Origin of the sequence: Mycobacterium sp. UM_Kg1, assembly GCF_000972925.1 — a bacterium.
Classification (GTDB): domain Bacteria; phylum Actinomycetota; class Actinomycetes; order Mycobacteriales; family Mycobacteriaceae; genus Mycobacterium; species Mycobacterium hiberniae.
In genome coordinates this window covers 1-46,533 of the sequence record NZ_JRMK01000012.1, presented here as the reverse complement: position 1 = coordinate 46,533, position 46,533 = coordinate 1, and the positions used below count along the sequence as shown (strand labels likewise).

Below are 46,533 nucleotides of genomic sequence, written 5' to 3'. Positions count from 1 at the left end.
CCAGCCGATCCACGTCACCGTCGCGGCGTGGTTCACCATCGGGATCCCGGCGTTCATCCTGTCGCTGGCGCCCAACAACGAGCGGGCCCACCCCGGATTCGTGCGCCGGGTGATGAGCGGGGCCCTGCCCGCCGGCATCGTGGTGGGCATCGCCACATTCGCGTCCTACCTGGTGGCCTACCGCGGCAGCGAAGCCACGCCGGTCCAGCAGATTCAGGCCTCCACCAGCGCCTTGATCACCTTGTTGACCACGGCGGGATGGGTGCTGGCCGTGGTGGCCCGGCCCTATCAGTGGTGGCGGCTGTTGCTGGTCATCAGCTGCGGACTGGCCTACGTGGCGATCTTCGCCATGCCCCTGACCCGCGAGAAGTTCCTGCTGGATCCCTCCAATGTGGCGCTGACCCTGCTGGCGCTGGGTATCGGCGTACTCGGCGCCGCCGTGATCGAAGCGATGTGGTGGGCGCGCGGCGGCATGCTCGGTGAGCAGCCGAAGTTGTGGCGGGAGTCGGCGACGGCCACAATGACCCTGCGATAAACCGCGACACAAGGGGAAAGCACGACATGGCCAAGCTCTCCGGCTCCATCGACGTCCCGCTGCCGCCCGAAGAGGCCTGGACGCACGCCTCGGATCTGTCTCGCTACAAAGAGTGGCTGACCATTCACCGGGTGTGGCGGACCGTGCTGCCCGAAACCCTCGACAAGGGCACCACCCTGGAGTCGATCGTCGAGGTCAAGGGCATGCTCAACAAGGTCAAGTGGACGATCGTGAACTACAAGCCGCCCACCGGAATGACCCTCAACGGCGACGGCAAGGGCGGGGTGAAGATCAAGCTGCTCGCCAAGGTTGCGCCGGCCGACGAGGGCTCCAAAGTGAGCTTCGACGTGCACCTGGGCGGGCCGGCGTTGTTCGGTCCGATCGGCGTGCTGGTGGCCGCCGCGCTCAAGAGCGACATCAACGAGTCGCTGCGTCGGTTCGTCACGGTCTTCGCGCCCAACTGATGCCGTTGCGCGCCGGTGGTTGCGGCCGGCCGGCGGGGCATGACCACGGTGTCGGTGTGCTGGTCGATGCGGGCTAGTGTCACAACATGACTCGCTGGCGACCCGGTTGGCTGATCGCGCTGTGCGCGGCGATTCTGTCGGGCAGTGCCTGGCTGCCGTGGTTGCACACCACGGCCCACGGTGGCGGGCATGCCAGTGCGATCGGGGGCAGTGCCGGCGCCATCGAGCTGCCGCCCCGCTTCGGTGTCGGGCAGCTGATCGTGCTGCTGGCCTCCGTCCTGCTGGTGGCCGGCGCGATGGTCGCCCGGGAGCTGTTCACCCGACTGGCCGCGGTTGCCGCGCTGCTGGACACCGTGGCGATCGCTGCGTTGGGCGTGTGGTACTACCGCGTGAACGTCGTCGCGCCGATCGCCGCCGGCTATGGGCTCTACATCGGCGCTGTCGCCGTGGTGGGCGCGCTGGTGTGTTCGCTGTGGGCGCTGGTCACCGCAGTGTGGCGATGACCTCGGCGAAGGCCTGGGCGTGTTGCTGCTGGACGGTGAAGTAGCTGATCCCGTACCGGCTGCGGAGTTCCCGCAGGGCGTCGGCCATCTCGCGCACCGATCCCGACAACACGGCCGGTGAGGCCAGCAGTTGCTCGTCGGACAGCGTCGGCGCGAACCGGCGGGTCAGCGACAGGTCGGGTATCCCGGACGGCCCGGTCGGCACCGCCGTGATGGCCAGGTTGAGCTCCAGGGTGCCGAACCGGTCGCCGGCCGCCGCTCGCACGAAGCCGACCCGCTCGGCCAGCGGATCCTCGGCGTCGCGCACCCGCGCTCCGGTCAACCCGACGATGCCGGCATGGCGGGCCGCCACCGACAGCAGCCGGTCGCCGTTGCCGGCGATCAGGAGGGGCACACCGGGCTGGTGGGTGGCCAGGTAGCTCGTCACGTGCTCGAGGTAGTCGACCCGCCGGCCGGCGGCGGGAAAGGGCAGCTCGGCGGCCTCGAACTCGGCGCGCACGTAGCCCGCGCCCAAGCCCACCTCCAGCCGGCCGCCCGACAACAGGTCGGTGTCGGCGATATCGCGGGCCAGCAGCGCCGGTTTGTAGAAGCAGGCGTTGAGGACGTAGGTGCCCAGCCGGATCGTCGAGGTGGCCTCGGCGGCGGCGACGAGCACCGGGAACGGGGCCGGAGCGCCGAGATGGTCGGGCACGTGCAGGACGTCGAAGCCGTAGCCTTCCAGACGCCGAGCCGTATCGGCGAGATCGGCCGCCGAGCGAACCGGGTCCAGGCCCACGCCGAAGCGGAACTGTCTGTGCACCTGAATCCTCCTCAATCGGCCACGCCGAGTGTCGGGTTCTGCGGTCAGCGCGGCGGGCGCAATGACGGCGCCGGCGACGGGGAGCGGGTCTCACTGTCCGCCGACTCGTCCTGTTGCGCCGCCGGGAAAACCCACTTGCCGGAGAGGATGTCGTTCTCCGGCTGGTAGAGCCGGACGGTGTAATTCCAGCCCGGGGTGATCGGCAGGCAGTTGGCGACATCGGCGGAACAGTCGCCGAACTGCACGGTCACCGATCCGTCCTCCGCCTTGTCGGCGGTGATGTTGTTGACCGAGTACGCCTGCTGCGGGTTCTCCGTGAGGTAGCCGTTCTTGTTGTAAACGGTGACCGACCAGAAGCCCTTCACCGGAACGCCTTTGACCGTCAGGCGGTACACGGTGTTGCCGTCGTTGCGGGCCGGGCTGACAGTGAGGTACAGCGCCTCGGTCTCGGGATTGCCGCCCCATCCGGCGGCCGCGCCGATCAAATGCCGCACCGGGTCGGTGTCGGCTTCGGTGCCGAACATGCCCCGGGTGTCGGGCAGGGTCTGGGCCAAATCCAGCAGGGCGTCGTTGACCTTCTTCTGGCTGACCGGATCCCAGCGGGGTACTTCGAAGCTGCCGGCGTGGTCTTGACGCACCGCGATCGCGTCCTGCAGCCGGTGTGCTGCGGCCAGGTCGGCGCTGTCACCGGGGTCGGCCAGGGTGCGCACGGCCACCAGGACGTAGCGGGTGCCCACATGCTCCTCATCCAGGGTGTGCTGGCCGCCGCCGTGAAACACGTCGGTCACGTACTCGTCCTGGTTGATTACCTGCGCCGACATGTAGCGCTGCCCGGCATCGGGCAGGGTCAGGGTCACCGGGCCGGCCTGCAGGTCGAACACCGCCGCGGAATACAGCGTGTCCCGGTTGGGCCGCACCACCAATTGCCGGTCGAGCGGGGTGACGTCGCGCATGTGGAAAAAGCGCCCGAAACCGTTCTCGTTGACGACGTTGGTGAATTCCTGGTCGCTGAGGGCTCGCACGAAATTGTCCGGCGACACCAGGACCATGCCGTTGGGAGTGCTGCGCGGAGTCTGGTTGGCCAGCGGGTGCGGTCCGGCCTGGGTCACCGTCAGGGCGCAGCCGGACAGGGTCAGCGCCGTCGCCGCCATGCCGAACGCGGAAAGCCATCGCTTGGACATGCAGCGCAACCTACCCGTCGGCGTGGACGGGCGTCGGCAAGGGGTTTGCCGTCGCGATGAGCGAAATGCGCGTTGCAGCTATTGCAACCCCTGGGGGCCGGACGTATCGTCCAAAATAAAAATTCACCGTGAGTAAAAAGAGAAAACTATGAGCGAGAGCGGGGGAGTGGTCGTGGAGCTGACCGGGAACGGGGCTGCGGGCGGGGCACGCCGAACGCGCCGCTACGGGATGGCCGCGGCGGCGGTGGGTACCGCGCTGTCGCTGGTGGTGGGCGCTCCGCAGGCCCACGCCGCCACCGCATCGCCCGCGATCGCGTTGACGGCCACCGACGGGTTCCAGCCGGCGATCGACGCGCTGCTCGAGGTGATGCGGCAGACCGTCGAATACGACCTGGCACTGCCCTACGCGATCCCCGGCAGCGAAGACAACCTCATGGAGATGGTGCGAAACACCAACTACCAGTTGCTCACTGCCGGGCTGTCGCGGGTGACGAATCTGTTCAACGGAGTGTTCTTCCAATCGCCGGAGGTCATTGCCGGCAATGCCACCGAGCCCCGGCAATACTTCGACTTCTTCACCCCGGACATCTACTACCGGGTGACCGCCGGGCTGGCGCCGGGCGCCACCTACGTGCTGCACGGCACCATCGGTGAGGGCACCGAGCACTTCGCGATCAGCACCCAGGCCATCACCGGCGGCACGGCGCAGGCCATCCAGGATCTCGAGCTCAACGAGGGCCTGGTGCTCAACCCCGACGGCAGCTTCACCGTCTACATCGGGCCGGAGGCGCCGGCCGGAGCGCTGAACTTCATGGACACCACCGACGCCACCGTCGGCGGTGCCGCGTCGCTGCTGATCCGCGACATCCTCGGCGACTGGGCAAAAGGCCCCGGGGCCATCACCATCCAATGCGTCGCCGACTGCCCGCCGTTCTTTGCCATCCCCGAGGGCGGCTTCTTCCCGACCGACGATCCGGTGGCCACCACACTGGCCGGCTCCGGCGGGCTCGGCTCGGTCGACGACGTACTGACCACGCTGTTCAGCGCTTTCGCCCAGATCGTCGGCCCCTTCAACGCCCGTGCCATCGAGGGCGGGGCGTCGGTGGGCATGAACATTCCCGCCAACACCATGCATGACCTGGGCCCGCAGACCAGCTACGGCGCCGGTCTGGCCAGTGCGGTCGTCACCGGCGGCAACTTCGACCTGGACTCCGATGAGGCGCTGGTCATCAAGATTCCGAGCCTGGAGTCGGCCTACAGCGGCATCCAGCTGATGAACGTCTACGGCGGGGCGCTGCCCTACGTCATGGCGCAGACCACCCTGAACCACACCACCACGTTTCACGCCGACGACGGCTACACCTACTACGTGGTCAGCGGCACCAACCCGGGAGTGGCGAACTGGCTGGACACCGGGGGCCTGTCGCGGGGCGAGATTTTCGCTCGTTTCGAGCATGTCGCCGACCCCGACAGCGCGCTGGGCCAGAGCGTGAGCGCACAGGTGGTGCCGCTCAGCGACCTCGCCCAGTACCTGCCCGCCGGCACCCCGACCGTCAGCCCCGAGGAATTCGCCGCGGACATGAACCAGCGGGTGCTGTCCTACGGCTACGGGCTGGATCTGTCCCGGATGAACGCCCAGCCGGACTGGGTGCTGCAGAACCTGCTGATGAACTCCCTGCAAGCCCTGATGGGCGAGGAGAACTACGGCGAGGTGTTCGGCGAGCAGCCGTTCACCCCGATGGCGCTGCGGTTCACCGAAGCCCTGAGCCCGGACTGGGATGCGGTGCTGCGCAGCGTCCTGGACAATCCGATGGAAAGCCTGACCGCGGTGTGGAATGCGCTGCCGCTGCTGGCCAGCGACATCAACCTGCCCGTCTCCCTGTTCCTGGCGCAGACCGCCCTGTCGGTGGTGATGCCCCAGCTGCTGCTTCCGGCCATCGACGGGGTGCTCTTCGATCCCAACACCAGCCTCATGGCCGGGCTGCTCAACGCCCGCGACAATCTGGCCACCGCGATCTTGACCGCCACCGACGCATGGCCGACCGAACTGAGCGAGCGCGCGGCTGAACAGTGGGCGAACATGGCGGAGTTGATCACCTCGACACCGAGCTTCGATCTGATGGATCTGTTCGGCGGCTGATCGGCGGCGACACCTCTGGTGCCCCCGGCAGGATTCGAACCTGCGACACCGGCTTTAGGAGAGCCGTGCTCTATCCCCTGAGCTACGGGGGCGGGGGACCTGGAAAGCGGTCGGTGTAGACAACCCGCGGGGCCGTCTTATGGTAGTCGGCGAGCCGGCGGCCGCGGCATTTGGGCTCGCGGCCAAGCGAGCGTGTCTCCGGTGCGGGGGGCGCTTCAGTCGCTGGTCGCGGCCTTGCTTCGCTGGTAGTGCCGACGTGCCTTCATCCGGTTGCCGCAGATGGCCATTGAGCACCACCGGGCGGTGTTGGGCTTGCTGCGATCAATCAGGAACAGTTGGCAGTCGGCATTGGCGCAGGGCCGCAGTCGCCCTGGGCTGGAGATCCGCAGTGCGTCCCAGGCGAGGATGGCGCGCGCAGCTGCCGGCGACGTCTTGCCGGTGTCCAGGGTCCAGGTGATGCCGTCGTCGCTGAGTGCTGGGAACAGTCCGACTCCAACGAGGAACGGCTGCAGGGCCTGCGGCGTCCGTTCTCCACGCACGATGTCTTGCAGCGCATCCCGGACGTCGCGGAGTTCTTGAAGGCGCTGTTCGTTTGCCGGGCCGAGGTCGCGGGAACTCAACCACGCCGGTGCCGTCGCCGGGTCCGCAAGTTCATCGCGTGCCACGCCGTCGACGACGGGGGTGGAGTTGAGCAAGTCCAAGAGCAGCGCCTCGTCGCTGCGGTCGGCCACCACGATAGCCATATAACCTCCAAAGATCTATTGACAGGTTACATCACGAATGCTGGACTCCTAACTATCAAAAATCAGGTAAGGGGTTAGCTATGGTTGCTTCGGTCCGATACCGCCACGCCATCGTCGACAGGCGCCGGTTGTTCTACCGCGAAGCCGGACGCGGTGATGCTCCCGCTGTTGTGTTGCTGCACGGCTTTCCAGCCAGCTCGTACATGTTTCGGGATCTGATCACGCGCCTGGCGGACGACTACCACGTGATCGCCCCGGACTACCTCGGCTTCGGCCATTCGGACATGCCGCTGGCGAGCGAGTTCGACTACACCTTCGACAACCTCGCGGAACTCACGCAGGCACTGCTGGACCAGCTGGGGCTGGACCGCTACGCGATCTATGTCCAGGACTATGGGGCCCCGATCGGCTGGCGGCTGGCGCTGAACCGCCCCGACTCCATCAGCGCGATCATCACGCAGAACGGCAATGGTTATGACGAGGGCTTTGTCGAAGGTTTCTGGAAAACCGTCTGGGACTACCAGCGTGAGCAGACATCCGAGACGGAGGCGGCCATCCGGACGGCGTTGGATGCCGAGTCGATCAGATGGCAGTACCTGACCGGCGCACCGGATGAGTCCGTGGTCAGCCCCGACACCTGGACTCTGGACGCTGCGCTCCTGGCTCGTCCGGGTAATGACGAGATCCAACTCAAGCTGTTCCGGGACTACGCCACCAATCCGCCGATGTATCCCGCTCTGCACGAGTACCTGCGCACCAGTGAAGTCCCGGTGCTGGCGGTCTGGGGTCAAGGGGATCCGATCTTTGGCCCTGAGGGTGCCCTAGCATTCGGCCGCGACGCCGTCGATGCGGAGATCCATCTGCTCGATGGCGGCCACTTCCTGCTGGAGACCGCCGCCGACGAGGTCGCCGCCCTGATCAAGGGCTTCTTGACCCGGGTCGGCGGAAAGTAACCGACGCCGGCGCAGAGATTCGAAACATAGTTCGCGCCAACGATCGTCATAGGAGAGGAAGCTGATGAGCGCCACGCCGAAACCAGCCATTCCGACGGAACCCGCGGTTGTACGAGAACCCCCCGGCGGCCCGACCATGCGGGCGATCGTTCTCGACGGCTTCGGTGGACTGGATGTCCTGACCTACACCGACATCCCCAAGCCGCGACCGAAGGACGGCGAGGTGGTGATCAGGGTCAGAGGATTCGGAATCAACCACGCCGAAATGCACATGCGCCGCGGTGAGTGGGCCGAGGCCGCCGAAGTCAGCGGTATCGAATGCGTGGGCATCGTCGACGCCTGCCCGGGAGGAGAGTTCCCGATCGGTGCCAAAGTCGCGGCCCTGATGGGCGGGCTCGGCCGCACCATCAACGGCAGCTACGCACAATTCACCCGCATACGCGCTGAGAACGTCGCCCTGATCGAGTCCGAGCTGTCGTGGGACCAGCTGGCCGCACTTCCGGAAACCTATGCCACCGCATGGACCTGCCTGTTCCGCAACCTTCATCTGACCGCCGGACAGACCGTCGTGATCCGAGGCGCAACATCGTCCTTCGGCCAAGCGGCAGTGAAGCTGGCCGTGGAGGCCGGGGCCCGTGTCATCGCCACAACCCGCGATCGGGAACGGTTCGGCCTGCTGACGTCACTGGCGTCGAACGTGCCGAACTGGAGAGGCCTGACCTGAGTGCCCACATCGCCGAAGCCAAAGAGATCGACGCCGTTCTCGATCTCGTCGGCAACAGCACCATTCTGGATTCCCTGGACATGCTGCGCCGCGGCGGCACGGCATGCCTGGCGGGCTGGCTCGGTGGGCTGGACCCCATCGCCGATTTCAACCCGTTGCTGCCGATGGCCAGCGGTGTCAATCTGAGCTTCTTCGGCAGCTTCGTCTTCGGCACTCCCGGTTTTGCGCTGTCAGATGTGCCACTGCAGGACATCGCCGACAAGGTGCGCCGCGGCCGTCTCGACGCCGCCCCCTCGAAGGTGTTCACCTTCGACCAGATCCGTGAAGCGCACCGGGTCATGGAAAACGGCGAGGCTGCCGGAAAAATGGTGGTAGTAGTCGACTGAGCTACTCCGATACCAGCACGTCACGCACACGACCAGGAACCTGGCGACAGCGGTATGGCTCGGCCATAACCGGAAGGGAAGCATTGTGAAGATCGCGGTTGCCGGCGGTACCGGCAAGACCGGGCGCAAAGTCGTCGAGCACCTTCGCGGCCAGGGCCACGACCCGGTGATCCTGGCCCGCGCCCACGGGGTGGACCTGCTGGAAAACACCGGACTCGACGCCGCGCTCGACGGAGCCGAGACCGTCATCGACGTCAGCGACTTCGCGGCCATGAACGCCAAGAAGGCGCGCGCCTCCTTCGGCGCCGCGACGGCGAATCTGCTGGCTGCCGCGCAGCGCAAGGGCGTACGCCACCACGTCGCGTTGTCGATCGTCGGCGTCGACCGGGTAGGAACGGGTTACTACCAGGGCAAGCTGCACCAGGAGGAACTGGTCAAGGCCGGACCCATTCCGTGGACCATCCTGCGGGCCACCCAGTTTCACGAATTCGCCGACCAGGTCCTCACCCAGGTGCCGGGGCCTGTTGCGCTGGTCCCCAGAATGCAGTCGCAGCCCATCGCCGTCAGCGAGGTGGTTGTCCACCTATGTGAGCTTGCAGTCGGGGCACCGCAGCAGATGGCGCCCGAGCTTGCCGGGCCGCGCGTCGAATCGGTTGTCGACATGGCCCGCCAATTGGTCCGGCGGCGTGGCCAGCGCTGGCTGGTGCTGCCGCTGCCGGTACCCGGCGCCGCCGGCAAAGCCATGGCCCACGGCGGCCTGTTGCCCACCGGGCCCGGACCGCGGGGCCGTCAGACCTACGCCGAGTGGCTGGCGGAGCTGACCCCGAAAGGGCTGACCCGGGAAGGACGGTGACACCGCCGTGAATCGCATCGTGCACCGTCTTGCTCTGAGTTACCTGACCTTCTTCGGCCTCGCCCTCGGGCTGTGGGCCTATGCAGCGCCCCGGAATTGGTACGAGACGTTCCCCGGGATGGGCATGACGTGGCTGCCGGTGCTCGGCCCCTACAACGAGCATTTGGTGAAGGACGTAGGTTCCATGTTTCTCGCGCTCGGTGTGCTCAGTGCCGCGGCGCTCTACTACCTGAGCAACCGCGCCGTGGTGGTGGTCGCGGCGCTGAGCTGGTCGACTTTCAATGTGCTGCACCTGATCTACCACCTCGGCATGCTGCACATGTACGGCCCGCGCGACGCCGCGCTCAACGCGGTGGGCCTGAGCCTGCTCGCGGTGGTGTCGCTGGTGCTGCTCGTGCCCGCACGCCGGGACGCCGAGGTGGGCACCGAGGACCGCCCATGACCTATGACTACGACGTCGTGGTGATCGGCTCGGGGTTCGGCGGCAGTGTGGCGGCGCTGCGGCTGACCGAGAAGGGCTATCGCGTCGCGGTGCTGGACATGGGGCGCCGGTGGGCGCCCACCGACTTCCCGCCCAACAACTGGCATGTCCGCAAGGCGATGTGGGCGCCGAAACTGGGCTGCTTCGGCCCGCAACGGCTGACGGTGCTGGGCAAGACGTTCATCGCCAGCGCCGTCGGCGTCGGCGGCGGTTCGTTGATCTACGGCAACACCCTCTACGAGCCGCTGGAGCGGTTCTTCGCCGACCCGCAGTGGGCGCACATCACCGATTGGCGCGCGGAGCTTGCGCCGTACTACGACCAGGCCCGCCGGATGCTGGGGGTGACCCCCACCCCGCACACCACCCCGGCCGACGAGGTGCTGCGGGCGGTGGCCCGCGATCTGGGCGTCGAAGACACCTACCACCCCACCAATGTGGGCGTGTTCTTCGGCGACGAACCGGGTAAGACCGTCGCAGATCCGTTCTTCGGCGGGGCAGGCCCCGAGCGCACCGGATGCATCGGCTGCGCACAGTGCTTCACCGGATGCCCGCACAACGCCAAGAACACCACCGAGACCAACTACCTGTATCTGGCCGAGCGCGCCGGCGCCCAGATCCATCCGATGACCACGGTCACCGACGTGCGCCCGGCCGGCAACGGCTACGTGGTCAGCACGGAGCGCACCGGCCGGTGGGTGCGCAAGGCGCGGCGCGACTTCACCGCGGGCCAGGTGGTGTTCGCCGCCGCGGCGCTGGGCACCCAGCGCCTGTTGCACAAGCTGCGCGACACCGGATCGCTGCCGCACCTTTCGTCGCGCCTGGGCGAGCTGACCCGTACCAACTCCGAAGAGGTGCCGGCGGTGTTCACCCCCGAGCGCGACGACTTCGCTCAAGGTGTGGCGATCACCTCGTCGATCCACCCGGAGGCCAACACCCATGTGGAGGTGTGCCGCTACGGCAAGGGATCCAATCTGTTGTCGATGATGGGCACCCACCTGATCGACGGCGGTCCGTGGCGTTTCGCCCGGTTGATGCTGACCATCGCGCGCCACCCGGTGATGCTGTTGCGCAGCATGTTCCCCCGCAACGCCTCGGCGCATTCGATCATCGTTTTGGTGATGCAGTCGCTGGACAACTCGCTGACCACCTACCGCAAACGTGGCCTGTTCGGCACCCGTTTGACGGCGAAACAGGGTGTGGGCGAACCGAACCCGGACTGGATTCCGCTGGCGCACGATGTGGCGCGCCGGATGGCCGAGAAGGTCGGCGGGATGGCCGGCGGAACCTATCTCGATGCGCTCAACATCCCGCTGACGGCGCACTTCATCGGCGGCTGCCCGATCGGGGATTCGGCCGAGTCCGGCGTCATCGACCCCTATCAGCGGGCCTACGGGCACCCCGGTCTGCACGTCGTCGACGGATCGGCGATCACCGCGAACTTGGGGGTGAACCCCTCGTTCACCATCACCGCGCAGGCCGAACGGGCGATGGCGTTGTGGCCCAATAAGGGAGACCCGGATCCCCGGCCCCCGCTGGGGCAGCCTTACCGGCGCATCGCACCGGTGGCACCGCGATACCCGACGGTGCCGCAGAGTGCTCCCGGCGCGCTTCGGCTGCCGCTGTCGCCGGCGTGACGGCGGCGATGCGGAGCGGCCCCGCTCGGCGATATCGTTGACAACTGTCATGAAACCCGATGAGGACGCCTCTGGCCGAGCCGCGCTTGAGTGGCTGATGTCGGCTGATCTGCGGGAGTTGGCCGCCGAATCCGAATACATCGCGCAGCGTTTCGCCGGCTCCCACGACGTGCGCCCGACCGACTTCCGTGCCCTGCTGCACATCATGGTCGCTGAGACCGCCGGGACCCCGATCAGTCCCAGCGAGCTGCGCCAGCGGCTGGGACTCTCAGGTGCCGCCATCACCTATCTCGTCGACCGTCTCATCGCGTCCGGCCACGTGCGGCGTGAGGCGCACGCATCCGATCGGCGCAAGGTCACGTTGCGCTATGCCGCACTGGGCCTTGACACCGCCCGCGCGTTTTTCGCGCCGCTGCAGGCGCATACCCACCAGGCTCTCGCAGGGATCTCCGATGCCGACCTGCAGACCGCCCACCGCGTCTTCACCGCGCTGATCGGGGCCATGCGGCAATTCCATTCCGAGCTGGAGTGACGTCGGGCGGATTCAACGGTCGGTGCGCTGCGCTGATCCGCGGGGCAAGATAGGCAGATGCCGGCCCTGTTGTGGTACCGCCGTGACCTGCGCGTCGGCGATCTGCCGTCCCTGTCGGCGGCGCTCGAGCACGACCCGCAGGTGCTCGCCTGCTTCGTTCTGGACCCCCGCCTTGAGGCCTCCGCGGGGCAACGCCGGCTCCAGTATCTGGCGCAGTGCCTGCGCAGCCTGCGCGATGACCTCGGCGGCCGGCTGCTGGTGACCCGCGGATTGCCCGAGGAGCGCATACCCCGAATCGCCAACGAGCTTGCGGCTACGGCCGTGCATGTGTCGGAGGATTTCAGTCCGTACGGCCGGCGCCGCGACGCGCGGGTGCGCGCCGCGCTCGGCGAGGTTCCGCTGGTCGCGACCGGATCGCCGTACCTGGTCTCCCCGGGCCGGGTCGTCAAAGACGACGGAACCCCCTATCGGGTTTTCACCCCGTTCTTTCGCCGGTGGCGCGAACACGGCTGGCGCCGCCCAGCCGGCTCGCCACCGGCGCACTGGATCGATCCGCGCGACGTGCCCGGCAAGACCGCGCTCCCGGTCCAGATCCCGGAATCCGATGGGCGCGCCGATTTTCCGGCGGGGGAGGCTGCCGCCCGCGACCAGTGGGCGGCGTTTGTGGCCGGTGAGCTGTACCGGTACGCCCAGGATCGCGATCGGCCCGACCGCGCCGGATCGAGCCGGATGTCGGTCCACCTGAAATTCGGCACCATCCATCCGCGCACCATGGCCGCCGATCTGAGCGCAGCGAATCCGGGGGCCGCCGCCTATCTGCGGCAGCTGGCCTTCCGGGACTTCTACGCCGCGGTGCTGCATCACTGGCCTGGCAGTCTGTGGGCCAACTGGAATCGGGAGTTCGACGGCATCGCGACCGATACCGACGCCGAGGCGCATCGCCGGTTCGAGCGGTGGAAAGCAGGGCAGACGGGCTTTCCCATCGTCGACGCGGGCATGCGGGAGCTGCTGGCCAGCGGGTTCATGCACAACCGGGTGCGCATGATCGCCGCCTCGTTCCTGGTCAAGGATCTGCACCTGCCCTGGCAGTGGGGCGCCGGGTGGTTTCTGGACCAGCTGCTCGACGGGGACATGGCCAACAACCAGCACGGCTGGCAGTGGTGCGCGGGCTGCGGAACCGATGCGGCGCCCTACTTCCGGGTGTTCAACCCGACGCTGCAGGGCCGCAAGTTCGATCCGGACGGCGCCTACATCCGCCGATGGGTGCCCGAGCTCGCCGACGTCGCCGATCCGCACCTGGTGCGGGGTGCGCCGCCGCCGGGTTACCCCGAACCGATGGTGGATCACCGTGAAGAACGGGCGGAGGCGCTGCGCCGTTACCAGCGGATCAGCGGTTAGCACGCCACCGCCATGGCGAGCCACCTGTTAATTCATTAAATGAATAATTAAGTTGTTGAATCAACTGCGGCGGTCGAGCTACAGTGGAAGCTCTAGGGGAATCGACGCGGAGGGGGCCACGTTGAGCAGTCAAAGGCAGCAGCTATGAGCGGGCCGTTCGGGATGATCGGTGCGGTTCTGGAGGGCGTCGGGGCGGTGGTGGGGTGCCGATCGGGCACCGCGGAGCCCGACCACACGGGGGAGCAGCGGCTGGGTTCTGTCGAGATCCGGCGCTACCACGAACGCGTCGTGGCGCAGACGTTCGTCACCGGCGATGAGGAGGCAGTCCGCAATGTCGGCTTTCGGCGGCTTGCCGGCTACATCTTCGGCGGCAATCGCTCACGGACGAAGTTGGCGATGACCGCCCCCGTCGCTCAAGGGACTGCCACGGGCGAGCGCATCGCCATGACGGCCCCGGTGGCCCAGCAGTCCACTGGTGCCGGGCAATGGGTGATCCGTTTCTTTCTGCCGGCCGACGTCAGCCTGGAATCGGCGCCGGAGCCCGACAATCCGGCCGTGCAGTTGGCCCGGGTGCCTGCCGAAACCGTCGCGGTGCACAGATTTTCCGGCGATCGCGGCCGCCGTGCCGTCGAATCGCACAGCGCGAAGTTGCTGAACGCCTTGAAAGGCACGGAATTTGAGCCGGTCGGGTCACCGCAGGCATGGTTCTACGATCCGCCCTGGACGCTTCCGATGTTTCGCCGCAACGAGATTGCGGTATCTGTCACCAAAAGCAGTTGACCTTTGAAGGAGTAACGTGCGCATCTCCACTCTGCTCGGAACCGGCGCAGCGGTAGCCGTCACGGCTGTCGCCGGATCTGCTGCGACCACGCCAGAGGTCAAAGCCGACTGGTACGAAAAGCTTTCCAAGCCCCCGTACCAGCCGCCGCCGCAGGTGTTCCCGGTGGTCTGGCCGGCGCTCTACACCGACATCGCCGTCGTCTCGGCGAGCGCCATCGACGAATTGCACGCACGCGGCGAGTCGGGCAAACAGCGCTCCTACATCGTCGCGCTGATCGTCAACCTGCTGCTCAACGCGGGCTGGTCGTGGGTCTTCTTCAAAGGGCGGCGATTCGGGTCCTCGGCCGTGGTCAGCGCGGCGCTGGCGGCCAGCAGCGCCGATCTGGCGCGCCGGGCCATCGCGGTGCGGGGTGCGCGCGGCCTACCGCTGGTGCTCTACCCGTTGTGGTGCACTTTCGCCACCGTGTTGAGCGGGAACATCGCAATACTCAACCGGCGTCGTTAGACCCGCCGGCCGGATCTTCGTCGGCGGCGCGGCCCAGCAGATGCCGCAGCAGCGGTTCGAGCTCCGGCAGTCGGAACCGGTGATCGGCAGCGGTGAGCCGCGCGGGCAGGACCCGTTGGCTCGCGCCGGCGAGTTCGCGCGCACCTTGTGCGCCCAGCAACAGCCGCGGACCCAGGCTCGGTACCGGAAGGGCCGTGGGCCGGTGCAGGACTCGCCCCAGCGTTGCGGTGTATTCGCTGTTGCGCACCGGATTCGGCGCGACCGCGTTGACGGCGCCGGACAGTCCGGTATCCCAGAGGGCGCGATGATAGATATCGATCAAGTCGTCGATGCCGATCCACGGCAGCCACTGCCGGCCGTCGCCCAGCCTGCCGCCGAGACCGGCGGAGAACAACGGTCGCATGAGGCGCAGCGTCCCGCCTCGGGGTGATTGGACGATCCCGGTGCGGATCCGCACCACGCGCACCCCGGCCTGCTCGGCAGGGGCGAGTGCGTCCTCCCAGTCGGCGACGACGTCGGCGAGAAATCCGTCACCGCGCTCGCTGTCCTCGGTGAGGATCTCGTCTTGCCGGTCATACCCGTAAAAGCCGACCGCTGAGGCGCACACCAAAGCCACGGGGTGTTCGGTGGTGCCAGCCACCAGCTCGGCAAGTCTGCGGGTGGGGCCGATTCTGCTGTCGCGAATCGCGCGGCGGTGCCCGGCGGTGAAGCGCCCCGCGATCGACTCGCCGGCCAGATGGATCACCGCGTCCACACCGGCCAGCAGATCCCGGTCCGGATCGTCGGGGTTCCACTGCCGCTGCTCCGGATCGGATGCGGCATGGCGAACCAGCCGGATCACCCGATGGCCGCCCGTGCTCAAAAACGCGGTCAGGGCCGAGCCCACCAGGCCCGACGATCCGGTGACCGCCACCGTCAGGGGCTTGAGGCCGTGCTCTTGCGCGCGCTGGTGCGCGGCGAGGTCATCGGCGAGCTGGCGGTGCCGGTAGACGAACATCGGCCGCAGCAGGGACCCGGGGATCGGGGGGTCGACGTGGTCGATCACCCGCGTCCGACCGTCGCCCAGATCCTCGAACTCGTGGGTGTGCGTCCAACGAAGCGTCGCGCGGGTGGGAAGCGATGCCAGGCCGTGCCCGCCGAGCGCGTCGACGAATCGCGCGGGCGGGTCGTAGCCGTCGGGCTGGTGTTCGGCGACCCACCGGAGTCCCCCGGGCAGAGCCAGTACGGCCGTCCCGTCGCGCAGCGAATCGGCCTCGCTGACCAGGTGCATCGGCTGCCACGGCGGACTCAGCCGGGTGAACGCGCCCGGCCGCTCATGCCAGGCGAAGACCTCCGGGCGCGGAGCGGCAACGGTGCTGGAGAAGTCCACACTCATGCCTCGACGCTACTGGGAGAAGCCGGTAATGCAATCGCTGTCGGCGATCCTCCCGTCGAACCCGACCACGGCGTCCGCAGTTCCGAATAACACCTATGCGGCGTCACGCGAAAAGACAGGTCGGCTCGACAGCGCACACCAAGTGCGGCAGATTCGTGGTCGGGTGCGCCGCGTGACGCAGCCAGATCGCGGAGATCAGCCATTGAACGTATTGGTGACCGGGGCAACCGGCTACATCGGGGGCCGCCTGGCGCCCCGCCTGGTCGAAGCCGGCCACCGGGTGCGGGTGTTGGCCCGTAACCCCGACAAGATCAGCGATGTCCCGTGGGCGGCGGACGTCGACGTGGTGCGCGGCGACCTCACCGACCCGGACTCCTTAGACGAAGCGTGCCGCGACATCGACGTCGTCTACTACCTGGTGCACTCGATGGGAAACCCCGGGGAATTCATCGAGTCGGAGCGTCAGTGCGCGCAGAATCTCGCTGCGGCGGCCCAACGGGCCGGGGTGGGGCGCATCGTCTACCTCGGCGGCCTGCATGCGGAATCGGAGCGTCTGTCCACGCACCTGCGATCACGCAGCCAGGTCGGAGAAATCTTGCTCAACTGCGATGTTCCGACCGTGGTACTGCAGGCCGGGGTGGTGATCGGTTCCGGCTCGGCGTCTTTCGAGATGATCCGGCACCTGACCAATCGGCTGCCGGTGATGACCACACCGCGCTGGGTCAACAACCGCATCCAGCCCATTGCGATCCGCGATGTCCTCTACTACCTGCTCGCCGCCGCGATCATGCCGCTGCCGCATAGCCGCTCCTATGACATAGGTGGTCCCGATGTCTTGCGCTACGGCGAGATGATGCAGATCTATGCCGACGTGGCCGGGCTGACCCGACGCAGAATCCTCGTCCTACCGGTCCTCACACCGAAACTGGCCGGGCTGTGGATCGGACTGGTGACTCCTGTCCCGCCCCGGATCGGTCGCGCCCTGATCGAGTCCTTGAGCACCGACGCAATCGCTTCCGAGCACGACATCGATGCGGTCATTCCGCCGCCACCCGGCGGCAAGACCCGCTACCGAGACGCCGTTGCGCTCGCGCTACGCCGCATCGAGAGCGGTGATGTGGAAACTTCCTGGGCCGATGCTTCTGCCACCGGCGCCCCCGCCGACACTCTGCCATCGGATCCCAGCTGGGCCGGGGAAGTGGTCTACACCGACGATCGCAGCGTCGACTGCGACGCCACTGTCGAGCAGGTGTGGCAGATCGTCGAAGGTGTCGGTGGTGAGAACGGTTGGTACTCCTTCCCGCTCGCCTGGACGATCAGGGGCTGGCTGGACCGACTCACCGGGGGAGTCGGGCTGGCGCGGGGCCGCCGCAACCAGAAGGTCCTGCACACGGGTGACGCCCTCGACTTCTGGCGAGTAGAACGCATCGAGCGACCGCATTTGTTGCGGCTGCGCGCCGAGATGCGCACCCCGGGCGGTGCCTGGCTCGAATGGCGGCTCGAGCCGTGCGGCGCACACACCACCAGATTGCATCAGCGCGCAATCTTCTTCCCCAAAGGCCTTGCCGGACAGCTGTACTGGTATGCACTCATGCCGTTTCACGGCATCATCTTCACCGGTATGGCCAACAACATCGCCGTCGCCGCAGGCCGCGTACCCCCAAGTCCGGGCGCGGAGACGGATGGTTCACCGACCGCTCATCGTCGGGCCGAAGGCGGCTCGCCAGAGGAGCACTCATGATCACCATGCAGCGCGAGGTGAGCAGTGACGTGGCGCCGGGTGTGGCGTTTGCGTACCTGGCCGATTTCACCACCACCGAGCTGTGGGACCCGGGAACCATCACGACAGTGCGCGTCTCGGGTGACGGCGGGGGGGGAACCCGCTACCGCAACACGTCCCGTTTCGCCGGACGGGTGAGCACCGTCGACTATGTCGTCACGGCGCTGCGGCCAGGACGGTCGATCGACCTGCGCGGGGAGAACTCCTCCGTCATCCTGCGCGACACCATCACCGTCACCGCGCGGCAGACCGGCTGCGTGATCACCTATCGGGTGCGGTTCGCCTTTCAGGGCTGGTTGAGGTGGATCGAGCCGCTGCTGCGCCCAGCCGTGACCCGTCTGCTCGACGACGGGGCACGCGGACTTCGAGGGGAGTTGCGGCGCCTCGGCGAGCGGGAGCTCTGACCGGCGCCGGCGATCGGCGGTCGGTGATCGTCGCGGACGTTCCCAAAGTTGGTTGCCACATCAACCCGACCGTCGGCGTTGCGGCTCCGAATAACCCATATGCATGCCGAACCGAACTCCGTGGCAACCGCTCCCGTCGACGAATTCCCTGCCCGGTGTGCGGGTAGGTGAGACGTGGACGCCCGCGTGGAGGCCGCTGGCCTGAGCGACCAGGACCGAGAGGCTCTCGCCCGGCGCATCCGCGCCCGCCTCTCGGAGGCCGAGCACCAGAAGGCCGACCATGATGTGGCCATCGTCGGCGATGGAGTCGCCGCGCTCGCGCTGGCACTGCAGCTCCGCCGGACTCGTCCGGCTACCCGGATTCTCATCATCGGTCCGACATCGCATCCGGTTCCCGAGATCACCCACACGGTGGGCGAGTCCACCGTGGAGGTGTCGGCGCACTATCTGCGTCACCTCGGCTTGACCGAACACCTCACATCCCGGCAGATCCGCAAGATGGGTCTGCGCATGTTCTTCTCGAACAGCGGCAACACCGACATCACCAGGCGCCTGGAACTGGGCAGCTCCACCTACGCCCCGCAGGTGACCTACCAGATCGATCGCGGCAGGTTGGAGAACGAACTCGCCCGCAGCGCCGCCGAAATGGGTGTTCGATTCGCCGGCGGACGGGTCCGCTCGGTGCAGCTCAACGGCCCCGACGGCCTGCACGTGGTCACCATCCAGGACGCCGAGGCGGTTACCCGGACAACGGCGCGCTGGGTGGTCGATGCCTCGGGCCGCAACCGGATGTTGCCCCGGCAGCTGGAACTGCAGCGGCCCAATGCACACCAGTGCAATGCCGCCTGGTTCCGGGTCGCCGCGGAAATCGATGTGGGTCGCTGGAGCGATGACCCGGCCTGGCGCCATCGACTGAGCGAGGGCGACCGCGCGATGTCCACCAATCACCTGATGGGCCCGGGCTACTGGGTCTGGCTCATCCGCCTCCCGTCGGGAGCCACCAGCGTCGGCATCGTCGCCGACCCCGCCTTCGAGCCGTTCGAGGGTTTCAACACCTTGGACAAGGCCACGGAATGGCTGCGCGCCCATGAGCCGCAACTGGCCGAGGTGCTGCAAGAACACACCGGCGCGATCAAGGATTTCCGGGTCATGAAGCGCTACAGCCATGGTGCGAGCAAGGTCTTCGACGGCCGCGACCGGTGGTGTCTGACCGGGGACGCCGGCATCTTCCTGGATCCGCTGTATTCGTCTGGACTGGACCTGGTCGCCATCGGCAACGGCCAGATCACGGACATCGTCACTCGCGAACTCGACGGCCAAGACGTGGTCGCACGCGCGCAGATCAGCGACGCCGTGTTCAGATCGCTCGGCGAAATGTGGCTGGTGGTGTACCAGGGGCAATACGCCCTGATGGGCAGACCCGCCGTGATGTCGGCGAAGATCATCTGGGATATCGCGTTCTACTGGGGATTCATCGGCCTGCTCTACATCAACGGCCGCTTCGTCGGCATCGCCGACGACCCGGAGTTCGTCCCGCACCTCAACGGCCTCATCGCGCTGAGCAACCGGGTCCAGAAGTTTTTTCAGGAATGGGCCGAGATCGACGACGGCACCCCGTCAGTGCCCTTCGTCGACTTGTACGCGCCGCTGAATTTCATGGTTTCGCTGCATGTTTCGATGATGGAACCGGCCAGGAACTTCGCGGAGCAGTTCGACGCGAATGCCGCGTTGCTGCGCCGCCTGGCCGGGCAGCTCGCCGAGACGGTGATCGCGGAGAAGTCGCTGGAGTTCGACGACGACGACGTCATGGCAACGGTGCGCAACTGGCAACAGGATCCGCTTCTCCGAGAGTTGCGTTCGGAATACCGGCACGGCCAGCACGACGATCCGATCAGCGAGGGCTGGATCGTCACCTCGTCGCCGAAACTGCAGCCGACCTGATGACCCCGGTGGTCGCGTTCGCCGCCGGCCCGCCGGCAGATGGGTACTCCAAGCACCTCATGCGAGAACAGGAGATGAAGTTGCCAGACGATGACGACCGCCGTGAACCGTTGGCCATCGTCGGGATCGGATGCCGGTTTCCCGGTGGTGCCGATTCCGCCGAACGCTTCTGGCAGCTGTTGCACAGTGCGACCGACGCGACCTGCGTAGTCCCCGAAACACGATGGAACGCAGCCCGCTACCACGATCCGAGCCCGGCCAAGGTCGGGAAGGTCATCACGGCGCGAGGCGGCTTCCTGGGGGAGATCGACCAATTCGACGCACAGTTCTTCGGAATGTCGCCCCGCGAGGCGCACGCCCTGGACCCCCAACAACGTCTCCTGCTGCACGCCGCGTGGGAATCCCTCGAAGACGCCGGGATACCGGCCGATGATGTCGCCGGCGCCGACGTCGGCGTCTTCGTCGGCGGCTTCACGTTGGACTATCAGCTTCTCCAGAATCAGGGACACGCCAGTCGTTACCGGTTCAAGGCCCATTCGGCGACCGGAATGATGATGACGATGCTGGCCAACCGCATCTCCTACGCATTGGACCTGCGCGGGCCGAGCATGTCGATCGACACCGCATGCTCAAGCTCGCTGGTGGCCGTACACCTGGCGGCGCAAAGCATCTGGAACGGCGAATGCGAGCTGGCGCTGGCCGGCGGCGTCAACGTGATGATCGGCCCCAACACCGCCATCGCCGAATCCAAGAGTGGATTTCTGAGCCCGGAGGGGCGTTCCAAGGCCTTCGACGATGCCGCAGACGGCTATGCGCGCGGCGAGGGTGCCGCGATCGTCGTGATCAAGCGGCTGCAGGACGCACTGGCCGACGGCGACGAGATCTATGCGCAGATCCTCGGTACCGCGGTGTCGCAGGACGGCCACACCGACGGCATCACCGTGCCCCGCGGCCAAGCCCAGGAAAGCGCCATCCGGACGGCACTCGACCGAGCGGGCGTGCAACCGGCCGACGTCGGCTACGTCGAAGCGCACGGCACCGGCACGCCCGTGGGCGACCCCATCGAATTGCAGGCGCTTGCAGCCGCTTTGACCGTCGATCGGCCTGCGGAGTCCCCCCTTCTGATCGGCTCGGTCAAGACCAACATCGGTCACCTGGAAGCGGGCGCGGGTGTCGCCGGCCTCATCAAAGCGGCCCTGGTGGTCAAGCATGGCTACATACCGGCCCATCTGCACCTGCGGACACCCACTCGCTATGTCTCGCTGACCGACCTGAAGATCGACATTCCGGCGACGGGCAGACCATTCCCGGAATGCGAACGGCGCATCGCCGGTGTCAACTCGTTCGGGTTCGGGGGTACCAACGCCCATGTCGTACTCGCCGAACCGCCGGTCGCGGCCCCGGCCCCGCAGGTCGCCGAGCGCCCTGCGCAGCCGCTGACCATCCTGCCGATATCGGCGCGCAGCGAGGACGCCCTGGTTGCCGCGGCCGGCCGACTGGCCGACCACCTCGACACCCATCCCGACATCGCGTTGCCGGACCTGGCCTACACCCTCAGCAGGCGGCGCACCCACCTGAACTATCGCCATACGCTGATCGCAGCAAGCGCCGCCGAAGCCCGCACACAGCTGCAGAGCCTGGCCGAGGACAGCAAGGTCTCCACCGGCAGGGCCGTCCAGGACGTGCCCAAGCTGGCCTTCGTGTGCAGCGGTATGGGACCCCAGTGGTGGGGGATGTGCCGCGAGCTGATGGACGTGTTCCCCGAGTTCACCGCCAGCCTTGAGCGCAGCGACCGCGAACTGTCCCGGTACGCGGACTGGTCGCTGATCGAGGAGCTTCGGCGCGACGAGGCCGGCACCCGGATGACCGAAACCGAGTTCGCGCAACCGGCGAACTTCGCCATCCAGGTCGCCCTCGCCGAGCAACTCGCCCAGTTCGGCATCAGCCCGGACGCCGTGGTCGGCCACAGTGCCGGCGAGGTGGCGGCCCACCACCTCGCGGGCCTGCTCACCTTCGAGCAGGCCATCCACGTGATCTATCACCGCAGCCGGCTCCAGCAGCAGGTGAGCGGTTCGGGCAGCATGCTCGCCGTCGGCCTGGACGCGCAGACCCTGATGCGAACCCTCGATGAGGAGACCGGTGCGGCGCTGGCGGACCAGCGCGTCTCGGTGGCGGCGATCAACAGCCCGTTCGCGGTGACCCTCGCCGGCGACACCGAGGTGCTCGACGAGATCGCCCGGCAACTCAACGATGCCGCGGTCTTCAACCGTCGCCTCTCGGTGAAGGTGCCCTACCACTCCCACCACATGGACGCGGTGCGTGCCGAGCTGTTCAGCGCGTTCGAGGGGTTGTCGTCGAAGTCGGCGGTGCTGCCGTTGTACTCCACGGTCACCGGGGAGAAGCTGGACAGCTACCACGCCGGCGCCGCGTACTGGTGGCAGAACACCCGCACCACCGTGCTTTTCGAACCGGCGATCCGCCGGATGCTCGACGACGGGTACACCCACTTCGTCGAACTGGCCCCGCACCCGGTGCTGGCCGGATCGATCTTCGAGACCGCCGGCAAGCAGAACATCTCGGTCACCGCGAGCCAGCGCCGCGGCCAGGATGCCGGGAGGGCACTGCTGGAATGCGTGGGCGCGCTGTTCTGCCGGGGCCACGACATCGCCTGGTCGGCGCTGCAGCCCGACAGCGCGCACCGACTGCTCAAGCTCCCTTCCTACCCCTGGCAGACCAAACGGTTCTGGACCGAAACCCAGGAGGCGACCGAGGCGCTGTTCTACCAACCGGTGCATCCCCTGTTGGGGCAGAAGGTGAGTGCGGTCCACCCGACGTGGGAAGCCGAGTTGAGCACCGTCCTCACACCGTTTCTCAACGACCACCGGGTCCAGGGAAGCGTCGTCCTGCCCGGTTCGGCCTACGTCGAGATGGCTCAGGCCGCCGCCGCCGAGACCTACGGCGCGACCTGCAGCGTGGACAACCTGGTGTTTCATCGCGCGGTGATCCTCGACGAAACCTGCGATCCGATACTGAGAACCACGCTGAACGAGCAGGACGGCACGCTGGAGTTCGCCGCCTTCACCGCGACGGCCAACGGCGACACCAGCTGGGCCATCACCGCCACAGCCGAACTCAACGTCCGCCCCGTGTCGCCGCGGCTGCGTGACCTGTCCGTACAGCCCGACCCGCTCGTCACGCTGGCCGATGAGGGCTTCTACGCCCGGACTGCGTCGCTCGGCTTCACCTACGGCGATGCGTTCCGATCCGTGCGGCGAGTGGCGGCCGGCGACGACTGGTCTGCCGCCGAACTGGTCATACCGCCGGCGATCGTCGACGACATCGACCAGTACCGGTTTCATCCGGCCCTGATCGACGGCGCCTTCCAGACCCTGTTCGGCGTCGCCGGCCTCGGCGAAAGGGCGGGCGATGACCCGTTCCTGCCCGCCCGAATCCGGCACTGCGCCATCTACGGCGCCCCCGCAGACGAGATGCGCGTGCACGCCCAGGTCGTCTCGGCGACCAAAGACGAGGTCGAATGCGACATCACCGTCACCGATGACATCGGGACACCGCTGGCCGTTTTCAACGGCTTCTCGGTGCAGTCGCTGGGCGTCGCATCCCGTTTGTCGCTGGAGCGCATCGACAGGGGACTGCTCGAACTGCACTGGCGCTTGGCCGACCCATCCCCGGACCGGCAGCCGGCCGAGCCGGCGGGCGAGTCGTCATGGCTGGTGTTCACCGATGACTTGGGCGTGGGGGATGCCCTGGCCGAGGAGCTGCGCCGCCGCGGTCACCGGGTCGCCACCGTCGGGCACCGGCGTGGCGGTGGACTGCACGAAGCCGACGGCGGCTGTCTGATCGATCCCGGCAGCCCCGAACAGCTGGACCAGCTGTTCGCACAGCTCCACGACGCCGCCGAACTCACCGGCATCGTCAACTGCTGGCCCCTGGACATCGCTTCGGGTGCGGTCGAGCAGGACCGCTCGGGTGCGCCGCCGGACGACACGGATCTGCAGCTGGGCGTGCTGGCCGTCCTGCGCATCGTCAAAGCGCTGGCGGCACGGCCGACGACGGCACGCCTGCACCTGGTCACCGGCAACTGTCAGCCGGTGGCCGGCAACCGGCTCACCGGTTTCGCCCAGGCCCCCGTCTGGGGCCTGGGCCGCGTCATCGGGCACCAGGAATTCGCGGAAAACTGGGGAGGTTTGATCGATATCGACGATGCCGATGACCCGGCTCAGACCGCTGTCCGCATCTGCGATCACCTGCTGGACGCCGATTCCGAAGACCAGATCGCGCTGCGCGGCGGAGCCACTTTCGTCCCGCGCCTTCGTCCGTGCCACAGCCTGGCATCGCCGTTTCCCACCAAACTCAGCGCCGATGCGACGTACGTCGTCACCGGCGGCGTGGGTGCGCTCGGACGTCTCGTCGCCGGCTACCTGGCCGAGCGGGGAGCGCGGCACATCACGTTGTTGAGCAGAACCGAGCTACCGCCGCGGGAGGGCTGGGCCGCGTTGACCGAAGGCGACGCCCATTTCGCGACGGTCCGAGCGCTTGAGGCCATCGAAGAGCTCGGCGCCGAGATCGAGACCGCCAGCGTCGACATCACCGATTTCCGGCAGGTGGCCTCCTGGCGCGCCGATCACCTCGGCCGCGGCGGCCGCCCGATTCGCGGGCTGGTCCATGCCGCGGGCAGCGTCGACGATCACCTACTGGTCAACATGGCCGAAGACGACTTCGCCGCGGTGCTGGCCCCCAAGATCGTCGGCACCCACGTGCTGCATTACGCGCTGCGCGACGACGCCCTGGAGTTCTTCGTGCTGTTCGGGTCCGCCGGTTCAGTCGTCGCCTCGCCGGGCCAGGGAAACTATGCGGCCGCCAATGCATTTCTCGACACCTTCGCGCACTACCGGCGGGAGCAGGGCCTGCCGGCGGTGACCATCGGGTGGGGTCCGTGGTCGGTGGGCATGGTCGAGGAACTGAAGTTGGAGAACCTCTACGCCCAGCGGGGAATCGAGCTGATCACGCCCTCGGTGGGGTTGCGGATTCTCGATCGGCTCATCAACCAGCAGATTCCCAGCGTCGTGGCGATGAGCGCGGATTGGAATCGCGCTCGCCGTGTCGGTTTCAGCGGACAACCGCCGCAGATGTTCGCCGACCTGGAGACCGCCGAAGGTCGTCGTGACGATGCCCAAGGGGCCACCTCGATTCTGGCCGAGCTCGCCGAGACCCCCGAAGCCGAGCGGTTCGGCGTTATCGCCACCGCGGTTCGGCAGCTGGTCGCCGACGTGTTCGACTGTGCGGTAACAGACTTCGAGACCAATGAAATGCTGGATGACATCGGCTTGGACTCCATGATGGCGATGGACTTCCGGGTACGCATCAACGAGAAGTTCTCCATCGATCTGCCGCTGCTGGAGATCATCCGCGGAGTCAGCGTCGACTCCCTCGCCGACCGGGTGCTCACGGAGTTGCACGCCATTCACGGTGAGGTTCCCACCGGGACGCCCGAGTCGGAAACGGCACCGGTCTTCGTCGAGGACGTCGACAGTGTGGTCGATGACCTCTCGGAGGACGAACTGCGAGAGTTGTTGGCCCAGCTCGATGCCCCGGCCGGCGGCCCGGACCTGGACGGCGCACGGCGATGACCGCGGATCGGGCGTCAGCGGTGCAGGTACGGGGCCTGAGCAAAAGCTACGGGCGCCTGCGCGCCGTGCACGGCCTGGATCTCGACATCTATGACGGCGAGATCTTCGCCATCCTCGGTCCCAACGGTGCCGGAAAGTCGACGACCATCGAGATTCTGGAGGGCCACCGCAAACGCGACTCCGGACGGGTTAGCGTCTTGGGGCAGGATCCCGGCTCCGCGGGACGCGGCTGGCGCGCCAGAATCGGGATCGTCCTTCAGGAAACCAGTGACTTCGGGATGCTGACGGTCCAGGAAACCGTGAACATGTTCGCGAAATGCTATGGCACGGCGCGAACGTCCGGGGAACTGCTGGAACTGGTCGGGCTCGCCAGCACCTCCGGTTCGCGAGTCCGAACGCTGTCCGGCGGGCAGCGTCGCCGGCTGGATGTGGCGCTGGGGATCATCGGCCGACCGGAGCTGCTCTTTCTGGACGAGCCGACCACGGGTTTCGACCCGGAGGCGCGCCGACAGTTCTGGGATCTCATCCGGTTGTTGTCCTGCGACGGCACGACCATCGTGCTGACCACCCACTACCTGGAAGAAGCCGCCGCACTTGCGGATCGGGTGGCGGTCGTGGCGGGCGGACGTCTGGCGGCGCTGGATTCCCCGGCCCGACTGACCGCGCACGTGGCTGCGGAAGCGACCGTGCGCTGGATCCAAGACGATGTGCTTCGGGAGCAGCAGACCGACCGGCCCACGGAGCTGATCCGCCGCCTGTCGGCCGGCGGCGGCGAACTGGCTCAGCTGACCGTCACGCGGCCCACCCTCGAAGACGCCTACCTGCGCCTGATCGAAGGGAATTGACGTGACCGACCTGGTACAGGATGCGACCGGTGCACGCAGCGTCGGACGGCCGGCGGCAACCGAACTCCCGTCGGCCGTGCGGATCGGCTTCTCGCGCGTCCTGCCCGAGCTGAAGATGTTCTACCGCCGCCCGGAACAGGTTGCGCTGACCTTCTCGATGCCGGCCGTGATCTGCCTGCTGCTGGGGTCGATCTTCACCGCCAAAGTGCCCGGCACCCAGACACCCACCGGAGCCGTGATCGCGGCGAGCATGCTTGCCTACGGAATCCTCTCGACGTCGTTCACCAACCTCGGCATCAGCATCGCGGCCGACCGGGAAACCGGAGCCCTGCGCCGACTGCGCGGCACTCCGGCGACAGCGACGTCGTACTTCATCGGAAAGATCATGCTGGTTGCCATCGCGAGCCTGGCCGAGGCTGCCCTGCTGTTGGTCTTGGGGGTCCTGGTCTTCGACCTGCGCCTACCCACCAGTGCATCCGCATGGTTCACCTTGACGTGGGTAGCCGTCCTGGGAATCGTCAGCTGTTCGCTGCTGGGCATTCTGGTCAGCAACGTCGCCAGCAACGCGGTTTCGGCCGCCGTGCTCACCAACGGCCCCGCGGTCGGCCTGCAATTCCTGTCGGGCACCTATGTGCCACTGATGCTGATACCGACGTGGATGTTGGTCATCGGATCGCTGTTTCCCGTCAAGTGGATGGCGCAGGGATTTCGTTCGGTGTTCCTGCCGGCCCAGATGGTGGTCTTCGAACCGGCCGGGTCCTGGGAGCTGGGGCGCATCTTTGTCGTCCTGGCGGCATGGAGCGTGGCCGGTCTTCTGGCCTGCCTGCTGGTGTTCCGATGGTCGGATCGAGGTTGACCGTGCTCGAACGCAGTGAACCGCCGGCAGTTCAGTCCGGCGAAGCGATGGCATTGTCGCGAAGGGGGACACGATGCCTTCCCTGTTGGTGATCACCTACCACTTCTTCCTTCAGGTCGTGGTCATTCTGGCCACCTACCGCCTGCTGTGGCCGCTGTTCCGTCGGCTGGCTCAGGTGCAGGTGGTCGCGATGATGGTGGCGGGGTTCCTGCTGGGTCCCTCCGTTCTGGGATGGCTCTGGCCGGCCGGTCAGCACTGGCTGTTCCCCACCAAGCTGACCGTGGGGTCGGAGACGTTCACCCACCCGAGCCTCACGGTCATCTACGTGGTCGGCCAGCTGGGCCTGGTGCTGTACATGTTCTTGGTCGGGGCATCGTTCAAGCTCGACATCCTGACCGCGCACTGGCGCAAAGCCGGCGTCACCTCGGCGGCGGGTATCGGCGTTCCCCTGGTGCTCGGCGGCGTCCTCGGAGCGTGGATGGTAAGCCGCGGAGGGTATTTCACCGACAACGTCGCATCATGGCAAGGCGGCCTGTTCGTTGCCGCCGCCGTCGCCATCACCGCCTTTCCGATGCTGGCGTGGATCGTCTACGACTCGGGACTGCTCAATACGCGGCTGGGAACGGTATCGCTGTCCTGCGCCGCTTTCGACGACGCGTGTTCGTGGGTGTTGCTGGCGACGGTGGTCGCCACAGCCAAGGGAAGCCTGTCCGGTGCGGTCCTTGCCATCGGCGGCGGGCTGACGTACCTGCTGTTCATGATCTATCTCGGCCGGCCGCTGCTGGCACGACTGGAGACCTGGTCGCCGCCCCGCGCTGCGATCGAGCGAACGGGCGGCCTGCCGATCGCGCACACCAGCGTTGTCCTGCTGGTCGTCCTGGCGGCCAGCTGCTTCACCGATTTCGTGGGAATCTATTCGGTGTTCGGCGCTTTCGTGGCCGGTACCGTGATGCCGCGCGGTCCGTTGCTGACCCAGATCCGGGAGCACTTCGAGCCGTTGACGGCGTATCTGCTCATTCCGGCCTTCTTCATCTACTCCGGGCTGAACACGCAGCTCACCCTGATACTGGACGCGCCCACTCTGCTCATGGCGGCGGTCGTGCTGGTGGTGTCGTTCAGCGCGAAGTTCGGCGCGGTGGGTCTGGCAGCCCGGTGGCAGGGAATGAGCCGGCTCGAGGCCGCATCCATGGGGGCGCTGGCCAATGCGCGCGGCCTGATGGAGCTCATTCTGCTCAACATCGGACTGGAGGCCGGCCTCATCTCCGCTAAGCTGTACACGATCCTGGCCCTGATGACCATTGTCACGACGCTGGTCGCGACACCCCTGCAGCGGCAGTTCGAGCGCCGCCTGCGCAAAGCGGGATCGAAGTTCGGTGTGGACGGCGAGGAGCCCCTTGCCGCCGGTGGCGTCGAGGACGCACCGGCCGTTGCGGTGCCCGGCCGCTGATCGGTCACCCGGCGCGGCGGGCCGCTCCGGCGCACACGGCGGGCGTATTTTCGTTCCGCATCCCGAAGAGTCCGACCACGGCGCCGTTGGCTCCGAATAACTTTCATGTCAATATCACCGCACCGCAGGCGGTCCGTCGCTGTCATCGGCAGTGGGGTCGCCGGGTTGACCGCCGCCTATGTCTTGTCCCGGAACTGCCGCGTCACTCTTTATGAGGCCGACACCCGGCTCGGCGGCCATGCCCACACCCACTGCCTCACCGCTGACGACGGCAGCGCCCTGGGCGTCGACTCGGCCTTTTTGGTCTACAACGACCGGACCTACCCGACGCTGTGCCGGCTGTTCGACGAGCTCGGGGTGTGCGGCACCGAGACGGACATGTCGATGTCGGTGCGCAACGACGCGACAGGCCTGGAATACGCCGGAGCGCAGGGCACCGCGGGCCTGTTCGCTTCGCCGCGCACGCTGCGCCCCCGCCACCTGCTGATGCTGGCCGAGATCCGGCGCTTCCACCGTGCGGCCACCGCCGTACTGCGGCAATCGACGCCGGACGATCTGGAACCCCTCGGCGCATTCTTGGCGCGGCACGGCTTTTCCAGCTACTTCATCGTCAACTTCATCACGCCGTTGGTGGCCGCGGTGTGGTCCTGCCCGGCCGATGATGCGCTGAGCTACCCCGCCCGCTACCTGTTCACCTTCCTGCAGCACCACGGGATGCTCTCGGTGTTCGGATCCCCGACGTGGCGCACCGTGACCGGCGGCTCGGCGACCTACGTGAACCGGATCGCCGAGCAGGTGGACGAGATCTGCACCGACAGTATCGTGTGGGCGCTGCGCCGGGTGCCGGACGGAGTGCTGCTGCACGCGCCCGACGTGGGGCAACGGCATTTCGACGCCGCGGTTGTCGCGGTGCACCCCGATCAGGCGTTGCGCCTGCTGCACAGCCCCACACCCAAAGAGCGGGCCGTGCTCGGGGCCATGCCCTATTCGACCAACCATGCCCTACTGCACACCGACGAATCCGTGCTGCCCCGGCATGCCAGAGCCCGGGCGTCGTGGAACTACCGGATAACCGAGGACCGTCGGGGTGTGCTGGTGACCTACGACGTCAGCCGGTTGATGCGCATCAAGTCCCGCCGGCGCTTCCTGGTCACCCTGGGTGGCGCCGATCTGGTCGATCCGCGAGCGGTGCTCGCCGAGATGACCTACCAGCACCCGCTTTTCACCCCGGAGTCGGTCGCCGCCCAGCGCCGGCTGGCCGAACTCGGCGATCACCGCATCGTGTACGCCGGTGCCTACCACGGCTGGGGCTTCCATGAAGACGGCGCGGCGTCGGGCGTCCGCGCCGCGTGGCGACTCGGGGTCGACTGGGCGCCGGCCGCGACGTGCGATCGGGCGTGCGCATGCTGACCCCGACGATCTATCGGACCGCGATCACCCACCGCAGACAGGTGCCGGTGGTCCACCAATTCGCCTATCGCGGATACAGCTGGTTCATCGACGTCGACGAACCGCCCCGCCTGCCCCGGTGGTTGAGCCCGTTCGCCAGATTCGACGCCGCCGATCACCTACACGGGTCCACCGGCGACTCGCTGCGGCAGCGCGTCGACCGATTCCTGGCCGAACGCGAAGCCGCCGTCCCCGCCGGACGCATCTACGCACTGCTGCAGGCACGGGTCGGCGGTTATGTGTTCAACCCGATCAGCGTGTTCTGGTGCCACGACCGGCACGGCGAGCTGCGGCACGTGATCGCCGAGGTCCACAACACCTACGGGCAACGTCACGCCTATCTTCTGCCGCCCGCCGAAGCGCCGGTGCGGGTCGCCAAGCAGTTCTATGTGTCGCCGTTCTTCACGGTCGCGGGTCACTACCTGGTGCGGGCTCCCCGCCCCGGGCGCGGCGTGGACATCAGTATCTCGCTGTACCAGGACGACAGGCCGGTGTTCGCCGCGACGATGCGCGGCGTCGGGCACCCGGCCACCCCCGCCCGCGTCGCCCGCATGCAAGTCCTGGCGCCGCTGGCGCCGCTGGTGGTCGCGGCGCGCATCCGGCTGCAGGGCATCGCAATCTGGTTGCGCGGAGTTCCGGTGGTGAAACGATGACTGCCCAAACGGGTTTGGTGCCAACCGTTGACGTGGACCCGGACCGGTGGCCGCAGCTTGTGCACAGTCCGAAGGGACCCGTGGCGGCCGCATCCGCGGTGGTGGTGCACGCCCTGCTGCGGCGCGCGGCGCGACGCCTGCCGGTGCGCCTGCAATATCCCGGGGGCAAAAGCTTCGGTGCCGCCGACACCCGAACCCCGGCCCTGGTGATCGCCCAGCCGGACCGCATGGCGCGGCGCATCGGACGATCCGGGCTGATCGGATTCGGCGAGGCGTATATGGCCGGCGAGTGGCACTCCCCGGACCTCGTCGCGCTGCTCAGCGTCCTGGCCGGCGCGATGGATGAGCTGGTCCCGGCTTCGCTGCAGCGCCTGCGGCCGCTGGTGTTGGCCTCAGGACCGCGGTCGGCGAACACACCCGACCGTGCCCGCCACAACGCCTCGGCTCACTACGACCTGTCCAACGAACTGTTCGCGGTGTTTCTCGACGAGACGATGACCTACTCCAGTGCGCTGTTCGACCGGCTCCCCAGTTCCCAGTCGGCACTCGCCGACGCCCAGCGCAACAAGATCGACCGGCTGCTGGACGCGGCCGCCGTCGGTCCCGGCAGCAGGGTGCTGGAGATCGGCACCGGCTGGGGCGAACTGTGTCTGCGGGCGGCGGGCCGCGGGGCGTGCGTTCGCTCCATCACGCTGTCCCGCAAACAACAGGAGCTGGCCAGGCAGCGGGTAGCCGCCGCCGGCGTCTCCGACCGGGTCGAGATCGAGTTGTGCGACTACCGCGAGGTCGCGGGCAGCTACGACGCGGTGCTGTCGGTGGAGATGATCGAGGCCGTCGGCTATCAGGCCTGGCCGGAGTACTTCCGCGCCCTGGACCGCCTGACCGCCCCGGGGGGCCGGGTGGCGATACAGGCGATCACCATGCCGCACGCCCGGATGATGGCCAGCCGGCACACGCTGACCTGGATTCAGAAGTACATCTTCCCGGGCGGCCTGCTGCCGTCCACGCAGGCGATCTCCGGCGTCACCGGCTATCACACCGGACTGCGCACCGTCGACATGCGCGCATTGGGCCCCCACTACGCCGAAACGCTGCGGCTGTGGCGGGCACGCTTCAACCACAGCGACTCCGCCGTGGCCGCGCTCGGCTTCGACGAGGTGTTTCGCCGGATGTGGGATTTCTACCTGGCCTACTCGGAGGCGGGCTTCCGGTCGGGCTATCTGGATGTCTACCAATGGACGTTCGCCAAACCCGGCGAACCGCCCCCGGTGAGGGGGTAGCGCGATGCCCGCGGTTTCACGCACCTTCGACGAATGGTTTCCAACCACTGCATCGGTGACGGTTCGGCGGCTAGGCTGGCGTCCGATGAACCAACCCACTACGGGTGCCTCCGAACTGGACGCGGTACTTCACCGGGTAGCAGCGGGAAGCCTCGCCGACTTCGCGATGCTCTACGACCGGACCGCCGCACGCGTGTACGGATTGGTTCTTCGGGTTCTGCGCGATACCGGTTACAGCGAGGAAACCACGCAAGAGGTGTACCTCGAGGTTTGGCGCAACGCCGGCAAATACGACCCCGCCAAGGGATCGGCCCTGGCGTGGCTGCTGGCCATGGCGCACCGTCGCGCGGTGGACCGGGTCCGTGCCGAACGTGCGGCCGGGCAGCGGGAGTCGCGTTACGGGGCGGCCAGCGCCGATCCGCCCGGAGATGTCGTGGTGGACGCGGTGATCGTCAGCGACGAGCAGCGCCGCGTGGTCGACTGCCTCGGCGGGCTGCCCGAAAAGCAGCGACAGTGCGTCGAGTTGGCATACTACGGCGGATTGACCTACAGCGAGGTCTCACAGCGTCTGGCGGTCAACCCCTCCACGATCAAGACGCGGATGCAAGAAGCCTTGCGCCGCTTACGTGAATGCCTGGGTATGCCATGACCGAACCGAACCCCCCCGACCTGCTGGCGATGGCAACGCCGTATGCGCTCGACGCCGTCTCCGACGCCGAGCGCGCAGAACTCGATCGCCAGACCGCCGCAGCGCCGAAGGCGATCGCGCAGGCCTTCGACGAAGCGGTGACGGCGGTGCACGAAGCGATGGCCGTGGTCTCCGAGGCCACCGCCGTGCAACCTCCGCCGGGGTTGCGCGAAGCCGTCATGGGCCGCGCCGTGAACCTCTCGGCCCGCCGGTGGCGATGGCGCACCACGGTCCTGGCCGCCGCGGCGGCGATCGTGGGGGGCCTGGCGGCCGTCAGCGTCGGGATCGCACTGCGACCCGCTACGCAACCCTCGGTCCCGGAACAGGTTCTCGCGGCCCCCGACGTGGCGAGCGTGTCGAGTCCGCTGGCCACCGGCACCGCCACGGTGCTGTTCTCCCGAGACCGCAGCGCCGGGGTCCTGGTGATGAACAATGTGCCGCCGCCGGAACCGGGCACGGTGTACCAGATGTGGCTGCTCAGTCCCAGCGGCCCGACGCTGGCCGGCACGATGGATGCCGCGGCCGTTGCGCCGTCGACGACCGCGGTGATTCCCGACCTCGGGGATTCGACCGCGCTCGGATTCACCGTCGAGCCCGATCCGGGATCGCGCCAACCCACCGGGCAGATGCTCGTGGAAATTCCATTGCGTTAAGACGGGGGTCTGCTCCGATGGATCTGGGGTCGCGGGGGTACCGGCTAGTCGATTCCGTTCTGGACCGTTCGGTGGTGCTCGGCTACACCCGTCTGGGATACGGGCTTCGCCGGCGCGGGTGGCCTCGCGATCCGGCACCGGACGCGCTGGCCGGCAAGGTCGCCGTGGTGACCGGCGCCAACAGCGGCATCGGCAAGGCGATCGCGGCGGGATTGGCGGCGCTGGGCGCCACGGTGCTGATGGTGGGCCGAGACCCCGAACGCACCGAGCGCGCCCGGGCCGAGCTGGCTGCCGAAAACCCCGCGGCGGACCTGCGTGTGGAGGTCTGCGACGTCGCCGATCTGGCCGCGGTGCGCCAGTTCGCCACCGGCCTCGCCGCCCGGTTGCCCCGGCTCGATGTGCTCGTCCACAACGCCGGCGTGCTGCCTGCCGAGCGAGCCGAGACCGCCGACGGGCACGAAATCACGTTGGCGACACACGTGCTCGGGCCGATACTGATGACCGAACTGCTGGTCCCGGCTTTAGCCGCCTCCGATGACCCGCGGGTGATCCTGATGTCCTCCGGCGGCATGTACACCCAGGCGCTGGCAGTCGACGACCCCGAGTACCGCGAGGGGCATTACAGCGGCACGACTGCCTACGCGCGAACCAAACGGATGCAGGTGGCCCTCACCCCGGTGCTGGCCGAACGCTGGAAAGCCCGCGGTATCTCCGTGTACTGCATGCACCCGGGATGGTCGGACACACCCGGGGTGGTCACCTCGCTGCCGACTTTCCAGAAACTGACAAAGCCGTTGCTGCGTTCCCCGCAGCAAGGAGCCGATACCGCCGTCTGGCTGGCCGCAACGACGCCCGCCCCACCGGCGGGCGGCTTCTGGCACGACCGGCGACAGCGCCCCGAGCACTTCCTGCCGTTCACCCGGGAAAGCCGCGAGGACCGTGATCGGCTCTGGGCCTACTGTGCGCAGGCCGCCGGTCTGCCCGACAGCTGAGCCAGGCCCCGCTCAGCCGTGTTGCTTGCGCAGCTGCGGCTTGACCACCTTGCCGCTGGCATTGCGCGGCAGCTCATCGACCAGCACCAGCTCTTTGGGGTGCTTGTAGCGGGCCAGCCGCTCGTTGAGGAACGGCTCGAGGTCGGTCAACGTCAGTGCGGCCTCGCCGGAGACCAGGGCCACGATCGCCACCGGAACCTCGCCCCACTTCTCGTGGGTCCGGCCGATCACGGCTGCCTCTCGGACCAGCGGGTGCTCGAACAGCACGTTCTCCACCTCGGCGCAGTAGATGTTCTCGCCGCCGGAGATGATCATGTCCTTCTTGCGGTCGACCACGTAGATGAAGCCTTCGTTATCGACGCGGACCAGATCGCCGGAGTGGAACCAGCCACCGGCGAACGCCTCGGCGGTCGCCTCGGGTTTGTTCCAGTAGCCCTGCATCATGGTGGGCCCGCGATAGACGATCTCGCCGATCTCACCGGGCGCCACATCGTTCATGTCGTCGTCGACGACGCGGGCCGCGATGGTCGGGATCACCTTGCCCACCGAACCGAGCTTGCGGATCGCGTCGGCGCCGTCGAGGACACAGGTGATGGGCGACATCTCGGTCTGTCCGAACACCGCGACGTTGAGCGCGTTCGGGAAGCTCTCCGCCATGGCCCGCAGTACGGTGTCCGATGCCGGCGCGGCCCCCCAGCTGATCACCTCCAGGGCCAGGTCACGTTGCCGCACAGTCGGATCGGCGCAGATCATCTGCCACTGGGCCGGCACCAGGAACACCGAGGTTGCCCGTTCCCGCTCCCATGCGTCGAGAGTGTCCGCGGCGTTGAACGCACCGAGCGGGTGGATCACGGTCTTGGTCCCGACCATCAGGTTGGGTGCGATGCTGCCCAGGCCGGCGATGTGGAACATCGGTGCCGCGCAGAAATACACGGTGTCCGGGTGGGTGTGCAGCGCCCGGATGCAGGTCAACGACTGGGCGGCAAGGTTGGAGTGCGACAGGATGGCGCCCTTGGGATTTCCCGTGGTTCCCGAGGTGTACATGATCAGCGCCGGAGTGTCTTCGGGGACATCGGCGCCGGGGTGCGGCGCGCCGGTCTCGGCGATCAGCGATTCGTAGTCGTCACCGAGCACCACGGCGACATCGAGTCCGGGAGTGTTCTTGCGGACCGACTCGATCAGCGGCGCGAGTACGTCGTCGGTGATGACGCCCTTGGCACCGCTGTCGGAGACGATATAGCGCAGCTCCGGGTCGGTGAGGCGGAAATTGACCGGTACGGCGATGGCGCCCAGGGCGTTGATCGCCAAGGTCGCCTCGACGTATTCGGTGTGATTGAGCATCACGATCAGAACACGGTCGCCGAAGGAGATCCCGCGCCGGAACAGCGCGCTTGCCAGGCGTTCCGAGCGGTCGTGCAGCTGCTGCCAGGTGGTGTCGACGCCCCGACAGCGGAAGGCAACGGCATCGGGCCGCATCTCGGCGTGGATCGCCACATGGTTCATCCAGTGGTTGCGGCGCGACCGCAGTGGCTGCAAGATCATTCGCCGAAGACCGCCTTGCGCTTCTGCAGCATGGCCGTCGCGCCTTCGAAGAAGTCGGGCGAGGTGAGCAGTTCCACCTGACCGGCTTTCTCGCGGGCCAGTGCGGCGTCGAGCGCAGCGAGGTTGGTGGCGTTGAGTGCTCCTTTGGTCAGCTCGAGCGCGCGGCGCGGCCCGTGGGCCAGCTTCTCGGCGGCTGCTTCGACCCGGGCGTCCAATTCCGCGTCGGACAGCACGGCGTTGATCAGCCCGGCATCGCGGGCGGCGGTCGCCGGCAGGCGCTCGCCGAGCAGTGCCATCTCATTGGCCACCGCCCGCCCGGCCGCCGCAGCGACCAGGGCGGTGGTGCCACCGTCGGGCATCAAGCCGATGTTGGTGAACGAGAGCAGGAAGTAGGCGCTCTCGGCGGCGTAGATCAGGTCTGAGGCCAGCGCGAGGCCCACGCCCACACCGGCGACCGGTCCGTTGACCCGCGCGATCACCGGGAGCGGGCATTCGGCGACCGAGGTCACCAGCCGGGCCGCGCAGTCCATCACCTCATCGGGGCTCACGCCGCCGCCCGTCGCCGACAGGTCCGCGCCGGTGCAGAAGGCCTTGCCTTCGCCGGTGAGCACCACAGCCCGCACGTTGCGGTCCTCGGCTGCGCTGGAGAAGACGTCGCCGATGGCTGTCATGGTGGCGTAGTCGATCGCGTTGAGCCGGCCGGGGTTGGTGATCGTCACCCGCAGCACGCGGCCGTCGCGCGTCGCGGTCAGTTTGGCGGAGCTGGTTTCGGACACGATCAGACCCACCCTTGCGTCAACCGGGATTGCAGCACGTCACTTCCTCCGTGGATGAAAACGTAAATTGTGGTTAACGTATGGGCGGCGGCCCGAACAGTCAACACAGGGGGTGAAAATGGCCACGGCTCCAGCGGCGCCGGTGTCGACGGCTGCGGTGCAGCGGCGCCCCAAGGACCGCAAGGCCCAGATCGTGCGGGCCGCGGCCCGCGCGTTCAGCCAACGGGGCTACCACGCGGTCGGTGTCGATGAGATCGCCGCCGAGGTCGGTATCTCCGGACCGGCCCTCTACCGGCACTTCGCCAACAAGTACGCGCTGTTGGTGGCGACCGCCGAATACGCGGCGCAGGCGTTGGTGACCGCCGCGAGGTCCGCCGACGAGGAGGGCCGGCCACCGGCTGAACGGCTCCGTGCGATCACCGCCGCGCTGATCGACGCCACCATCGGGATGCGCCGCGAGGGCGCGTTCTACCGGTGGGAACGGCGCTACCTGCAACCGCCGGATCGCACCGAGATCCGCGCCAGCTACGACGCGCTCAATGCCGCCATCGCCGAACCGCTGGCGCAGCTGCGCCCCGGACTTGCCGCCGCCGACACCGCGATGCTGGCCGCCGCCACCCTCAGCGTGATCGGCAGCATCTCGGCGCACCGCACCAGGCTGGGCGCCGCCGCACTTCAGGATCTGCTCGGCGAGCTGTGCTGGTCGGTGCTCACCACCGAGCTGCCACCGGCTCCGTGCGGACCCGCGCCGCGGCGCCCGCAGCGGGGCCTGCCGAGTATGTCCAAACGCGAGCGGTTGCTCGCCGAGGCGATCCGCATGTTCGGTCAGCGCGGCTTCTACGAGGTCAGTATCGAGGAGATCGCCACTGCGGCGGGCCTGAACGGCTCGAGCGCCTACCGCTATTACCCGAGTAAGGCCGCCTTGCTGGCCGTCGCCTTCCACCGGGCCGGCGACCGGTTGCTGATGGCCATCACCGACGCCCTGGCCGAGTCGAGCAGCCCGCGGCAGGCGGCCCTGCGCATCGCCGAGCGGTACACCGCGCTGGCGTTCGCCGCACCCGAGCTGGTCAACATCTACTTCGCCGAGTTCGCCAATCTGCCGGAGACCGACCAGGCCGAGTTGCGCAGGCTGCAGCGGCAGAACGTCGACGAGTGGGCGCACCTGGTGAGCCAGGTCGGCGCCCGCGAAACCGAAGCGCTCTTCCGCGTCCACGCGGCCCTCGCCCTGGTTGTCGATATAGGACGCCTGGTTAACTTCGACAATCGGGACGAGCAGCGGATGCGGGTCCAGGCACTGATGGCGGCGGTACTTTTCGGCGACGGCAGCGGGTGCGCGCAGGACGGCGCGCTGGCTACCATCGACCGATGAGTGCCGCATGGGCAGGCCAGCGTGACGCCGAGACCGCCGCGCGCGGACTGGCCGGGTTGTTGCTGGGCGCCGGGGCCGGTCATTTCGTCTGGCCGGCACCGTTCGACGCGATCGTTCCGCCGGAGCTGCCCGGCAGCGCCCGCGCCTATACCTACGCGTCGGGGGTCGCCGAGCTCGTCATCGGTGCGCTGTTGCTGGTGCCGCGCACGCGCCGCCGAGCCGGTCTGGCCGCCGCGGCCCTGTTCATCGCGGTGTACCCGGCGAACCTGCACAGCGTGCGGTTGTTCTGGGCCAGGCCCTGGCTTCGGGCCGGGGCGATAGCGCGGTTGCCGCTGCAGATTCCGATGATCGTCGCTGCGTTGCGGGTGTGGCGCGCCGGCTGACGCGTAAGCCGGGCGCGTCCGCGATCATCGCTGCTCGCCGTCGCCGGTGCGGTACCGGGCGATGTCGGCGGGGGCGGTCGAAGGCTGCCCGGCCGCCAGGATCACCGGAGTCCGCATCACCCTCCTAATGAAAATCATTGTCAATAAGGCCATTCCTGCGGTAGCCTCCAGTCCGTCGCTTGTTGATAATAATTTTCAATAAGGTTGAAGGAGGCCGATCTGATGGCGCGCACCGACATCCGTCCCATCGTGAAACTGCGCTCCGCTGCGGGCACCGGCTACACCTATGTCACCCGCAAGAACCGGCGCAACGACCCCGACCGAATGGTGTTGCGCAAGTACGACCCGCTCATTCGTCGCCACGTCGACTTCCGCGAGGAGCGCTGAGGCGTGGCCAAGAAGTCCAAGATCGTCAAGAACGAGCAGCGCCGGGCGCTGGTGGCCCGTTACGCCGAGCGCCGCACCCAGCTCAACGAAATCATTCGCTCGACGTCGAGCAGCCCGGAACAACGCTTGGCCGCCCAGCGCGCACTGGCCCGCCATCCGCGCGACGCCAGCCCGGTGCGGCTGCGCAACCGCGACAGCGCCGACGGACGTCCCCGCGGTTACCTTCGCAAATTTGGACTGTCGCGGGTGCGCATGCGCCAGCTCGCGCACGCCGGCCAGCTGCCCGGCGTTCGGAAGGCGAGCTGGTAGGGCGTCACGCCCCCCGTGGCGGGTCCGGCGCCAAGCCGCCGTCCGGAGCGATGTGGGCGAAGATCTGCTGCAGCAGGGTCAGGATGTGCGGGTCGTCAACGCTGTAGATGTGGTGGCGTCCGTCACGCCGGGCATTGATCAGCCCGGCCAGGCGCAGCTTGGTCAGGTGCTGGCTCATGGTCGCCACGTTGATGCCGGCGCGCCGGGCCAGGGTGGTCACGTCATAGGCGTCCTGGGCGGCCAGCCACATCACGTGCAGGCGCGCCGGGCTGCTCAGCAGTGCGAACGTGCTCGCGGCGGAGGCCAGTTGCGGCGGGGTCGGCTCATCGGGTCGGCCGGCTGAACTGATTTCTTCGGGCCGCCGTTTTTCATCTTTAGCCATGGCGGCATTCATTGTGTCCCACCCATGATGTCAGGATTCGCCGAACGACACATTCGTATAGTTGCGCAATAGCCAAAGTGTTGGCGAGAATGAGGCAGTTCATCGCGGCGCATCGGGCACCCCGAGGGGGCTCGAACACCGCCGCCACGCCACAGGATTGGTTGCTGCGGAATTGCTTTCGAGATCGTTGCTGCGCCCCGTCGCGCTGGGCGTGCACACGGCATCAGTGTTGCTGGGCGCTGCGGTCCGCGGGACCTCAGCCACCGCCGAAGCGGTCGGGGGCATCACCTCGGCCGGCCTGCAGGTTGCTGCGCTGCCGATTCGCGAGGCCACCCGGCTGCTGTCCGGCGAGTCCGCCGCGGCATCGCTGACCCGCAACTGCTGGCGCGGCCAACAACGTGCCTGGATCGAAGTGCGCGGCCTGAATGATTCGCCCGACGTGGGCCAGCGGGTGCTCGACACGCTCAACGCCGAACCCGCGGTGGTCTCGGCGCGGTTGAACCGCCCGCTGTCGCGGGTGGTGGTGCAGCTCGCGGACGACGCTGAGCTCTCGCTGCCCGACCTGTGCCGCCTGACCGCCCGGGCCGAGCGCGGCAGCGGCGGCGTGCACCGCCCCACGGCGCCGATCTGCGCGACGCCGACCGCGGTGTTACCCGGCGACGGGCTGCTGCTGATGTCCCGGGGCGTGATGGTCGGTGTCAACGCCGCCGGGATGGCGATCGCATTCGCCGGGCGCGCGTTGCGCCTGCCGCACGCACCGATCACCGTCGACGCCGTCGCGGCGCTGGCGAACTATCAGCCGTGGGTGCGCAGCCGGCTGGCCGATCAGATCGGCCGCGGAGCGGCCGACACCGTGCTGTCGCTGATTTCCACCGGGGCACGCATCGCCACCCTGTCGCCGGCGACGCTGGCAGTGGACTTGGCGCTGCAGGGCATCAAAGCCGCCGAGACGCAGGCCGCGGCACAGGCCTGGAGCCGTCACGAACCGCACCTGGCCGCGCACGCCGAGCAGGCGCGGCTTTACCCACCGTCGCGCCCGGTGCCGCTGCCGGAGAGCGCGGTCGACCGACATGGCCGCCGGGCCGGCTACGTCCAGTTGTTGGGGGCTGGTGCGGTGGGAGCGCTCACCGGCAACCTCAGCACCGCCGCGACCGCGGCCGTGGTCACCTCCCCGAAAGCCATGCGCAGCACCACCGAAGCTTTCGCGGCCACGCTGTGCCGCTCGCTGGTGCAGCAGCACGCGGCGTTACCGCTGCGCCAAGACGGCTTGCGCCGGCTCGACCGCGTCGACGCCGTCCTCATCGATCCGCGCCTACTGTGCACCGGCGCCACGCACCACCCGCTCGCCGCGGCGCTGCTGGCGCAGGCACGGGCCAGCGGCGCCGAGTTGATCACCCTCGACGTGGCGGCTCTGGGCGAGCTGCGCCCGGCGTTCGACGAACTCGCGCCGGCCGGTGCCGGCGGCGACGACGCACTCGATGCGGCACTGGCCGACGCCCTGACGGCGCGTCAGCAAGACGGCCGCACCGTGGCCGTGCTGACCTCGACCGGCGCACAGGCGCTCGCCGGCGCCGACGTCGGCCTGGGAATCCTGCCCGAGGACGCCGCCCTGGCGCCCCCGTGGGAAGCGGATCTGCTGCTGACCGACCTGGCCGGCGCCTGGCGGGTGCTGCACGCGATACCGGCGGCACGCCAGGCCGCTGAGCGCGGCATCGCGTTGGCCACCGGCGCATCCACGCTGGGTGCGGTGCTGATGGTGCCCGGGGTGCGGGGCGGGCGCGGTCCCGGGCCGGTCACCGCCGGGGCGGCCACCGGGCTGCTCTCGGGATACCTGCTGGCCCGCCAGGCGGCGCGGACGCCGGCGCCGCGGCCCGCGCCGGCCCACGAGTGGCATGCGCTGTCGGCCGAAGCGGTCCGCGGCATCCTGCCCGCCCCCGACCTCGCCGGCACGAACGCTGCCTCCGAAGCCGCACCACCGCCCCTGGCATGGCAGTTCGTCAAGGCGGTGCGAGCGGAACTGTCCGATCCGCTGATGCCGGTGCTGGCGCTCAGTTCGGCCGCCACCGCGATGCTGGGCTCGCCGGTGGACGCGATGATGGTCAGCACGGTGCTGATCGGCAACTGCATGCTCGCCGCGGCCCAACAGCTGCAGGCCGAGAACCGGTTGAACCGGCTGTTGGCTCAACAGACCCCGCCGGCTCGCATCGTCGAACCCGACACCGGAACCTACGGCGAGATCGCCGCCGACCGCTTGCTGCCCGGCGTCGTGATCGAGGTCCGCAGCAATGAGGTCGTGCCCGCAGATGCACGACTGATCGAGGCGACCGACCTCGAAGTCGACGAATCGTCGCTGACCGGCGAATCCCTGTCGGTGGACAAGCAGACCGCGGCGACACCCGGCGCCGAACTGGCCGAACGGCGCTGCATGATCTACGCCGGCACAACTGTGGTCGCCGGCACCGCGCGCGCCGTGGTCACCGCCGTCGGCGCCGACACGCAGGCCCGCCGAGCTGCTGAGCTGGCCGCGGGGGACCTCCCGGTCGTCGGCCTGCAGCACCAGCTCAGTCAGCTCATGAGCCGCGCCTTCCCGGCCAGTGCCGCCGGCGGGCTGATGGTGGGCCTGTTGGGCCTGCTGCGCGGCGGCGGACTGCGGCTGGCCCTGGGCAATGCGATCGCGGTCGCCGTGGCGGCGGTGCCGGAGGGCATGCCGCTGATGGCGACCCTGGCCCAACACGCTTCGGCCCAACGGCTCACCGATACCGGTGCCCTGGTGCGCATTCCGCGTTCGGTGGAGGCCCTGGGCCGGGTGGAGGTGGTCTGTTTCGACAAGACGGGAACGTTGAGCGAGAACCGGCTGCGGGTCACCCGGGTGCACCCGGTAGCGGGATTCAGCGACGACGACGTGCTGCGGTGCGCGGCCAACGCCGCGCCGGCTCCCGAGGGCGATCCCCACACCCACGCCACCGACCAGGCGGTCGCCGAAGCCGCGGCCCGCGTCGCCACCGGCGATACGCCGCTGTGGAGCACCCCGGACGCCCACCTGCCCTTCCGATCCGGCCGGGCGTTCTCGGCATCGGTCCTGGGCCGGGACCTGATGATCAAGGGCGCGCCGGAAGTGGTGCTGGCCGCCTGCACCGGGCTGGGCCCCGACAGCGATGCACCGGTGGCCGAACTGGCCGCCGGCGGGCTGCGCGTGATCGCGGTGGCCACGCGCCGCCTCACCGCAGCGCAGACGCACGCGCTGGCCGAGCAGCCGGACGCACTGGCCGGGCTGTGCCGATCCGGGCTGACGCTGACCGGTTTCCTCGGCATCTCCGACACCCCGCGACCCGAAGCGCCGCAACTGCTGGCCGACTTGGCCGAACGCGGTATCGGTATCCGGCTGATCACCGGCGATCACCCCGTCACCGCCACCGCGATCGCCGCGGAGCTGGGGGTCCCGGTCACCGCGGAGCAGGTCATCACCGGAGCGGAGTGGAACGCGCTGTCGCGCCGGGACCAGGAACAGGCGGTCGGGCAGCGGGTGATCTTCGCCCGGATGTCTCCGGAGAACAAGGTCCAGGTGGTGCAGACCCTCGAACGCAGCGGACGGGTCTGCGCCATGGTGGGCGACGGCGCCAACGACGCGGCGGCGATCCGAGCGGCCAGCGTCGGACTCGGCGTCGTGGCCCGGGGCAGCGACTCGGCACACGCAACCGCAGACATCGTGCTGACCGACGGCCGGATCGGTGCGTTGGTCCATGCCATCGACGAAGGCCAGCGGCTGTGGCGGGGGGTCCAGCTGGCGGTGACCGGCTTGCTCGGCGGCAACGTCGGCGAGGTGATCTTCGGGGTCGTCGGCGCGGCGCTGTCGGGGACGTCGCCGTTGAACAACCGCCAACTGCTGCTGATGAACATGCTTACCGATGCGCTGCCGGCCACCGCCGTGGCGGTCAGCACGCCGGCCGGCGCCTCGCATCGGGTGGTGCGCGGTATCGACGAGCGCCGTCTGATGCGGGCCGTCGCGATGCGCGGGGCCATCACCGGAGCGGCGGCCAGCGTCGCCTGGGGGATGGCCTCGCTGACCGGACGCCGGCAGCGCGCCGCCACGGTGGCGTTGATCGCGCTCGTCACCACCGAGCTCGCCCAGACCCTGTTCGATTCCCATGCCCCGCTGGTGCTGCTCACCGCGGCCGGTTCGTTCGTGGCGTTCGCGGCGATGATCAGCCTTCCGGGGGCCAGCCAGCTGCTGGGCTGCGTCCCGGTGGGTCCGCTGGGCTGGTCGCTGGCGCTGGGGGCCGCCGGCACCGCGGTCGTGGCGATGGCCGCGGCCCCGCACCTGCTGCCCGCCGGCCGGCGTGACGCAGCGCCGGACCGCGACGAGCGTGCCGAACTGGCCACCGTCCAGGTGCTGCGACCGGCCGATGCCCCGGCCTGCCCGGAGGACACCGTGCTGGGGTCTACCGTGAGGGTCAGCAACTGACGAGCGGAGGCGTGGCATGCACCCATTCCGGCAGGCCGTCGAGGCCGGCGATGCTGCGGCCATCGAAGCGCTACTGGCCGATGACGTCGTGTTCACCTCTCCGGTGGCGTTCAAGCCTTACCGGGGCAAGCCGATCACCGCGGCCATCCTGCGCGCAGTGATGCGGGTGTTCGCCGACTTCCGCTACGTGCGGGAGATCGCCGATCCCGCAGGACGCGACCACGCGCTGTTGTTCGAGGCGTCGGTCGACGGCAAGAAGATCAGCGGATGCGACTTCCTGCACAGCGACGACGACGGCAAGATCGATGACTTCGTGGTGATGGTGCGTCCGCTGTCGGCGGCGACCGCTCTGGCCGACGCCATGGCGGCGCAGTTCGAGCAGATCACCCGGGAGGCCGCCGCGAGTCTCGGCGGTTCAGCGAGTCTCGACGGCGGGGCCTAGACAGGAGCCCACGGTGCACGAGCAGGCGCCGGTAGTCGCGGCGGTCGCATGCGGAGGCGTCATCGGCGCCTGCGCGCGTTACGCCGTCGCGCTGGCATGGCCCACCCCGGCCGACGGATTCCCCTGGGCCACCTTGGCCACCAATGTGACCGGGTGCGCCCTGATGGGGATGCTGATGGTGGCGATCACCGAGCTGTGGGTGGGGCATCGGTTGCTGCGACCGCTGTTGGGCACCGGCGTACTCGGCGGCTACACCACCTTCTCGACGTTCGCCGGCGACGTCGACAGCCTCGCCGGTTCCGGGCACATCGCACCGGCACTGGCCTACCTGCTGGCCACTCCGGTGGCGGCGCTGCTGGCCACGTGGACCGCCGCGGGCCTGAGTCGCCGGCTGATCTTGAGGAGGACGGCATGAGCCGGCTCACCGGACCCGCGTTGCGCCTGACGGTTCTGCTCGGCGAGAGCGATACCTGGCATGGCAAGCCGGTGTTCAGCGAGATCGTGCACCGGGCCCGTCGCGCCGGGCTGGCCGGTGCGACGGTGTTCCGCGGCATCGAGGGTTATGGAGCGTCGTCGGCCATCCACACCACCCGGCTGCTGTCGCTGTCGGAGGATCTGCCGGTCTCGGTCGTCATCGTCGACGACGCCGAGCGGATCCGTGCCTTCCTGCCGGAGCTGGACGAACTGGTCAGCGGGGGACTGATCCTGCTGGACGACGTCGAAGTCGTCCGCCACGTCGGGCGAGCCCCTTCCCACCGGTGACCTGGTTGCTGGTGGCCGCGGGCGCCGCGGTCGGTGCCCCGCTGCGGTATCTGACGGACCGGTATGTGCAATCGCGCCACGTCACCACCTTGCCGTGGGGAACGCTGGTGGCCAACGTGCTCGGAAGCCTGGTGCTGGGGGCGCTCACCGGGGCGGCCGACCCCCGGCTGCACCTGCTGATCGGCACCGGCTTATGCGGCGCGCTGACCACCTACTCGACGTTCTCCTACGAAACCCTGCAGCTGGCCGCCTTCGGTGCGCGGCTCTACGCGTTGGCGAACCTGGTCCTCACCGTGTCCTGCGGCCTGGGTGCCTACTACCTGGGCAGTGTTTCGGCCCAAGCACTTTGGGGGTGAGGGCGCGCGGTCGGCAACGCTGCGCGACCGCCTGGACCGCGAGGTGCCAGAATCGAGCCGAAGGTGTCCGCCCCATCCCCGTGCAGGAGTTGCAATGTCGTTCTCGGTAGAGCTCAGCGATGACGTGGTCGAGGTACGGGACTGGGTGCACCAGTTCGCCGCCGAAGTCGTCCGCCCCGCGGCCGCCGAATGGGACGAACGGGAAGAGACGCCGTGGCCGGTGATCCAGGAGGCGGCAAAGATCGGGCTGTACTCGCCTGAGCTCTTTGCGACCCAGGCCGCCGAACCAAGCGGAATCGGCATGCTGACGGTGTTCGAGGAACTGTTCTGGGGTGACGCCGGCATCGCGCTGTCGATTCTGGGCACCGGACTCGCCGCTGCCGCGCTGGCGGGCAACGGGACTCCTGAGCAGCTGGGCCAGTGGCTGCCGCTGATGTTCGGTACCGCCGACGACCCCAAAGTTGCGGCATTCTGCTCATCGGAGCCCGACGCGGGATCAGATGTCGGGGCCATTCGCACCCGCGCCCGCTTCGACGAGGCAACCCGCGAGTGGGTGCTCAATGGCACCAAGACCTGGGCGACCAACGGCGGAATCGCCAACGTGCACATCGTCGTCGCCTCGGTCTACCCCGAACTCGGCTCACGCGGGCAGGCCACGTTCGTCATCCCGCCTGAGACTCCCGGCCTGGCCCAGGGACAGAAATTCAAAAAGCACGGCATCCGGGCCCTGTCTCTTATACA

At 68.2% G+C, this 46,533-nt stretch carries 41 protein-coding genes, 1 tRNA gene and 3 pseudogenes; 37 read left to right on the top strand and 8 right to left on the bottom strand.

Translation table 11 applies throughout. From position 1 onward, the window contains the following. The 3 genes and pseudogenes from LI92_RS03600 to LI92_RS03590 all read left to right on the top strand — a co-directional run. A pseudogene (locus LI92_RS03600) lies at positions 1–535 on the top strand (cation-translocating P-type ATPase); the annotation flags it as partial. 26 nt (positions 536–561) lie between these two features. Beyond that, on the top strand, positions 562–999 hold the full coding sequence (locus LI92_RS03595; protein ID WP_046315993.1) for a type II toxin-antitoxin system Rv0910 family toxin: 438 nt from the start codon (positions 562–564) through the stop codon (positions 997–999). Positions 1,000–1,085: 86 nt separating this feature from the next. Then, positions 1,086–1,502: a hypothetical protein gene (locus tag LI92_RS03590; protein WP_046315990.1), complete on the top strand. Its 417-nt coding sequence runs from the start codon at positions 1,086–1,088 to the stop codon at positions 1,500–1,502. On the opposite strand, the gene LI92_RS03585 is transcribed toward LI92_RS03590, so the two are convergent. After that, a complete protein-coding gene (locus tag LI92_RS03585) occupies positions 1,483–2,301 on the bottom strand; it encodes an LLM class F420-dependent oxidoreductase (RefSeq protein ID WP_046315988.1) in 819 nt (272 codons plus the stop codon). The genes LI92_RS03590 and LI92_RS03585 overlap by 20 nt on opposite strands. 44 nt (positions 2,302–2,345) lie before the next feature. Then, positions 2,346–3,341, bottom strand: a complete 996-nt coding sequence (locus LI92_RS03580) for a DUF1254 domain-containing protein (RefSeq protein ID WP_046316021.1) — start codon at positions 3,339–3,341, stop codon at positions 2,346–2,348. A gap of 289 nt (positions 3,342–3,630) precedes the next feature. On the opposite strand from LI92_RS03580, the gene LI92_RS03575 reads away from it, so the two are divergent. Beyond that, complete coding sequence (locus LI92_RS03575) at positions 3,631–5,622, top strand: hypothetical protein (protein ID WP_286134831.1); 1,992 nt, start codon at positions 3,631–3,633, stop codon at positions 5,620–5,622. Positions 5,623–5,638: 16 nt separating this feature from the next. On the opposite strand, the gene LI92_RS03570 is transcribed toward LI92_RS03575, so the two are convergent. Both LI92_RS03570 and LI92_RS03565 read right to left on the bottom strand, forming a co-directional pair. After that, a tRNA-Arg gene (locus tag LI92_RS03570) sits at positions 5,639–5,714 on the bottom strand. 123 nt (positions 5,715–5,837) lie between these two features. Further along, positions 5,838–6,365 (bottom strand): CGNR zinc finger domain-containing protein, encoded by a 528-nt coding sequence (locus tag LI92_RS03565; RefSeq protein ID WP_046315986.1) that lies wholly within the window; start codon positions 6,363–6,365, stop codon positions 5,838–5,840. Between the two features lie 80 nt (positions 6,366–6,445). On the opposite strand from LI92_RS03565, the gene LI92_RS03560 reads away from it, so the two are divergent. The 10 genes and pseudogenes from LI92_RS03560 (at position 6,446) to LI92_RS03520 (ending at position 14,611) form a co-directional block, all read left to right on the top strand. Beyond that, complete coding sequence (locus tag LI92_RS03560) at positions 6,446–7,318, top strand: alpha/beta fold hydrolase (protein WP_046315984.1); 873 nt, start codon at positions 6,446–6,448, stop codon at positions 7,316–7,318. Between the two features lie 64 nt (positions 7,319–7,382). Then, positions 7,383–8,428: pseudogene (locus tag LI92_RS24490) on the top strand (zinc-binding alcohol dehydrogenase family protein). 85 nt (positions 8,429–8,513) lie between these two features. Further along, positions 8,514–8,906: pseudogene (locus tag LI92_RS24485) on the top strand (SDR family oxidoreductase); the annotation flags it as partial. A 170-nt stretch (positions 8,907–9,076) separates the two neighbouring features. Further along, the gene (locus LI92_RS24480; RefSeq protein WP_353585441.1) at positions 9,077–9,292 is read left to right on the top strand and encodes an MYXO-CTERM sorting domain-containing protein; all 216 of its coding nucleotides are present in this window, start codon (positions 9,077–9,079) and stop codon (positions 9,290–9,292) included. After that, positions 9,289–9,723, top strand: a complete 435-nt coding sequence (locus tag LI92_RS03545; RefSeq protein ID WP_046315979.1) for a hypothetical protein — start codon at positions 9,289–9,291, stop codon at positions 9,721–9,723. Before LI92_RS24480 ends, LI92_RS03545 begins: the two co-directional genes overlap by 4 nt. Then, the gene (locus LI92_RS03540; RefSeq protein ID WP_046315977.1) at positions 9,720–11,396 is read left to right on the top strand and encodes a GMC oxidoreductase; all 1,677 of its coding nucleotides are present in this window, start codon (positions 9,720–9,722) and stop codon (positions 11,394–11,396) included. Before LI92_RS03545 ends, LI92_RS03540 begins: the two co-directional genes overlap by 4 nt. Positions 11,397–11,493: 97 nt before the next feature. Then, positions 11,494–11,928 (top strand): MarR family winged helix-turn-helix transcriptional regulator, encoded by a 435-nt coding sequence (locus LI92_RS03535; protein WP_286134828.1) that lies wholly within the window; start codon positions 11,494–11,496, stop codon positions 11,926–11,928. A gap of 57 nt (positions 11,929–11,985) precedes the next feature. Then, the gene (locus LI92_RS03530) at positions 11,986–13,326 is read left to right on the top strand and encodes a cryptochrome/photolyase family protein (RefSeq protein ID WP_046315973.1); all 1,341 of its coding nucleotides are present in this window, start codon (positions 11,986–11,988) and stop codon (positions 13,324–13,326) included. Positions 13,327–13,470: 144 nt separating this feature from the next. Beyond that, entirely contained in the window at positions 13,471–14,106 is a 636-nt protein-coding gene (locus LI92_RS03525) for an SOUL family heme-binding protein (protein ID WP_152665316.1), read from the top strand. Between the two features lie 16 nt (positions 14,107–14,122). Next, complete coding sequence (locus tag LI92_RS03520; RefSeq protein ID WP_046315971.1) at positions 14,123–14,611, top strand: TspO/MBR family protein; 489 nt, start codon at positions 14,123–14,125, stop codon at positions 14,609–14,611. Here LI92_RS03520 and LI92_RS03515 read toward each other — a convergent pair. After that, the gene (locus LI92_RS03515) at positions 14,595–15,986 is read right to left on the bottom strand and encodes a TIGR01777 family oxidoreductase (RefSeq protein ID WP_046315969.1); all 1,392 of its coding nucleotides are present in this window, start codon (positions 15,984–15,986) and stop codon (positions 14,595–14,597) included. The genes LI92_RS03520 and LI92_RS03515 overlap by 17 nt on opposite strands. Positions 15,987–16,200: 214 nt before the next feature. Between LI92_RS03515 and LI92_RS03510 the strand changes: the two genes are divergently transcribed. The 13 genes from LI92_RS03510 (at position 16,201) to LI92_RS03450 (ending at position 34,622) form a co-directional block, all read left to right on the top strand. After that, positions 16,201–17,727 carry an SDR family oxidoreductase gene (locus tag LI92_RS03510; protein ID WP_286134827.1) on the top strand — a complete coding sequence of 509 codons (1,527 nt, stop codon included), beginning with the start codon at positions 16,201–16,203 and terminating at the stop codon, positions 17,725–17,727. After that, on the top strand, positions 17,724–18,170 hold the full coding sequence (locus tag LI92_RS03505) for an SRPBCC family protein (protein WP_046315966.1): 447 nt from the start codon (positions 17,724–17,726) through the stop codon (positions 18,168–18,170). Before LI92_RS03510 ends, LI92_RS03505 begins: the two co-directional genes overlap by 4 nt. Before the next feature lie 174 nt (positions 18,171–18,344). Then, the gene (locus tag LI92_RS03500; protein ID WP_082109526.1) at positions 18,345–20,111 is read left to right on the top strand and encodes an NAD(P)/FAD-dependent oxidoreductase; all 1,767 of its coding nucleotides are present in this window, start codon (positions 18,345–18,347) and stop codon (positions 20,109–20,111) included. Beyond that, on the top strand, positions 20,111–25,759 hold the full coding sequence (locus LI92_RS03495; RefSeq protein WP_353585440.1) for a type I polyketide synthase: 5,649 nt from the start codon (positions 20,111–20,113) through the stop codon (positions 25,757–25,759). Before LI92_RS03500 ends, LI92_RS03495 begins: the two co-directional genes overlap by 1 nt. Further along, positions 25,756–26,604 carry an ABC transporter ATP-binding protein gene (locus LI92_RS03490; protein WP_082109525.1) on the top strand — a complete coding sequence of 283 codons (849 nt, stop codon included), beginning with the start codon at positions 25,756–25,758 and terminating at the stop codon, positions 26,602–26,604. Before LI92_RS03495 ends, LI92_RS03490 begins: the two co-directional genes overlap by 4 nt. Before the next feature lies 1 nt (position 26,605). Beyond that, the gene (locus LI92_RS03485; RefSeq protein WP_286134825.1) at positions 26,606–27,460 is read left to right on the top strand and encodes an ABC transporter permease; all 855 of its coding nucleotides are present in this window, start codon (positions 26,606–26,608) and stop codon (positions 27,458–27,460) included. Positions 27,461–27,533: 73 nt separating this feature from the next. Further along, positions 27,534–28,907, top strand: coding sequence for a cation:proton antiporter (locus LI92_RS03480; RefSeq protein WP_046315964.1), 1,374 nt, complete (start codon positions 27,534–27,536; stop codon positions 28,905–28,907). A 111-nt stretch (positions 28,908–29,018) separates the two neighbouring features. After that, on the top strand, positions 29,019–30,317 hold the full coding sequence (locus LI92_RS03475) for an NAD(P)/FAD-dependent oxidoreductase (RefSeq protein WP_502691390.1): 1,299 nt from the start codon (positions 29,019–29,021) through the stop codon (positions 30,315–30,317). After that, entirely contained in the window at positions 30,311–31,009 is a 699-nt protein-coding gene (locus LI92_RS03470) for a DUF1365 domain-containing protein (protein WP_082109529.1), read from the top strand. Before LI92_RS03475 ends, LI92_RS03470 begins: the two co-directional genes overlap by 7 nt. Beyond that, on the top strand, positions 31,006–32,289 hold the full coding sequence (locus tag LI92_RS03465; RefSeq protein ID WP_046315958.1) for a class I SAM-dependent methyltransferase: 1,284 nt from the start codon (positions 31,006–31,008) through the stop codon (positions 32,287–32,289). The genes LI92_RS03470 and LI92_RS03465 overlap by 4 nt, the downstream gene beginning before the upstream one ends. Before the next feature lie 85 nt (positions 32,290–32,374). After that, complete coding sequence (sigK, locus tag LI92_RS03460; protein ID WP_046315955.1) at positions 32,375–32,938, top strand: ECF RNA polymerase sigma factor SigK; 564 nt, start codon at positions 32,375–32,377, stop codon at positions 32,936–32,938. After that, positions 32,935–33,630, top strand: coding sequence for an anti-sigma factor (locus LI92_RS03455; protein ID WP_046315953.1), 696 nt, complete (start codon positions 32,935–32,937; stop codon positions 33,628–33,630). The genes sigK and LI92_RS03455 overlap by 4 nt, the downstream gene beginning before the upstream one ends. A gap of 17 nt (positions 33,631–33,647) precedes the next feature. After that, positions 33,648–34,622, top strand: a complete 975-nt coding sequence (locus LI92_RS03450) for an SDR family NAD(P)-dependent oxidoreductase (RefSeq protein WP_046315951.1) — start codon at positions 33,648–33,650, stop codon at positions 34,620–34,622. A gap of 12 nt (positions 34,623–34,634) precedes the next feature. Here the strand turns inward: LI92_RS03450 and fadD5 are convergent, their stop codons facing one another. Together fadD5 and LI92_RS03440 are read right to left on the bottom strand one after the other, a co-directional pair. Continuing rightward, entirely contained in the window at positions 34,635–36,164 is a 1,530-nt protein-coding gene (gene fadD5, locus LI92_RS03445; RefSeq protein ID WP_046315949.1) for a fatty-acid--CoA ligase FadD5, read from the bottom strand. Then, positions 36,161–36,943 carry an enoyl-CoA hydratase-related protein gene (locus LI92_RS03440; protein ID WP_046316004.1) on the bottom strand — a complete coding sequence of 261 codons (783 nt, stop codon included), beginning with the start codon at positions 36,941–36,943 and terminating at the stop codon, positions 36,161–36,163. Before LI92_RS03440 ends, fadD5 begins: the two co-directional genes overlap by 4 nt. A 115-nt stretch (positions 36,944–37,058) precedes the next feature. Here LI92_RS03440 and LI92_RS03435 point away from each other — a divergent pair, with 115 nt between their 5' ends. From LI92_RS03435 to rpsN, 4 genes are all read left to right on the top strand, one after another. Next, complete coding sequence (locus LI92_RS03435) at positions 37,059–38,309, top strand: TetR/AcrR family transcriptional regulator (protein ID WP_046315947.1); 1,251 nt, start codon at positions 37,059–37,061, stop codon at positions 38,307–38,309. Beyond that, the gene (locus LI92_RS03430) at positions 38,306–38,692 is read left to right on the top strand and encodes a DoxX family protein (protein ID WP_046315944.1); all 387 of its coding nucleotides are present in this window, start codon (positions 38,306–38,308) and stop codon (positions 38,690–38,692) included. The genes LI92_RS03435 and LI92_RS03430 overlap by 4 nt, the downstream gene beginning before the upstream one ends. A gap of 222 nt (positions 38,693–38,914) precedes the next feature. Continuing rightward, positions 38,915–39,079: a 50S ribosomal protein L33 gene (gene rpmG, locus LI92_RS03425; protein WP_046316002.1), complete on the top strand. Its 165-nt coding sequence runs from the start codon at positions 38,915–38,917 to the stop codon at positions 39,077–39,079. Positions 39,080–39,082: 3 nt separating this feature from the next. Then, complete coding sequence (gene rpsN / locus LI92_RS03420; RefSeq protein ID WP_046315942.1) at positions 39,083–39,388, top strand: 30S ribosomal protein S14; 306 nt, start codon at positions 39,083–39,085, stop codon at positions 39,386–39,388. 4 nt (positions 39,389–39,392) lie between these two features. Here the strand turns inward: rpsN and LI92_RS03415 are convergent, their stop codons facing one another. Then, complete coding sequence (locus LI92_RS03415) at positions 39,393–39,770, bottom strand: ArsR/SmtB family transcription factor (RefSeq protein WP_046316000.1); 378 nt, start codon at positions 39,768–39,770, stop codon at positions 39,393–39,395. 187 nt (positions 39,771–39,957) lie between these two features. Between LI92_RS03415 and LI92_RS03410 the strand changes: the two genes are divergently transcribed. The 6 genes from LI92_RS03410 to LI92_RS03385 all read left to right on the top strand — a co-directional run. Next, a complete protein-coding gene (locus tag LI92_RS03410; protein WP_502691389.1) occupies positions 39,958–44,232 on the top strand; it encodes a cation-translocating P-type ATPase in 4,275 nt (1,424 codons plus the stop codon). Positions 44,233–44,248: 16 nt separating this feature from the next. After that, positions 44,249–44,674, top strand: a complete 426-nt coding sequence (locus LI92_RS03405) for a nuclear transport factor 2 family protein (RefSeq protein WP_046315940.1) — start codon at positions 44,249–44,251, stop codon at positions 44,672–44,674. A 13-nt stretch (positions 44,675–44,687) separates the two neighbouring features. Next, positions 44,688–45,089 carry a fluoride efflux transporter FluC gene (locus LI92_RS03400; RefSeq protein ID WP_046315938.1) on the top strand — a complete coding sequence of 134 codons (402 nt, stop codon included), beginning with the start codon at positions 44,688–44,690 and terminating at the stop codon, positions 45,087–45,089. Beyond that, positions 45,086–45,436 carry a DUF190 domain-containing protein gene (locus tag LI92_RS03395; RefSeq protein ID WP_046315936.1) on the top strand — a complete coding sequence of 117 codons (351 nt, stop codon included), beginning with the start codon at positions 45,086–45,088 and terminating at the stop codon, positions 45,434–45,436. The genes LI92_RS03400 and LI92_RS03395 overlap by 4 nt, the downstream gene beginning before the upstream one ends. Beyond that, positions 45,433–45,792 (top strand): fluoride efflux transporter CrcB, encoded by a 360-nt coding sequence (crcB, locus tag LI92_RS03390; protein WP_046315934.1) that lies wholly within the window; start codon positions 45,433–45,435, stop codon positions 45,790–45,792. The genes LI92_RS03395 and crcB overlap by 4 nt, the downstream gene beginning before the upstream one ends. A gap of 94 nt (positions 45,793–45,886) precedes the next feature. Further along, on the top strand, positions 45,887–46,533 hold a 647-nt coding region (locus LI92_RS03385), incomplete at its 3' end, for an acyl-CoA dehydrogenase family protein (protein WP_046315997.1).

Excerpts from the sequence above, each read along its gene's own strand:
- LI92_RS03590 (WP_046315990.1), top strand. The coding sequence starts at position 1,086 with ATGACTCGCTGGCGACCCGGTTGGCTGATCGCGCTGTGCGCGGCGATT.
- LI92_RS03465 (WP_046315958.1), top strand. The coding sequence starts at position 31,006 with ATGACTGCCCAAACGGGTTTGGTGCCAACCGTTGACGTGGACCCGGAC.
- LI92_RS03525 (WP_152665316.1), top strand. The coding sequence starts at position 13,471 with ATGAGCGGGCCGTTCGGGATGATCGGTGCGGTTCTGGAGGGCGTCGGG.
- LI92_RS03515 (WP_046315969.1), bottom strand. The coding sequence starts at position 15,986 with ATGAGTGTGGACTTCTCCAGCACCGTTGCCGCTCCGCGCCCGGAGGTC.
- rpmG (WP_046316002.1), top strand. The coding sequence starts at position 38,915 with ATGGCGCGCACCGACATCCGTCCCATCGTGAAACTGCGCTCCGCTGCG.
- LI92_RS03560 (WP_046315984.1), top strand. The coding sequence starts at position 6,446 with ATGGTTGCTTCGGTCCGATACCGCCACGCCATCGTCGACAGGCGCCGG.
- LI92_RS03450 (WP_046315951.1), top strand. The coding sequence starts at position 33,648 with ATGGATCTGGGGTCGCGGGGGTACCGGCTAGTCGATTCCGTTCTGGAC.
- LI92_RS03405 (WP_046315940.1), top strand. The coding sequence starts at position 44,249 with ATGCACCCATTCCGGCAGGCCGTCGAGGCCGGCGATGCTGCGGCCATC.
- LI92_RS03535 (WP_286134828.1), top strand. The coding sequence starts at position 11,494 with ATGTCGGCTGATCTGCGGGAGTTGGCCGCCGAATCCGAATACATCGCG.
- sigK (WP_046315955.1), top strand. The coding sequence starts at position 32,375 with ATGAACCAACCCACTACGGGTGCCTCCGAACTGGACGCGGTACTTCAC.
- fadD5 (WP_046315949.1), bottom strand. The coding sequence starts at position 36,164 with ATGATCTTGCAGCCACTGCGGTCGCGCCGCAACCACTGGATGAACCAT.
- LI92_RS03530 (WP_046315973.1), top strand. The coding sequence starts at position 11,986 with ATGCCGGCCCTGTTGTGGTACCGCCGTGACCTGCGCGTCGGCGATCTG.
- LI92_RS03430 (WP_046315944.1), top strand. The coding sequence starts at position 38,306 with ATGAGTGCCGCATGGGCAGGCCAGCGTGACGCCGAGACCGCCGCGCGC.
- LI92_RS03455 (WP_046315953.1), top strand. The coding sequence starts at position 32,935 with ATGACCGAACCGAACCCCCCCGACCTGCTGGCGATGGCAACGCCGTAT.
- LI92_RS03395 (WP_046315936.1), top strand. The coding sequence starts at position 45,086 with ATGAGCCGGCTCACCGGACCCGCGTTGCGCCTGACGGTTCTGCTCGGC.
- LI92_RS03415 (WP_046316000.1), bottom strand. The coding sequence starts at position 39,770 with ATGGCTAAAGATGAAAAACGGCGGCCCGAAGAAATCAGTTCAGCCGGC.
- LI92_RS03495 (WP_353585440.1), top strand. The coding sequence starts at position 20,111 with ATGACCCCGGTGGTCGCGTTCGCCGCCGGCCCGCCGGCAGATGGGTAC.
- LI92_RS03490 (WP_082109525.1), top strand. The coding sequence starts at position 25,756 with ATGACCGCGGATCGGGCGTCAGCGGTGCAGGTACGGGGCCTGAGCAAA.
- LI92_RS03470 (WP_082109529.1), top strand. The coding sequence starts at position 30,311 with ATGCTGACCCCGACGATCTATCGGACCGCGATCACCCACCGCAGACAG.
- LI92_RS03540 (WP_046315977.1), top strand. The coding sequence starts at position 9,720 with ATGACCTATGACTACGACGTCGTGGTGATCGGCTCGGGGTTCGGCGGC.
- LI92_RS03565 (WP_046315986.1), bottom strand. The coding sequence starts at position 6,365 with ATGGCTATCGTGGTGGCCGACCGCAGCGACGAGGCGCTGCTCTTGGAC.
- LI92_RS03595 (WP_046315993.1), top strand. The coding sequence starts at position 562 with ATGGCCAAGCTCTCCGGCTCCATCGACGTCCCGCTGCCGCCCGAAGAG.
- LI92_RS03435 (WP_046315947.1), top strand. The coding sequence starts at position 37,059 with ATGGCCACGGCTCCAGCGGCGCCGGTGTCGACGGCTGCGGTGCAGCGG.
- LI92_RS03480 (WP_046315964.1), top strand. The coding sequence starts at position 27,534 with ATGCCTTCCCTGTTGGTGATCACCTACCACTTCTTCCTTCAGGTCGTG.
- LI92_RS03575 (WP_286134831.1), top strand. The coding sequence starts at position 3,631 with ATGAGCGAGAGCGGGGGAGTGGTCGTGGAGCTGACCGGGAACGGGGCT.
- LI92_RS03505 (WP_046315966.1), top strand. The coding sequence starts at position 17,724 with ATGATCACCATGCAGCGCGAGGTGAGCAGTGACGTGGCGCCGGGTGTG.